General features: G+C 39.9%; 48 protein-coding genes and 1 riboswitch. Of the genes, 36 read left to right on the top strand and 12 right to left on the bottom strand.

Annotated features, from left to right (window positions below):
* Nucleotides 1–392 precede the first annotated feature (392 nt).
* The 6 genes from ACIQCO_RS25940 (at nt 393) to ACIQCO_RS25915 (ending at nt 7,519) form a co-directional block, all read left to right on the top strand.
* On the top strand, nt 393–1,109 hold the full coding sequence (locus ACIQCO_RS25940; protein WP_400434776.1) for an ABC transporter ATP-binding protein: 717 nt from the start codon (nt 393–395) through the stop codon (nt 1,107–1,109).
* Nucleotides 1,081–3,567 (top strand): FtsX-like permease family protein, encoded by a 2,487-nt coding sequence (locus ACIQCO_RS25935; protein ID WP_400434774.1) that lies wholly within the window; start codon nt 1,081–1,083, stop codon nt 3,565–3,567. Before ACIQCO_RS25940 ends, ACIQCO_RS25935 begins: the two co-directional genes overlap by 29 nt.
* Nucleotides 3,560–4,336: a hypothetical protein gene (locus tag ACIQCO_RS25930; protein ID WP_400434772.1), complete on the top strand. Its 777-nt coding sequence runs from the start codon at nt 3,560–3,562 to the stop codon at nt 4,334–4,336. Before ACIQCO_RS25935 ends, ACIQCO_RS25930 begins: the two co-directional genes overlap by 8 nt.
* Nucleotides 4,337–4,547: 211 nt before the next feature.
* Nucleotides 4,548–5,429, top strand: coding sequence for a hypothetical protein (locus tag ACIQCO_RS25925; RefSeq protein WP_400434770.1), 882 nt, complete (start codon nt 4,548–4,550; stop codon nt 5,427–5,429).
* Nucleotides 5,430–5,456: 27 nt separating this feature from the next.
* Complete coding sequence (locus ACIQCO_RS25920; RefSeq protein WP_400434768.1) at nt 5,457–6,119, top strand: DJ-1/PfpI family protein; 663 nt, start codon at nt 5,457–5,459, stop codon at nt 6,117–6,119.
* 632 nt (nt 6,120–6,751) lie between these two features.
* Complete coding sequence (locus tag ACIQCO_RS25915; RefSeq protein WP_400434766.1) at nt 6,752–7,519, top strand: class I SAM-dependent methyltransferase; 768 nt, start codon at nt 6,752–6,754, stop codon at nt 7,517–7,519.
* A 510-nt stretch (nt 7,520–8,029) separates the two neighbouring features.
* Here ACIQCO_RS25915 and ACIQCO_RS25910 read toward each other — a convergent pair.
* A complete protein-coding gene (locus ACIQCO_RS25910; RefSeq protein ID WP_400434764.1) occupies nt 8,030–9,289 on the bottom strand; it encodes an MFS transporter in 1,260 nt (419 codons plus the stop codon).
* Between the two features lie 250 nt (nt 9,290–9,539).
* On the opposite strand from ACIQCO_RS25910, the gene ACIQCO_RS25905 reads away from it, so the two are divergent.
* The 3 genes from ACIQCO_RS25905 to ACIQCO_RS25895 all read left to right on the top strand — a co-directional run bounded on the left by ACIQCO_RS25905 (nt 9,540) and on the right by ACIQCO_RS25895 (nt 13,710).
* A complete protein-coding gene (locus tag ACIQCO_RS25905) occupies nt 9,540–10,997 on the top strand; it encodes a PAS domain-containing sensor histidine kinase (RefSeq protein ID WP_400434762.1) in 1,458 nt (485 codons plus the stop codon).
* A 19-nt stretch (nt 10,998–11,016) separates the two neighbouring features.
* Nucleotides 11,017–11,667, top strand: a complete 651-nt coding sequence (locus ACIQCO_RS25900) for a response regulator transcription factor (RefSeq protein ID WP_400434760.1) — start codon at nt 11,017–11,019, stop codon at nt 11,665–11,667.
* Between the two features lie 267 nt (nt 11,668–11,934).
* Entirely contained in the window at nt 11,935–13,710 is a 1,776-nt protein-coding gene (locus tag ACIQCO_RS25895) for an ABC transporter ATP-binding protein (RefSeq protein WP_400434758.1), read from the top strand.
* Between the two features lie 85 nt (nt 13,711–13,795).
* Here the strand turns inward: ACIQCO_RS25895 and ACIQCO_RS25890 are convergent, their stop codons facing one another.
* Nucleotides 13,796–15,241: a DEAD/DEAH box helicase gene (locus ACIQCO_RS25890; RefSeq protein WP_400434756.1), complete on the bottom strand. Its 1,446-nt coding sequence runs from the start codon at nt 15,239–15,241 to the stop codon at nt 13,796–13,798.
* A 625-nt stretch (nt 15,242–15,866) separates the two neighbouring features.
* On the opposite strand from ACIQCO_RS25890, the gene glpA reads away from it, so the two are divergent.
* The 8 genes from glpA to ACIQCO_RS25850 all read left to right on the top strand — a co-directional run bounded on the left by glpA (nt 15,867) and on the right by ACIQCO_RS25850 (nt 24,676).
* Nucleotides 15,867–17,486 (top strand): anaerobic glycerol-3-phosphate dehydrogenase subunit GlpA, encoded by a 1,620-nt coding sequence (glpA, locus tag ACIQCO_RS25885; protein WP_400434754.1) that lies wholly within the window; start codon nt 15,867–15,869, stop codon nt 17,484–17,486.
* Nucleotides 17,479–18,630 (top strand): FAD-binding protein, encoded by a 1,152-nt coding sequence (locus ACIQCO_RS25880; protein WP_400434752.1) that lies wholly within the window; start codon nt 17,479–17,481, stop codon nt 18,628–18,630. The genes glpA and ACIQCO_RS25880 overlap by 8 nt, the downstream gene beginning before the upstream one ends.
* A complete protein-coding gene (locus ACIQCO_RS25875) occupies nt 18,623–19,840 on the top strand; it encodes an anaerobic glycerol-3-phosphate dehydrogenase subunit C (RefSeq protein ID WP_400434750.1) in 1,218 nt (405 codons plus the stop codon). Before ACIQCO_RS25880 ends, ACIQCO_RS25875 begins: the two co-directional genes overlap by 8 nt.
* Before the next feature lie 167 nt (nt 19,841–20,007).
* The gene (locus ACIQCO_RS25870; protein WP_400434748.1) at nt 20,008–20,586 is read left to right on the top strand and encodes a glycerol-3-phosphate responsive antiterminator; all 579 of its coding nucleotides are present in this window, start codon (nt 20,008–20,010) and stop codon (nt 20,584–20,586) included.
* A gap of 333 nt (nt 20,587–20,919) precedes the next feature.
* Nucleotides 20,920–21,744, top strand: coding sequence for an MIP/aquaporin family protein (locus ACIQCO_RS25865; RefSeq protein WP_400434747.1), 825 nt, complete (start codon nt 20,920–20,922; stop codon nt 21,742–21,744).
* Between the two features lie 27 nt (nt 21,745–21,771).
* Nucleotides 21,772–23,262, top strand: a complete 1,491-nt coding sequence (glpK, locus tag ACIQCO_RS25860; protein WP_400434745.1) for a glycerol kinase GlpK — start codon at nt 21,772–21,774, stop codon at nt 23,260–23,262.
* Nucleotides 23,263–23,344: 82 nt separating this feature from the next.
* A riboswitch (PreQ1 riboswitch) is annotated at nt 23,345–23,391 on the top strand.
* A gap of 126 nt (nt 23,392–23,517) precedes the next feature.
* Nucleotides 23,518–24,018 carry a preQ(1) synthase gene (queF, locus tag ACIQCO_RS25855; protein ID WP_400434743.1) on the top strand — a complete coding sequence of 167 codons (501 nt, stop codon included), beginning with the start codon at nt 23,518–23,520 and terminating at the stop codon, nt 24,016–24,018.
* A gap of 16 nt (nt 24,019–24,034) precedes the next feature.
* Complete coding sequence (locus ACIQCO_RS25850; RefSeq protein WP_400434742.1) at nt 24,035–24,676, top strand: queuosine precursor transporter; 642 nt, start codon at nt 24,035–24,037, stop codon at nt 24,674–24,676.
* Between the two features lie 87 nt (nt 24,677–24,763).
* On the opposite strand, the gene ACIQCO_RS25845 is transcribed toward ACIQCO_RS25850, so the two are convergent.
* From ACIQCO_RS25845 to ACIQCO_RS25830, 4 genes are all read right to left on the bottom strand, one after another.
* Nucleotides 24,764–26,707, bottom strand: a complete 1,944-nt coding sequence (locus ACIQCO_RS25845; RefSeq protein WP_400434740.1) for an FtsX-like permease family protein — start codon at nt 26,705–26,707, stop codon at nt 24,764–24,766.
* Nucleotides 26,697–27,458 carry an ABC transporter ATP-binding protein gene (locus ACIQCO_RS25840; RefSeq protein WP_400434782.1) on the bottom strand — a complete coding sequence of 254 codons (762 nt, stop codon included), beginning with the start codon at nt 27,456–27,458 and terminating at the stop codon, nt 26,697–26,699. Before ACIQCO_RS25840 ends, ACIQCO_RS25845 begins: the two co-directional genes overlap by 11 nt.
* A 100-nt stretch (nt 27,459–27,558) precedes the next feature.
* Nucleotides 27,559–28,563: a sensor histidine kinase gene (locus tag ACIQCO_RS25835; RefSeq protein WP_400434738.1), complete on the bottom strand. Its 1,005-nt coding sequence runs from the start codon at nt 28,561–28,563 to the stop codon at nt 27,559–27,561.
* On the bottom strand, nt 28,556–29,251 hold the full coding sequence (locus ACIQCO_RS25830; RefSeq protein ID WP_400434780.1) for a response regulator transcription factor: 696 nt from the start codon (nt 29,249–29,251) through the stop codon (nt 28,556–28,558). The genes ACIQCO_RS25835 and ACIQCO_RS25830 overlap by 8 nt, the downstream gene beginning before the upstream one ends.
* 207 nt (nt 29,252–29,458) lie before the next feature.
* Between ACIQCO_RS25830 and ACIQCO_RS25825 the strand changes: the two genes are divergently transcribed.
* The 3 genes from ACIQCO_RS25825 to ACIQCO_RS25815 all read left to right on the top strand — a co-directional run bounded on the left by ACIQCO_RS25825 (nt 29,459) and on the right by ACIQCO_RS25815 (nt 32,142).
* Nucleotides 29,459–30,379, top strand: coding sequence for an SDR family oxidoreductase (locus ACIQCO_RS25825; RefSeq protein ID WP_400434736.1), 921 nt, complete (start codon nt 29,459–29,461; stop codon nt 30,377–30,379).
* 73 nt (nt 30,380–30,452) lie between these two features.
* Nucleotides 30,453–31,046, top strand: a complete 594-nt coding sequence (locus ACIQCO_RS25820; RefSeq protein WP_400434734.1) for a TetR/AcrR family transcriptional regulator — start codon at nt 30,453–30,455, stop codon at nt 31,044–31,046.
* Between the two features lie 130 nt (nt 31,047–31,176).
* Nucleotides 31,177–32,142 carry a quinone oxidoreductase family protein gene (locus ACIQCO_RS25815; protein ID WP_400434732.1) on the top strand — a complete coding sequence of 322 codons (966 nt, stop codon included), beginning with the start codon at nt 31,177–31,179 and terminating at the stop codon, nt 32,140–32,142.
* Between the two features lie 92 nt (nt 32,143–32,234).
* On the opposite strand, the gene ACIQCO_RS25810 is transcribed toward ACIQCO_RS25815, so the two are convergent.
* Nucleotides 32,235–32,423 carry a hypothetical protein gene (locus ACIQCO_RS25810; RefSeq protein WP_400434730.1) on the bottom strand — a complete coding sequence of 63 codons (189 nt, stop codon included), beginning with the start codon at nt 32,421–32,423 and terminating at the stop codon, nt 32,235–32,237.
* A 94-nt stretch (nt 32,424–32,517) separates the two neighbouring features.
* Here ACIQCO_RS25810 and ACIQCO_RS25805 point away from each other — a divergent pair, with 94 nt between their 5' ends.
* Both ACIQCO_RS25805 and ACIQCO_RS25800 read left to right on the top strand, forming a co-directional pair.
* Nucleotides 32,518–33,330: a VOC family protein gene (locus tag ACIQCO_RS25805; protein ID WP_400434728.1), complete on the top strand. Its 813-nt coding sequence runs from the start codon at nt 32,518–32,520 to the stop codon at nt 33,328–33,330.
* A gap of 329 nt (nt 33,331–33,659) precedes the next feature.
* Nucleotides 33,660–34,241 (top strand): hypothetical protein, encoded by a 582-nt coding sequence (locus ACIQCO_RS25800; protein ID WP_400434726.1) that lies wholly within the window; start codon nt 33,660–33,662, stop codon nt 34,239–34,241.
* 66 nt (nt 34,242–34,307) lie between these two features.
* On the opposite strand, the gene ACIQCO_RS25795 is transcribed toward ACIQCO_RS25800, so the two are convergent.
* A complete protein-coding gene (locus ACIQCO_RS25795) occupies nt 34,308–34,898 on the bottom strand; it encodes a guanylate kinase (RefSeq protein WP_400434724.1) in 591 nt (196 codons plus the stop codon).
* Nucleotides 34,899–35,318: 420 nt separating this feature from the next.
* On the opposite strand from ACIQCO_RS25795, the gene ACIQCO_RS25790 reads away from it, so the two are divergent.
* Complete coding sequence (locus tag ACIQCO_RS25790) at nt 35,319–35,957, top strand: hypothetical protein (protein ID WP_400434722.1); 639 nt, start codon at nt 35,319–35,321, stop codon at nt 35,955–35,957.
* Nucleotides 35,958–36,078: 121 nt separating this feature from the next.
* Here the strand turns inward: ACIQCO_RS25790 and ACIQCO_RS25785 are convergent, their stop codons facing one another.
* Complete coding sequence (locus tag ACIQCO_RS25785) at nt 36,079–37,161, bottom strand: branched-chain amino acid aminotransferase (RefSeq protein WP_400434720.1); 1,083 nt, start codon at nt 37,159–37,161, stop codon at nt 36,079–36,081.
* Between the two features lie 112 nt (nt 37,162–37,273).
* Nucleotides 37,274–38,425, bottom strand: coding sequence for an MFS transporter (locus ACIQCO_RS25780; RefSeq protein ID WP_400434718.1), 1,152 nt, complete (start codon nt 38,423–38,425; stop codon nt 37,274–37,276).
* A gap of 329 nt (nt 38,426–38,754) precedes the next feature.
* Between ACIQCO_RS25780 and ACIQCO_RS25775 the strand changes: the two genes are divergently transcribed.
* The 4 genes from ACIQCO_RS25775 (at nt 38,755) to ACIQCO_RS25760 (ending at nt 44,010) form a co-directional block, all read left to right on the top strand.
* Entirely contained in the window at nt 38,755–39,285 is a 531-nt protein-coding gene (locus ACIQCO_RS25775) for an RNA polymerase sigma factor (RefSeq protein WP_400434716.1), read from the top strand.
* Entirely contained in the window at nt 39,272–40,861 is a 1,590-nt protein-coding gene (locus ACIQCO_RS25770; protein ID WP_400434714.1) for a DUF5643 domain-containing protein, read from the top strand. Before ACIQCO_RS25775 ends, ACIQCO_RS25770 begins: the two co-directional genes overlap by 14 nt.
* Before the next feature lie 220 nt (nt 40,862–41,081).
* Nucleotides 41,082–43,118, top strand: coding sequence for a Na+/H+ antiporter (locus tag ACIQCO_RS25765; RefSeq protein ID WP_400434712.1), 2,037 nt, complete (start codon nt 41,082–41,084; stop codon nt 43,116–43,118).
* A 262-nt stretch (nt 43,119–43,380) separates the two neighbouring features.
* Nucleotides 43,381–44,010 (top strand): AmiS/UreI family transporter, encoded by a 630-nt coding sequence (locus ACIQCO_RS25760; protein WP_400434710.1) that lies wholly within the window; start codon nt 43,381–43,383, stop codon nt 44,008–44,010.
* Nucleotides 44,011–44,084: 74 nt separating this feature from the next.
* On the opposite strand, the gene ACIQCO_RS25755 is transcribed toward ACIQCO_RS25760, so the two are convergent.
* A complete protein-coding gene (locus ACIQCO_RS25755) occupies nt 44,085–45,155 on the bottom strand; it encodes a BMP family lipoprotein (RefSeq protein WP_400434708.1) in 1,071 nt (356 codons plus the stop codon).
* Between the two features lie 258 nt (nt 45,156–45,413).
* Between ACIQCO_RS25755 and ACIQCO_RS25750 the strand changes: the two genes are divergently transcribed.
* From ACIQCO_RS25750 to ACIQCO_RS25735, 4 genes are all read left to right on the top strand, one after another.
* A complete protein-coding gene (locus ACIQCO_RS25750; RefSeq protein WP_400434778.1) occupies nt 45,414–45,866 on the top strand; it encodes an NUDIX hydrolase in 453 nt (150 codons plus the stop codon).
* 47 nt (nt 45,867–45,913) lie between these two features.
* Nucleotides 45,914–46,255 carry a DUF6054 family protein gene (locus ACIQCO_RS25745; RefSeq protein WP_400434706.1) on the top strand — a complete coding sequence of 114 codons (342 nt, stop codon included), beginning with the start codon at nt 45,914–45,916 and terminating at the stop codon, nt 46,253–46,255.
* A gap of 31 nt (nt 46,256–46,286) precedes the next feature.
* Nucleotides 46,287–47,249 carry a LacI family DNA-binding transcriptional regulator gene (locus tag ACIQCO_RS25740; RefSeq protein WP_400434704.1) on the top strand — a complete coding sequence of 321 codons (963 nt, stop codon included), beginning with the start codon at nt 46,287–46,289 and terminating at the stop codon, nt 47,247–47,249.
* A 99-nt stretch (nt 47,250–47,348) separates the two neighbouring features.
* The gene (locus tag ACIQCO_RS25735; RefSeq protein ID WP_400434702.1) at nt 47,349–47,705 is read left to right on the top strand and encodes a PH domain-containing protein; all 357 of its coding nucleotides are present in this window, start codon (nt 47,349–47,351) and stop codon (nt 47,703–47,705) included.
* A gap of 297 nt (nt 47,706–48,002) precedes the next feature.
* Here ACIQCO_RS25735 and ACIQCO_RS25730 read toward each other — a convergent pair whose 3' ends face one another.
* Nucleotides 48,003–50,507: an NEW3 domain-containing protein gene (locus ACIQCO_RS25730; protein WP_400434700.1), complete on the bottom strand. Its 2,505-nt coding sequence runs from the start codon at nt 50,505–50,507 to the stop codon at nt 48,003–48,005.
* A 337-nt stretch (nt 50,508–50,844) separates the two neighbouring features.
* Between ACIQCO_RS25730 and ACIQCO_RS25725 the strand changes: the two genes are divergently transcribed.
* The 5 genes from ACIQCO_RS25725 (at nt 50,845) to argH (ending at nt 57,523) form a co-directional block, all read left to right on the top strand.
* A complete protein-coding gene (locus tag ACIQCO_RS25725) occupies nt 50,845–52,041 on the top strand; it encodes an ROK family transcriptional regulator (RefSeq protein ID WP_400434698.1) in 1,197 nt (398 codons plus the stop codon).
* A gap of 15 nt (nt 52,042–52,056) precedes the next feature.
* Complete coding sequence (locus ACIQCO_RS25720) at nt 52,057–53,154, top strand: extracellular solute-binding protein (RefSeq protein ID WP_400434696.1); 1,098 nt, start codon at nt 52,057–52,059, stop codon at nt 53,152–53,154.
* 13 nt (nt 53,155–53,167) lie between these two features.
* Nucleotides 53,168–54,271, top strand: a complete 1,104-nt coding sequence (locus tag ACIQCO_RS25715; RefSeq protein ID WP_400434694.1) for an ABC transporter ATP-binding protein — start codon at nt 53,168–53,170, stop codon at nt 54,269–54,271.
* Nucleotides 54,268–55,959: an ABC transporter permease gene (locus tag ACIQCO_RS25710; RefSeq protein WP_400434692.1), complete on the top strand. Its 1,692-nt coding sequence runs from the start codon at nt 54,268–54,270 to the stop codon at nt 55,957–55,959. Before ACIQCO_RS25715 ends, ACIQCO_RS25710 begins: the two co-directional genes overlap by 4 nt.
* A 73-nt stretch (nt 55,960–56,032) precedes the next feature.
* Nucleotides 56,033–57,523, top strand: coding sequence for an argininosuccinate lyase (argH, locus tag ACIQCO_RS25705; protein ID WP_400434690.1), 1,491 nt, complete (start codon nt 56,033–56,035; stop codon nt 57,521–57,523).
* Nucleotides 57,524–57,671 lie beyond the last annotated feature (148 nt).

The raw sequence follows: 57,671 nt of genomic DNA, 5'->3' as shown, positions 1-57,671 counted from the left end.
ACAGAAGGGATTTTTTAATGATTATAAATGGTGTTCAGAAATTAATTTCCCTATTTTTACTTATTACACTTCCCTGCAATTTCCTAGCGCATGGACGGAATGGCCATGTCTAAAAAAAGCCAGAAGGAAACTTTTCCAATCATATTCTCATCTAAACTTCCAAAAAAAAGTAATTGATTGCCATCGGGGTGTCAGGCACCATGTGAATTTTTTCACATGGTACCTGACACCCATTTTTAATGTGGGGCACCCCAAAATTCTGCGGGGGTTCTCCGAATGTCTGCGGTTTGTAAAGGATGGAAACGCCGTACAATGAAACCATCTAATAAAATATTGAAACCTTAATCGAAATAGAGGTTGGTTTAGATATTAAAAAAGTGGAGGGAATTTTTATGATTACGATTCAAGAAGTTTCAAAGGTTTATTCGTTAGAATCAGGAGATTTTTTTGCTTTGAAAAATAACAGCATTCACATCAATAAAGGGGATTTCGTTGCCATCATGGGGCCTAGCGGTTCAGGAAAAAGTACCCTTTTACAGTTAATTGGAGGGCTCGACCAGCCATCCTCTGGAAACCTGATTGTCGATGGGGTCCAATTAAACAATTTGACTGAAAATGAAAGAACGTTATTCCGCCGGACGAAAGTAGGGTTTGTTTTTCAAAATTATCAACTTCTTCCGATGATGACTGTTGCCGAGAATATCGCACTCTCGCTATCGGCAAATAAAGCCCCTAAAGATGAAATCCACTCAAGGGTTAAACAATTGCTGAAGGATGTCAAACTGGAAGGGAAAGAGACTCAATTTCCCTCGCAGTTAAGCGGCGGGCAGCAGCAGCGGGTCGCCATTGCCAGGGCCCTTGCAATGAAACCTCGTCTGATTCTGGCGGATGAGCCGACAGGAAACTTAGATCAGAAAAATGGTGAAGATATTTTACAGCTTCTCTCAAAATTAAATAAAGAAGAGCAAATCACAGTCGTAATGGTCACCCATGATCAACAGGCCGCAGCTGCTGCTGATCGAATTATCGTGATCCGAGACGGAGAAATCGTAAATGACCGGAAGAGAGGAGTGATGGGTCATGAATCTATGGCTAGTAGCCTGGCGTAACTTAATGCGCAGGAAGCTGCGCAGCTTTCTAACAATTATGTCGATAGTCATCGGAGTAGGGTCCACATTTGCCGTTATTGCCGCAGTCGATTCGGCAGAGAAGGCCTTTCCGGTTTATTTGAAATCGGCATTTGGGAAAGCAGATTTTAATTTGAATGGTACCGAAGCTTATTTTTCAGAAGACGTTTATAAGAAAGTAGAAAAATTGGATCAAACAGAGTCAGTTGCTATATTGAAGAAAAATACAAAGCTGAATATGAAGGTTGACGGGATATCCTCCATACAAAAAAGAGTCGACCTTAGCGGATACAGCGACCTTGATACACCGGTTACTGAATTCAAAGTGATAAAGGGGAATTTAACTTCTGGCGGTGCTGTGATTACAGACCGGACAGCAAAGGTATGGAAAAAGGATGTCGGTGACACTATCTCTTTCAATACTGACAAAGGCACTCAACGGATCAAAATAACGGCAATCGTCAAATATACCGTGGAACTAATGGGACCTAGCAGCTGGAGTATGGCTAACTATCACCCATGGTCAGTAGCAGTTCCGTTAACTGTTGTCCAGGATTGGTACGGTTTATCTGGAAAAATCCAAAACATACAGGTAAAGGCAGTAAATGGGGCAGGTATTAATCAGGTAGAGAAGGAATTAGACCAGTTTGTGAAACAGGTTGATGGAATCTATATGCAGCCAGTCGTAATCGATTTCGATGCGCAATTCAAAACATTGGACTCTTTCTTTCTTGCACTTTATATTGCCGGGTTTCTAGGAATTGCACTTAGTGCGTTTATTATCTTTAATTCTTTGTACGTCAGTATTAAAGAGCGCAAGAACGAATTTGCCGTACTAAAGACAATTGGGTACACATCTTCGCAAATACAAGGGATGGTGATGTTTGAAGTAATTCTATTATCCATCATCGGTACGGCTGTAGGCTTGTTAATCGGATATGGACTTGGTTTAGGGCTAAAATCACTCATTTTCTTGATCTATGGCATCCATGACGAAAGCAGTATGGTGCTGGCAAAAGGCGTTATCATATCGTTACTTGCCGGTTTGTTCGTTCCAGTCATCGCTTCTTTGCACCCAATCCGTCAAGCTGGCAGGGTCAGCGTCATTGAAGTGTTAAAAGAAAATCGGGCTGCTTCCTTTAAATCAAAAAAGTGGCTTGGAATAATCGGAATACTGCTCATTGCAACTGGATTTTTTATCAAAAGCTTACTCTTGGTCGTCCCATTAATGATTGGGATTGCTCTCGTATTTCCATATTTGTATAAGCTGTTTGATTTCTTGTTAAGACCCATTTACAAACTGCTATTCGGATTCACTGGCGAAATGGCAACACGGAATCTGAATCGAAATATTGGCCGAACCTCCATGACCTCTGTGATTCTTTGTTTGGGTATTGCCATGATCGTTTTAATGAGCTCACTGAACTCTGCTCTTTTGCAGACATATGAAAGGATTATCTATTCCTCTTACGGGGGGAATTTGGATATCATGCTCCACCATATTGAAAAAGAGGATTTAGAAAAGTTGAAAAATACGGAAGGTGTTGCTGATGCAACCACCTACTCCCTGCAAGCGGTTGTTTGGGACCATCAAGATAAAAAACGTCAGCTCCCTGTTTTTGGTGTTGGAAAGGAATGGATTGATCGGTTTCCGCTGTTTACTACCACTGGTAAGGCACCTGGTGAATTAATCAAGAACCTAAATAAAGATGAAATTATCCTCGATAAGATATCTTATGGAGTCTGGGGAGGGAAAATTGGCGAGACTATTACACTCCAGACACTCGGTGGAACAAGACTTTTTAAAGTAGCAGCAGTAGTTGATACGATGAAAAATAGCGGTTATGGGGCTTTTATGCAGGAAGAGAATTTTAAAGAGCATTTTGGAGTTAAATATGAACGGAATGCCCTTGTGTTAAAAAGTGAGAATGCAAGCCCGCTACAACTAAGAGAAAATATTTTTGCCCAGTTTGGAGAAAGGATTGAATCGATGTTTGGACCGGAAGATTGGGTCACGGTTATTGGTGCTACGTATACAGGATCCTTCTCGATTATTAACGGGCTAATCATTCTATCTATTATTGTTTCAGGAATTGGGATTACCAATACGTTACTCATTAGTATTATGGAGCGGATTCGCGAGATTGCGATGATGCGGTCGGTGGGTGTCACAAGCAGGCAAATCATCGGAATGGTTTTATTAGAAGGTTTCGGCATTGGGCTGGCGGCGACGGTCATCGGTACATTGTTTGGTATTCTGCTAATCTACATTACTTCCACCTTTATGGAAGTCAATTCGTTAACTTTTGATTTCGGTGTTTCATGTTTGATTCTTCTCTTTACGAGTTTGTTTGGCATTGTGGTTAGCTTAGTTTCCAGCTTTACACCAGCATCAAGAGCGGCTAAGACGAAGTTAAGTGAGGCACTGCGGTATGAGTAGGTTGATTATTATCCTGTTACTCCCACTGTTATTGCTTTCGGCATGTGGGACGAACGAATCTTGGGAAAATGAGAAGGTGACAGAGGTCAGCCATCGAATTCTCGCAGAGGATGTAAAGGTGGAATGGATGGTGGAGGGAACCCTCATTCAGCTAAAAATCGAGAGGGACGGGAAGCCTGTTGAAAAATTTGAGTTGAACCACGAAAAATTACTGCACTTAATTATTGTCAGCAAAGATTTATCTTATTTTAATCACATTCATCCCGAGTACAAGGGGAAGGGTATTTTTGAAATTAGGAATGACTTTCCCGCGGGCGGCGAGTATAAAATGGTTGTGGACTTTAAACCGGCGGATGGCGGTTCGATGACGAAGACGGAGTGGGTTAAGATAGAAGGTCATAGGACTGAACCTGTTCCAGTGGCGGTTGATGATAGCAAGGAAAAGACTGTCGATGGCAAACGGGTTACATTATCGATTGATCCTCTTGAGGCAAATAAAGAGTTGACGCTTAAGTTCAATTTGATGGATGAAAAAACGAATCAACCCATTACGGATCTTGAGCCGTACCTAGGGGCGATTGGTCATGTGGTCATTCTGTCGCAGGATGGCGAGCGTTATCTGCACGTTCATGCCACAGAAGGTCAAGGAAGCGGTCCTGAGGCACTCTTTGAAACAGAGTTTCCGAAAAGCGGAGTTTACAAGATTTGGGGGCAGTTTCAGAAGGATAACCAAGTGTTTACAGTTTCTTATGTGGTGAATGTTCGTTAAGCGGTTTGAAGAGTGAGGGGCAGAACGAGTCGTTCCGATTTCCATTGAAACCTGTTACTAAAAAGAGATTTATAGTGACCGTCAAAAAGAAAAATCCGTGTAACGGTATTATAAGAGGTTTAGAGTCCACGATATTTGAATCATAGCGCGTGGACTCTTTTTAAGGGTAAAGGATCCATCGAATTCATTTTATTAATCAGGAGTGACAGAAATGAAAAAATGGGCAATTGCCGGAATCCTATATGTTACTGTCGTAATACTAGGATTCCAGGCTTATGATAAATGGATTGCCAAGGATAAAGGTACAGCTGCTCAGACAGACAGCCATGGCGATAATATGGAAATGGGTGGTAAGCAAGAAGAGAGGGGAGGTCATCAAAAAAATGAAAGTCACCAGGGGGAAGATCAAGGCAACAGTCATGCACATAAAAAAGCTTCTGGAAACCACGATGGCAGCGAGGTCAATACATTTGTACAAATTGATAATAAAAGCATAAAGATTTTCTTAAAAGATAAGGCAGGAAACCCGATTGATGAACTAGAAATAAATCATGAGAAGGAACTGCATCTGATTATTGTGGATGAACAACTGCAGAGGTATTATCACCTGCACCCAGAACGAACAGGGAAAGGGGAATTTACTATTGAAAATAACTTTCCTGACGGGTTTTATAAAGCGTTTGTCGATATTAAACCGAAAAATTTCGCTTTCAAGGTGGAACCTGTTCCATTTGTCGTAGGTAATCCAAGTGCCCCTTCACACGGCCATGAGCTTGTACCAGACACGAATTATAGCAAAACGGTAGATGGAGAAACGGTAACATTAAACGTTAGTTCATTTAAGGCGGGCGAACCCGTAACGTTAGCCTTCGACTTAGATCAAAAAAATTTGACGCCTTATCTAGGGGCAATGGGGCATGTCGTGATTCTTGACGAATATGGTAAAGAGTTTCTTCATGTTCATCCGTCAAATAATAGCGAGCCGATATTTGAAACATCGTTCGATAAACCTGGTATCTACAAGATTTGGGCTGAGTTTAAACAAAATGGAACAGTAAGAGCGTTTCCATTTGTTATCGAAATAAAAGAATAAAAAACTATTTAAAGGGAGTGGACGTATATGAAAAAGCAGTGGAATGTAGGAATCGTATTATTTGATGATGTGGATGTACTAGATTATTCGGGTCCATTTGAAGTGCTTTCTTTAACCACAAACGAACCTCAAGAAGTACGAGAATTATTAACGAAGGGTATTCCTGCCGAAAGAAGACCATTTAAAGTATGCACGATTTCCAAAGATGGAAGTGTCGTTACATCTAATAATGGACTGAAAATTGTTCCGGACTTTAGCTTTGAGAACTTAAATCAAGGCCTAGACATTCTTATTGTCCCAGGCGGGCCTTTCAAAGCCATTGAAGCCTGTCTTCAGGACAGCCAATTAATTCATTGGATTAGCTCTTTCAGTCAAACCGGCGGGATCGTCGCTTCCATTTGTTCTGGGGCCATTTTGTTAGCGGAGGCTGGTGTTTTAACTGATAAAAACGCGACTACACATCCATATGCCTATGAATATTTGGAACAGACCTATACAGATATAGAGGTAATCCGAAATATACGCTTTGTTGATAATGGCAATGTGCTAACATCAGGGGGAGTATCTGCAGGCATAGATATGTCTATCTATTTAGTAGCTAAATTGCTGGGAGAAGAAGCTGCTAGAACGACTGCTGCTACATTGGTATATCCATACTTTAATAGGGAGATGCATCTGAAATCAGTATAGTCACACGAGAGCATTTATTTGCATTGGAACCTGTTTCAATGAAAAAAGATAGTAAGGATTTCTTTAACGGGTTTACTTTAGAGGTGCAAACATTGTAATACAAATACGAAAATACACTCGAATTCACGATAAAATTCACAGTGCGTTTTTTATTGATTTATCAACATTCTGGCAAATTTTAATTGCTTATTTTGTCTTAATTCACATAGTAAATCACAGGGTATGAAATAATTATTAGAGGGTGTGTGAATTATTTGTGATTTAGTACGTGGATTATGTTGAGATTACAATGGTTGTTGGATTTAATTCAAAAAAGGCATAGAGATATTTGCTCTAAGCCTTTTTGACTATGAAATATACTGTGAATTATGCTGTGAATTTGCTGCTATTTTTGCTGCTGTTCTTATTGTACGAACGGGGCAGGTTAGCAGAAAAAGGATAATTTATTGAAAATTAAGATACCTTTATTGCCTAGGTATTTCCTGTCTGTTAAAATTATTACATTAAATTAGAAAGTGAGTGATTTTTGTGACAGTCAGAATCTCTGCAACTATAAACAACTTTGAGGTACGGAAGGGATAACTTATTTTGTTAAAACCCTTTCGTCATTATTAAATACAGAGGGTGAATATATGTCTTTTAGTTATTATGGAGAACTTTGTACTGAGGTATACGACTTAACAAAAAAAGTCGGGCAATCACTTGGTGGAGATATAGAATATTACCGTAAAAAACTTAGAAATTGTAAAGGGCGTATGCTTGAAGCGATGGTTGGTTCAGGACGTGTAATAATCCCACTTTTAGAATCGGGTCTTAGTGTAGATGGAGTAGATTATTCTCCTGAAATGTTGGCTTCTTGCCGTCAACGTTGTGAAGAACGAGGGTTAAAACCTAATTTATATGAATCGGATTTAAAGGAACTTTCATTACCCCATAAATATGAGGTTATTATAATTCCTGCTGGTTCATTTTTGTTAATTGAAAAAAGAGATGAATCAATCAAAGTAATAAGGCGACTTTATGAACACCTTGAACCAGGTGGAAAACTGATGCTTGACCTTTTCCTGCCAGATAATAATTTTCAGGTGGATGGAAGATTTGAAGGTACATCAGCATTCACCCTTCCAAATGGTGATACAATTACAATGGAGGAGAAACTTGTTGAGGCTGATTTGTTTAATCAGTATAAAGTTTCCTATTTAAAGTATGAAAAATGGAGGACAGGAAAGTTAATTCAATCTGAGTTACAACGTTTTGCCTTACGTTGGTACGGTGTGGAAGAATTTAAGCTAGTATTAGAAAGCATTGGCTTTTCAAATGTTATGGTGTCTGCGGATTTTGAATACGGCAAACAACCAACAAATAGTAAGCAGACATTCGTTTATGAAGCTGTTAAATAAATTTTAAAATAAAACAACCCTTAACATAGTGAGGTTGAACACACTTCAACTGGTTCGCCTATTAATGGACATAACCTTAGTAACAAGGAGAGAAACTCTCCTTTTTTTTATGTTTGAAGTTTATACCTTTCCAGCTTTGCAATATCATACTACCGCATAAATTTTTTATTTAAAAGGAAAGTGTGTACTGCTTAAACAACGATCAGCGATTTTTGTTATTGTCCTAACTGACCTTTAGTTGAAGAAGTTTTGGATTTCAATAACAAAAGAACCTCGCCAATACTAAGCGAGGTTTGCATTTTTTATATACTAATTACTATGTCAAAACGACTGTTAATTCGGTACATTTTTTTAGAAAAGCACCTCAAAACGGAACCCTTTATGCTTAAACTGGTGCTTTTTAGGTGTTAATTATTTGGTATTTGTATAACCTTTGCACTTTTGCCCGCTTAAAGAGAACCCGTTAGGATTTCTAATCCCTACTATCTTTCTTTTTGAAATCAATCATAATCAATGATGCTGCATTTCAGCGATCTTCATTTGTTTATACTGTTTCATTCTAAGCATTGGCAGCATAGCTAATGCTCCAATGGTGAATAAAGCTGCAGCGATTAGGTACATGACGGTTAGTGGGAATTGATCTTTTAGGAACCCGACTAAACTCATGTTCAAGACCATCCCCCCCATGAACAGCGGGTTCAAGATACCGTTTACCCGGCCCACAAACGATTCCTCCGCATGAGTAAGGATTAATGTATTACATGCGATATGGATTAGTGGTACCATCATCCCTGAGATAAATTGCGCTAATAATGCAACCCATACCAACTTTACTGAGCCCATCACTGCTACAGAGACGGCACTTGAGATAAAGCCGGTCAAAAGCATATTCTGCGGTGACGTTTTTTTAGAGAGGGCCATTGCGGCAACTCCTCCTAGTATCATCCCCACACCATTTACTGCAGTAAACCATTGCAGGTTCTGCGCAGTTAAACCCAGATGTTCTGTTACCAAAAAGATCCCAAGCGGATTCACAAGCCCAAGCCCCATACCTGCTGCAAGGAAAAAACCGCCCATATAGACAAAAAGCTTATTAGAAATGACGTAACGAAAGCCCATTTTCATATCCGACGACAAATTCGTAGCAGTTTTTGTTACCTCTACCTTTCTATCAGGTGGCAGGAAGGTTAGTACCAGGGCGGATAGCAGGAAACAAGTTCCCATAATGGCTACAGCAACGGTAATTCCGAATCGGTAAAAAACGAGAGTTCCAATCATTGGACCTAAGATCATAAAAATTGCCTGAATGGTTTGATTCATCGACATCCCAAGCTGCATAAGTGATTCGGGTACGTGAAGCTTAAACAACTTCATCGAAGAGGGCTGCGAAAACTGAGATAATATGGAGGACACTAGTGTTGCGAAGAAGATTGCTTTCCATCCGCCGAATACAAGTGCCAACAAGACGATAAAAACGGATAGAGCACTTAGCAGATCACAAAGTACCATGGTCAGTTTTGGTCTCCACCTGTCAGCAAAAGTTCCACCAATAAAGGAGAATAGAAAAATCGGTCCGAATTCAGCTACTGAAATCATCGAGATCGCAATCGGATCCTTGTTTGTCTGTTCCGTAACAAAGAGCAGGATGGCAAAATTCCTCACCCATATTCCAAGCTGTAGAAAGAGCCCGGATAGCAAAATAGATTGAACAAAGCGATTGGCAAACAGTGTCCTCATTGTAGGAGCCTGCGCCTGTGTGTGATTAGACATATCGAAACAACACCTTTCAATTAGTATAATCACATCATACGACAGAGCAAGAAACCCTAATCCGCAAAGATTACGAGCAAACGCCGCAAAGATTACGAGGAAACCCGCAAAAAAGAAAAATTCTCCACTTGAAACCACAATATAATGCATGACTCACGCAAGAATTTTTCGGTTCAAACCTTCGCATAATCGTGTAAACTCTATACAAAGGGAAATTTTTCAAAAATAATGATGAATATGTGGTGATAGGATGGAAAAGACAAGTAATTTTAGTTGGATCTTTGACACGATAACAAACCATACACTGGATATTATTGCGATTATTGACCAAAATCGCAGGGTACGTTTTACTACACCTTTATTTTTCGAAATGTTTGGTGTGAAACCTGAAGACTTGCAAAAATTGGACATATTCGATCGGGTCCATCCTGATGACAGGGACTGGCTAATGGGAAGACATAGGAGAGTAATCGCAACAGGAAAAAAATCCTCCAGTGAATACCGGGTAATTGATAAGGATGGAGAAATCCGCCATTTGGAATGCAAAACAACGCCGATACCTGACACGGAAGATAATCTTACAGTTGTGGCGATTAGAGATATTACAGATAGAAAAAAGATGGAGAATGAGCTGCAGCAGAGAAAAAATCGCTATGAAGTCCTCCAAAAAAGTCTAAAAAGTTTTTCCCAAGACCTGTCTACTGTTATGAAGGTTACTGACCTTGAAGAGCGATTGCTTAAAGAGGTAAAAACAGTCATAACAGGGTCAGAACCTGAAATGATTATATTGAATCAGAAAACTAAAAGTCGTTTTCCCGAGCTCGAACCCTCTTTACCGCTGGGAAAAATCGAGCAGGTGGGTAAAAATATTGTCATTAAGATCGGTGAACGTAAAGGCAGTCCATATATCCTATTACTCAATGGTTCTTCAATTTATGAAACGATGGACTCAATCTGGCTGGAAACCTTGGTGTGCTATACGGTTATGGTGTTTGAAAACTTAAATGTCATCGAGAATTTAATGAACCAATTGGAAGAGGCTTTGCAAAGCAATGAAACACCGCAGTGGGTTCTAAGGCTATTGTTTAATCTGCAGGAACAACAGCGGCAGAATTTATCCAGCGATCTGCATGACACGGTATTACAGGAGCAAATCGATTTATACAGAAGGCTGGAAGCACTCCTTAATCGGAATGAAATCGACGAGGGTATTAAGATACAACTTAAAGGGATTGAACAAGGATTGCTGGACACGATTCACCAAATTCGGATGACATGTAATGAGCTACGGCCACCGCTTCTTAGAGAGCTGGGACTGGAAAGGGCATTAGAAAATTTATTTGAATACACCCAGGTTTCATCCACTTTTAAAATTGCTTTTCATTCAGAAAATACAGGCGGTCTTTCATTAAATGAAGAACTTACAATTGGGATTTATCGGATTGTCCAGGAATTACTGAATAATGCAGCGAAACATTCAAAGGCAGCTATGTTAAATTTTAAGATTAGTAAACAGGATACATTAAGGCTTGAATATTCTGATGACGGTGTCGGATTCGATGCAACTAAGTTGAGCCCCTCTTTTAACAACATGGGACTATCGAGTATGAGACAGAGAGTCCAAAGTCTAAACGGCGACATTGAATTTTATTCACAGCAGAACCACGGATTGAGGGTACTGATTGATTTTCCGATTATTGGTTTTTAAACAAGGAGAGGTGTTTAAGGTGATTAAGATATTAATTGTGGATGACCATTTATCCATCATTGAAGGAACAAAAATGCTTTTAGAGCAAGAGCCGGATTTTAAAATAACTGTAGAGAATAGTTCGTTAAAAGCCTTGGATCACATCAAGTTAAATCACTATGATGTATTGCTTTTTGATTTGTATATGCCATATGTCAATGGGCTTGAACTTTCCAAACAAGCATTGGCCTACAATCCTGATTTGATTATATTAATTTACACCGGGTTTGATATTAAACCTCATTTTAATTTATTGGTGGAAGCGGGAGTTTCAGGATTTTTGTCGAAAACGTCTTCGAGAGATGAGCTGGTTGCCGGGATCAGATGTGCACTAAGGCAGCAGGTTGTCTTGCCGCTGTCATTAGTACGTGAATTGCGAAGACCAGGCATCATTGCCGGTGGAAACAATCCACAAGAAAAAGTGATTTTGTCAGCATTGGAGGAGGATATCCTTTCTGAGCTTGCGAAAGGAAAAAGCACTAGAGAAATAGCGCTGACCCTATCAATGAGCCAGCGGTCGCTCGAATACAATTTAACTTCTCTTTATCAAAAATTCGGTGTGAGAACGAGAGTCGACACGATTCAAAAGGCAAAACAACTGGGATTAATTCCGGAAGAAGAATTGAAATAGAGTTTGAGACTCCGCCATTAGGCGGTTTTTTTTGTGGGGAAAATTCGGGGCCCTACAAAAAAGTTGCGGTGTAACCCGAAAACTCTGCGGAGTAGATACAAAAAGTATGCGGTTTTTAAGCATTAAAAACACCGTAAAATGAAATCATCTTAGAAATCGCACTCTGAAAAGTATTTACTGGCGGATAAGCCAAATTTACTGTCGGCTAACCACTGTTTACTGGCGACTAGTCCACTTTTCATGCGAATTGGGAGAGGAGTTTTTAAAATGAATGAGTTTAAGTCGTTTTTACCATATGTAAAACAAGTAAGAAAATTATACCTGATTGGATTTGTGGGCAGCCTGTTTCGTTTCCTGATCCCGCTTTTTGTTCCGTTGATTTTAAAATATATTTTTGATTCTCTACTTCAAAATGCAGCATTGTCTCACTCGGAGATGCTAGAACAACTATTGTACATTAGTGGAGCAATGCTTGTCGTTTTTCTCTTCATTCGAACCCCTATGGAATACGTAAGGCAATTTTGTATTCATAAAGCCAACAACAATATTATTAAGAGGCTTCGCCAAGATGCATTTAAAAAAGTCCATTCGCTTGATGCGAAGTACTTTGTGGATAACAAAAGCGGTGAAATCGGTACACGATTTTTCGATGATATTGAAAAGGTTAAGGGTTTTTTGACCGCTGTTTTCGGGAACATTTGGATTGAAATGATAGTGCTCCTGTTTGTTGTGGTTGTGATGGTAACCCTCAATGTCAAATTAGCCATCCTTTCGGTCATACTGGTCGGTTTTCAATTTGTTCTCGCTCATTTCCTATCAAAAAGATTTAAGCAATCAACTCGTAACATGATGCGATATCGTTCTGTTATGAGTGGGTTTATTTTTGAAAAAATACAGGGGGCCTTTCTTTCAAAATTATTTGCATCAGAAAAGCATGATAAAGCAGAACTGGATCAACACTTAACTCGCTTTGATTCATTAACCGATAAGCATGCGAAGATAAATGCGGTAATGTTAGCTTTAGTGAACGTACTAAGTGATATGACCCCGTTTATTGTGGCCATCGTCGCAAGTCTTTTTGTCATAGATGGAAGTATAACTGTTGGCAGTTTAATTGCCTTTTTTGCCTATGTCGATAAAATGAGAAGCCCGGTTGCTGCACTAGTCAATGCATATCCTGCTATCACGGAAGGAAGCGTTGCATTGCAAAGGATTTTTGCATTCTTTAGTACTCCGCAGACGATAAAAGAAAAAGTAAATCCGAGGGAATTAAAACAGTTCACAAATTCTATTAAACTAAATAATGTGTCTTTTTCTTACGATGGAAAGTCCCCCATCATTAATGATGTTTCGTTGACACTTGAAAAAGGAAAAACATATGCGTTTGTTGGGGAAAGCGGAGGCGGCAAGAGCACCATTCTCCAGTTGCTCCTAAGAATGTACGATGTCACGAATGGAGAAGTATTAATCGATGATGTAAATATAAAAGATTACTCGATTGCAAGCCTCAGGGAGCATATGGGAATTGTGACACAGGATAATTTTCTTTATAGTACATCGATCAAAGACAATATTAAAATGGCAAAGCTGGATGCAGCAGATGAGGAAGTCATTGCAGCGGCTAAAAAGGCGTTCGCCCATGATTTTATTGCGGCATTACCAGATGGTTACGAGACAGAAATTGGCGAGAGAGGGATCAAGCTTTCAGGTGGCCAAAAGCAGCGTATTGCCCTTTCCCGTGTATTTTTGAAGGATCCGTCTTTAATTATTTTAGACGAAGCAACTAGCGCCCTTGATAATGAAAGTGAGAAACTAGTCCAGGAATCAATTAACCAGTTTGATAGTGATAAAACGATTATCATGATTGCACACAGACTCTCTACGATTTTGAATGCAGACACGATTTTTGTCGTGAAAAATGGCGAAATCGTTGAAAGTGGCAGCCATCAAAGCCTGTTAAACCGAAACGGTTATTATAAAGATCTCTACTCGAAACAAAATATGCCGAGTGTGGATCAATGGAAATTGGCGGCAGGATCATAAGAATGCAATGAAGGGGACACCATCAATAACAGAAGGTGCCCCCTTACTATTTTTTGCTTTACGTACCTGATTGTAGTTCAGGCATTTATTTAATCGCTTTACTCACTTTTAGCTTTTTCCCCTTAATGGTTGCATTCTCCATCGCTTGTAAGACGAGCGATCCCTTACCGTTAAGAATATCAACATAGGACATTTGATCCTGGATGGTGATAATGCCAATATCCTCTGCTGTTACTCCGGGGATTTTTGCAATCGTTCCAACAAAATCAACCGCGCGAATCTTCTTCTTTTTTCCGCCGCTGAAATAGAGTTTCATGATATCTTGGTTGATTCGCGCTGTTTTATTATTTTTTACCACGCGCCGGCCGCCGATTTTTTCTGCAAAAGCATCCTTCCCACTTGCTACTTCCTGTTGACTAGGAGCTTCTGTTTTAGGAATTTCAAAGCCAATGTATCTTTCAATCGCCCGAACGAATTTTCCTTCATAAGGAGTCGCAAAGGTAATTGCTTTCCCTTTATTGCCGGCACGGCCGGTTCGTCCTGTGCGGTGGACATAGCTCTCTTTTTCCATTGGAACATCATAATTTATGACGAGGGTGACATTATCAATATCAATCCCACGTGCCGCTACATCGGTGGCGACCAGATAACGGAAATTCCCCAATTTGAACCCATCCATCACGGCAAATCGATCTTGTTGATCTAAGCCTCCATGAAGTCGTTCGCAAGAATAATTGGCTGCATCCAATTCGGCATACACAGTTTCGACGTGTTCTTTCGTGCGGCAAAAAATCAGACAGCTGTCGGGGTTTTCAACGACGGTTACATCTTTTAGAAGTGGCAGCTTTTCTTCATCTTTCACTTCGATTAAAAGATGTTCAATCGTATCTGTCGTGATCCCGGTCGAGGCTATCTCGATATTAACAGGGTTTTTCATATATTTATGGCAGAGATTTTCAACATCTTTCGGTAAGGTGGCAGAAAAAACCATCGTTACTCTGTTTGTAGGAAGCTCGTTAATTATCGATTCCACCTCGTCGATGAAACCCATATTCAGCATTTCATCGGCTTCATCGATGATAAGATATTTTACATCATCTAATACAAGGGTTTCTCTTTCGATATGATCCATAACACGTCCAGGTGTCCCAACGACAACATGCGTTTTTTGCTGCAATTCATCTCTTTGCTTCGAAAAAGGCTCTTTTCCATAAACGGCCATTGCTTTAATCCGTTTAAACCTGCCAATATTGGTGATATCATCGCGAACTTGAACAGCAAGCTCCCTTGTTGGCGTAAGAATTAGCGCCTGTGGCTTTCTTTCTTCCCATTCCACCAATTCACAAATAGGGATGGCAAAGGATGCCGTCTTGCCGCTGCCTGTTTGTGATTTTACCACTAGATCGTGATTTTCCAGTGCTAATGGCAGGACTTCACGCTGAACCTCTGTGGGAGTATCGTATTTTAACACTTTAATGGCTCTGTTTATTTCATCGCTTAGATGATAAGCTGCAAAACTTTGTTCACTCATGTATTAACCTCATTTTTTTGTATTATCCGACTCATTTATAGGATTTCTCTTAAAGAAATATCATATGCAGAAGCTGAATAGGATTTATTATACAGGAGAATCCAGTCGCTACGGCGCTTTTTTTAAAAAAAGGCTGTGTTAAAAGTGAATGTTGATTTCCGTTCCAGCCGCTTCGCTTTCCGCGGGGCGGGCGGTGAGCCTCCTCGGCGAATTGCGCGCCTGCGGGGTCTCACCTGTCCCGCTGCTCCCGCAGGAGTCTCGCGCCTTCCACTCCAATCAACATTGTGATTAATATCAACAATATTCTTTAACACACAGCCCAAAAAAAGAAGCACATGATATTTATTATTCCCAGCATAGGGACATCTACAACTAACAAATCCAGTTCAAATAGGAATTTCCGCCAATTAAAAAGTTGCATGACAATGTTCATAATTTTGCCATGCTAATAACCTGCGCAAACGAATATATTTGGTATTCTTAAAGAGAAAATATAATAGCTGGCTTGGAGATTTGGAGAAGGCCATAAAAACAAATGGGAATGATGATTACGATTCCTATATGTTTTTATGGCCTTTTTGCGTGGTAATTATCCAATTTTGCGTGGGATTAGGAGGGAAAAGCTTTGGGACAAATAATAGTAACAGATGTAGTGGTAATCGGTGGGGGAATGACGGGAGCGGGGGTGCTTCGCGATTTAGCCCTACGAGGAATTAAAGCGATTTTAGTAGAGCAGCAGGACTTGGGACATGGAACTTCCACACGGAATCATGGTTTACTCCATTCCGGAGCACGATATGCTGTCCGTGATGAAGAAGCGGCTATTGAAAGTTATCGTGAAAACCTAATCTTGAAAAAAACGGTTCCTGGTTCTATTGAGCAAACAGGTGGTTTATTCGTAAAAATACCTGAAGACGATGATAACTATATTCAAAAATGGCTGACAGCTTGTGCAAAGGTTGGGATTCCTGTCGATGAAATTCCTGTTAGTCAGGCATTACAGCAAGAACCGTTTCTAAATAAAGATGCACAAGTAGTGTACCGGGTGCCGGATGGTGCTGTCGACTGCTTTACGATGGTGGTCGATGTGGTGGCGGATGCTGTCAAACATGGAGCACATGCTTTAACCTATCATGAGGTTGTTGATGTAGTTACGGAGCAAAACCGGGTAACTGGTGTACGTGTACGTGATGGTTTTACCGGAGAGGAAATGGACATTCGGGCAGAGCTTGTGGTTAATGCATCTGGTCCATGGGGGGCAAAAATCGCTGAGATGGCTGGCATTCCATTAAGGATGATTAATAATAAAGGGATGCTGGCTATTTTTAATCATCGCATAAATAAGCAGGTCATTAACCGCCTGCGTATGCCGGGAGACGCAGACATCTTTGTTCCGGCCCATAATGTGACGATTTTCGGTACGACCGGAATAAATGTTGAAGATCCGAATGATTTTTCCCTGCAACGTCAAGAGCTTGAGGGAATGTTAGCGGAAGGGAAAAAGCTCATTCCATCGATTAATGAATTGCGTTTAATCCGCGCTTTTAGCGGGAGCCGTCCGCTTTACCAGGAATCTACTGTGTCCGATTCAAGCGGTAGAAATGTTACCCGCGGGATTGCCTTATTAGATCATCTTAAACGGGATGGGCTAGACGGACTAGTGACGATTACAGGCGGAAAGTTAACCACTTTCCGTTATATGGCGGAAAAAACCGTTGATTTGGTTTGTGAAAAGCTACGGATTAAGGCTGCCTGTACAACGGATCAGGAAATGGTTCCGCATCGTAAGGCAGAGGAGTTTTTCAAGGATGTGGACATGGCCCCGGCAGCAAGGCATAAATTGAGCCATTGGGCTGGAACGAAGGCAGCGGAAATCGAATCATCTTTAAAAAACAAGGCTGCAAACTTTGTTGTTTGCGAATGTGAGCAGGTAACGTGGGCAGAAATTGAATCGGTCATTCCTGAGGAAAGCCGCTTTCATCTTGGGGATATTCGTCGAAGGACGCGCTTAGGAATGGGGCCATGTCAAGGTACCTTCTGCAATCACCGTGCCGCTGCACTTGCTGTTGAAAAGGGAAAGGCGACATCGGATAAAGCGGACTTGGCCCTTCATCATGCCGTTTTTGAACGAAAAAAAGGGATGGATGTGGTTGCCACGGGTGAAACAGCCAAGCAAATGCAATTAATGAATACGATTTATCGGGTTTCTTTGGGATTCAGAGAGGGGGATTATCAACATGTATGATGTAGTCGTTATCGGTCAAGGTCTATCGGGAATGCTATCGGCTATTTGGGCAAAAGAACATGGATACCACACAGCGTTAGTTGCTACTGGAACAGGAAAAATTATGCAATCAACAGGCGTAATGGATCTGATTCCCGTGGCTGATGGTGGATTGAAAGAGTGGTCAGAGTTATATCAATTGGCTTCGATTGAACAATCACAACTGACAGAAGCAATGGAACAATTTAAAATTTTAACGAAAAGATTAGGCTATCCGTACAAGGGGGAAATTGAACATCTTGTCCCGATTGTTATGGGCTCAGGCCATATTAAAGAGACTGCACTGTATCCTGAAACAATATCGCCAATCAAAGAACATGGTCAGGTTGTCATTGTTGGATTCGATGAAGTGATTGACTTTCAACCAGCATATATCAAAGGGAATTTACAAAAAGCCCGAACACAGCTTTCGATTGCTACCATTAAAATAAGTCTAGGAAAACAGTCGCAGCGGACGATAACACAGTTAGATGGGGCAAGGCTTTTGGATAAAAAGGAGAATCGTGACCACTGTATCAAACAAATAAAGCAGCAAATGAGGGAAAGGGAAATCAGTCAGCCGGACTTATTTATTTTTCCTGCTTCTCTTGGGGTTGAAAACTGGAAAGACACCATGGAGCAGTTTACGAAGGAACTGGGGGCAATCGTGACTGAAGCTCCGGGAATGCCACCTAATACAACCGCCATTCGCCTCCATGAAAGATTGAAAAAAGAAGCAGTTAAATTAGGGGTAAGATTTTATGTGGATACCACTGTTGTGGGCTGCAAAATGGACGAGGCAGGAATAGAGTCGTTGACAATCAAAACATCGAATCATTCAACAGATTTAAGCGGAAAACAATTTATTCTCGCTACCGGAGGAATTCTTGGCGGCGGATTGGAAGTAACAACTGACGGGGTAAGGGAAACGGCGCTTATGCTTGAGGCAGATGAAAATGGTAATATAATTCATTGCCCTGAAAACCTTTTTCCTGTGGGAGCAGCCAGGGGATCTAGTGTAACGCATAATGGAATTACAGGAGGCGTATACTCCGTTTTGTCCAGTCATGAAATGGTGGGTAAGCTTCACCAACAAGCTATTATTGGAGGGATTCGCAGTGCTTGAGATAAAACTAGATGAACTTACTTTTGACAAGTGTCTGAAGTGCAATGCCTGTGTATCCAGCTGTCCTGTAGCAAATACGACATTGGAATTTGGCGGTCCGAAGCATTTAGGACCGGAGTTAAAAAGACTCATGAATAATCAGGGAATCATCGATGATAAACGAATTGAACTTTGCACTTTATGTGGCAGCTGTGACATGTCTTGTCCCGAAAATGTCCATGTGACCACATTGACGGCCTTTGCAAAAGCGATTCATTCAGTTAAGTCTGGGACTAAATTTCGCGATATCGTGTTAAGTAACGCTGAATGGGTTGGTAAACTAGCTTCTGCGTTTGCTCCTGTTACCAATTTGGCCATGGGAATGAAGCCGGTCAGAAAAGTGATGGAGATGGTCATGGATATCCCTGCTGAGCGGCAATTCCCAAAATATCGCTTTCATAACTTTAACCGAGTTTACAAAAAGAAAACCGCCAGTACAGAACGGAAAGTAGCGTATTTTTCTGGCTGTTATGCCACCTTTAATGCTCCTGAAGTTGCCATGAGCTTCATCAAAGTGATGGAGCATAATGGAATTGAGGTCGTAAAACCTGACCAAAAATGCTGTGGTGTTCCTATGTTTGCCAACGGGCAAATGAACCAAGGACTAAAAAATGCTAACCACAATATTACTAGTTTTTTAGAATATACTCGCCAAGGATACGATGTGGTCTTAACCTGCACTAGCTGTACGCTCGCGTTTAAAAAAGAATATGTAGCCTTTCTTAACACAGATGAGGCAAAGGAGCTTGCAAGCCATGTCTACGATGCCGATGAATATTTACGCTTATTAAAGGAAAGCAGCGAATTGAACATGAATTTTGCGCCAATGAAGGTCAGAGCAGGCTACTATGCTCCGTGTCATATGAAGGCGCAGGGAATCGGAAATCCTGCGATGGATATTTTAGAACTTATTCCAGGTTTCAAAATTCAAGATGTGGGTGCAGGCTGCTGCGGGCAATGCGGCACGTTTGGATTTAAAACGGAAAAATACGATGTTTCGATGGCAATTGGCCGCCCAATGGCCGAGGCAGTGAAGGAAGTCGATGCAGATTACACGGTAACGGAATGTGGCATGTGTAAAAACCAGCTTGATCAGCTGACGGAAAAACCGGTTAGACATCCAATGCAAATCGTAGCGGAATCCTATGAACGTACAAGAGTATTGAGTTAATTCTCAAACACTTATTTATGTTGGCAGCTTACGTTTTTTTAGATATTAATAGGATTTCACAGTTTTGACATTTCCTAACTTAGTATTTCTGATAATGGCTGTATGGAAACAATAAAATATTATAAAATTAAGATAAGGAATCTGGAAACGAAAGGAGGACAATCGGGATGAGCTTTTTTGGACAAAAGGTGCTGCCGGCCATTCGAAAAATAGAAGATGTTGAAAAAATGATGTCGAGCAATTATGAGTATATGGTGATATTGGATTTGCATGTTTCCAGACTGAAACCCATTTTTCAGATGGCTCAGTCCAACCATAAAAAGTTGATCATCCATATGGATTTAGTTCACGGGTTAAAAAGTGATGAATACTCTACTGAATATATTTGTCAGGAATATAAGCCATTTGGACTGATTTCAACTAAAGGAAGTGTCATTCTAAAAGCAAGGCAAAAAGGGGTAAAATCGATTCAGCGGCTGTTTCTATTAGATACCAGCTCAATCGAAAAGAGTTTTGCATTGATTGAACGGACACAGCCGGATTATATTGAAGTACTGCCGGGAATTATGCCAAAGATTATTAAAGATATTCGAAATCGGACGAAAAGAGAAGTTTTTGCCGGTGGCTTAATCGATACCATTGAAGAGGTAGAACAAGCTTATGAAGCGGGAGCGGTTACGATTACAACCTCTAATAAAGAATTATGGAAATATTATCATCCGGAGAAGAAACATACCGAAGTCTAGCATTTTTCATGTGCTCAAAATATAAAGAAATAAAACGGTATTTAACGTAAAGACATTCCTTCCTGATTCTCTTGGTGAATGTCTTTTTTATTTTTCGAAATAATATCGAAATATCGTTCATTATTAATTAATGTGGAGAATTTGTGAACTGGATTGACAGCGTTTTCAGGTTACCATTATACTAGTAATTAAGTTGATAATATGTGAAGAAGAGCTGAGAGACTCACGGAAAAACCCAATTATTTTTGGGTAATTTCTATGGGTCTCTTTTTCTTTTTTTACGATTATTCACCACACGGTTTACAAGTTTTTTAAAAAAAGAGGAGGTTTATTATGACAGCGTTTTGGGGTGAATTAATTGGTACGGCAATTCTAATTACGTTAGGTGCAGGCGTATGCGCGGGTGTAAACTTAAAGAAGACGCTCTCTAACAGCAGTGGATGGGTAATTATTACTTTTGGCTGGGGGCTCGCAGTAGCAGTTGCTGCATACTCAGTAGGTAAATTTAGCGGTGCCCATCTTAATCCGGCATTAACCGTTGCCTTGGCATTTACCGGGGATCTGCCTTGGAAAGAGGTTCCAACCTATATCATCGGCCAAGTTTTAGGTGCTATGATAGGGGCAACAGTTGTTTATTTCCACTACCTGCCACATTGGAAAGCAACAGATGATCCAGGGGCAAAATTAGGTACATTTGCAACAGGTCCTGCTATTCCATATACAATGGCAAACTTAATTAGTGAAATGATTGGTACTTTTGTTCTTGTTTTAGGTATTCTAGCAATAGGTGCAAATAAATTTACAGATGGTTTAAATCCATTGATCGTTGGTTTTCTGATTGTTAGTATCGGGATGAGCTTAGGGGGAACGACAGGATATGCGATCAATCCTGCACGTGACTTTGGGCCAAGATTAGCCCATGCACTGCTTCCGATTCCGGGAAAAGGAAGTTCTAACTGGGGATATGCTTGGATTCCAGTTATAGGACCAATGCTTGGAGGAAGCCTCGGGGGCTTATTCTATAAGACTGTATTTTTAGGGAAGACAGATATAAATCTTTGGTTTGTAATTGGAGCCATTGTGATCATTCTTGCGGCAGCATTCTTTATTGGCAAGAAACCTCAGGAAATGGCTGTTGTCAAAAAGGTTAGTGCATAATCTAAATTAAAGGGAGAGATTATTTTGATGGAAAAATATATCTTATCATTAGATCAAGGAACAACAAGCTCACGTGCGATTCTTTTTAATAAAAAGGGAGAAATTGTTCACGTCGCACAGCAAGAATTCAAGCAATATTTTCCGAAGCCAGGCTGGGTGGAGCACAATGCCAATGAAATTTGGGGTTCCATTCTCGCAGTTATTGCTTCTTGTTTAGCTGAGGCTAATGTAAAGCCAGAACAAGTGGCAGGAATTGGGATTACCAACCAACGGGAAACAGCCGTTGTGTGGGATAAAGAAACAGGACAGCCGGTTTATCATGCGATTGTCTGGCAATCCCGCCAGACGGCAGAGATTTGTGAAGAATTAAAAGCACAAGGTCATGACCAATTATTTAGGGATAAAACAGGGCTGTTAATCGATGCTTATTTTTCCGGAACAAAAGTGAAATGGATTTTAGACAATGTAGATGGTGCAAGAGAAAAGGCAGACCGTGGAGAATTGTTATTCGGAACGATTGATACCTGGCTCATTTGGAAGCTTTCAGGCGGTAGAGCCCATGTAACGGATTACTCGAACGCTTCGAGGACATTGATGTACAATATTCACGACCTTAAGTGGGATGAAGAATTATTAGAGATTCTAACTGTCCCTGCCTCCATGCTTCCAGAAGTACGCCAATCTTCCGAGGTTTATGCTGAAACGGTTGATTATCATTTCTTTGGCTGCAATGTCCCAATTGCAGGGGTAGCGGGCGACCAACAAGCAGCGTTATTTGGGCAGGCGTGCTATGAAAAAGGGATGGCGAAAAATACGTATGGAACTGGCTGCTTTATGTTGATGAATACCGGTGAAAAAGCAGTGAAATCTGAAAATGGCTTATTAACAACGATTGCTTGGGGGATTGACGGAAAGGTAGAATACGCCTTAGAAGGAAGTATCTTTGTTGCCGGGTCTGCCATCCAATGGCTTCGCGACGGGCTTCGCATGTTTAATAACGCCGCAGAAAGTGAGAAATATGCTGCAAGTGTAGCATCAACTGAAGGTGTTTATGTCGTTCCTGCCTTTGTTGGTCTGGGAACACCATATTGGGATAGTGATGTCCGCGGTTCGGTCTTTGGCTTAACTCGCGGGACAACGAAAGAACATTTCGTCCGCGCAACCTTAGAATCGCTTGCCTACCAAACGAAAGATGTGTTGACTTCAATGGAAGCCGATTCCGGTATCTCGCTGAAAGCACTTCGTGTGGATGGCGGCGCAGTTGCCAATAACTTCTTAATGCAATTCCAAAGCAATGTGTTAGATGTTCCTGTAGAACGTCCAGAAATTAAAGAAACAACCGCATTAGGAGCTGCATATTTAGCAGGATTAGCCGTAGGGTACTGGGAAAGCCAAGAAGAAATTGCCACACAATGGAATATGGACAAAGCATTTACACCAGACATGGCCGAAGAAGAAAGAGAAACACTCTACACAGGCTGGAAAAAAGCAGTGAATGCTGCTAGGGCATTTAAATAGTGTCCACTAATAAGTGTCTTTTTTCGTTGACGTTTTAAATGCTGTTCTTTATGATAGTAAAGAAGAGAATACCCGTACTTGAACGGGAGAGGTTCATAGCTGATACCCTCTATAAAAAACTATGGATACATGACTTGTTGCCATGTCCATATCGGACATGGCTTTTTTGTTTTTATCCCTAAAGTTTGCATAGGATGTTCAGAAGAAACTCTCTTGGTTAAGTGTGGGGACACATTTTACTAGGGGGTTTTTTTTATGTCTGGACGCAAGTCTACAGAAGGATTAAATGATTTAACACTATTAGGGAATCAAGGTACCACCTATTCATTTGATTATGCACCGGAGGTATTGGAGGCAGTCGATAATCTGCACCCGGAACGTGATTATTTCGTAAAATTTAATTGCCCGGAGTTTACCAGCCTTTGCCCGCTGACCCGTCAGCCGGATTTTGCAACGATGTATATTTCGTATGTTCCGAATCAAAAAATTGTCGAGAGCAAGTCATTGAAATTATATCTTTTCAGTTTTCGAAATCATGGTGATTTCCATGAGGACTGTGTCAATATCATCATGAACGACTTAATTCAATTACTTGATCCGCGCTATATTGAGGTTTGGGGGAAGTTCACACCACGTGGGGGAATTTCGATTGATCCGTGGTGCAACTATGGGAAACCCGGCACCAAGTACGAAGAGATGGCAAGTTTTCGGTTGATGAACCATGACCTCTATCCGGAAAAAGTTGATAATCGATAAGGGAAGGAATAAAGGAATGATATTTTACTTGAATGGAATTTTTGTAGGACTGTTAATCCTAGCAAACATTGTTGCTGTAAAGCTTTTTAGCATTGGAAATTTTGCCATATTGCCAGCCGCTGTCATTATTTATATCTTTACGTATCCACTTATTGATGTAATCGTTGAGGTTTATGGAAAAAAAGAAGCACGGAGAACGGTTCAGGCCGGGCTGATTATGCAAATCCTTGCGCTTATCTTCATAACAATTACGATTCATCTGCCAGCTGCACCTGTATTTAAAGAACAATCGTCATTCGAAACGATTTTAAATGGAAGTTTTCGTGTGATTATTGCCAGTTTAATTTCCTATGCAGTGAGTCAAAACTTGGATGTGTTTGTGTTCAATAAATTAAAAAGCGCCCATGGACAAAAAAAGCTTTGGTTACGCAATAACGCGTCGACCATGCTGAGCCAATTGATTGATACGACCATTTTTATAACTATTGCCTTCTATGGAACAATGCCAATAGCTGTCCTAGGAAGCCTAATCTTGACGCAATACATTTTTAAATTCTTTGCAGCGATCCTAACAACACCGCTAGTTTACTTGCTTGTCCATTTCATACGTAGAAAGGAATCACAGGAGCGGGTACACCCATTACAAAAAGAAGCATAGGCATGTAGAATATATTAATAAGGGTGTCAGGCACCGTGTGAATTTTTCACATGGTGCCTGACACCTAATAGTTAGTGATTACCCACACTAAAGGGCATCATTTATAACCCTTTTGTAATACAGGACGGATAGTAATCCGAAGATTGAATACAATCCAGTGTAGATGACCATGACGATAATCATTGGTGTCCACACCTCGGTCCCGAATAAAAACCAGCCTGATTGAACGGCGAAATAGCTGTGGAGAAGGCCAACGATTAATGGAATCCCGAAATTAAACACCTGTTTTGCCTGAATCCCTTTTAGCAGGTCGCTCCGAGTAAATCCGAGTTTTCTCAGGATTGTATAATTTGGTTTCTCCTCTTCCCCCTCACCCATTTGTTTAAAATAAAGAATACATCCGGATGTGATTAGAAAGGTTAATCCTAAAAAGCCTACGATAAACATGATGAGGCCATACACATTTTTCTGCGAATTGCTGATGTCCAAACGAGAAGAAAATGAATTGTCGTTACTACTATTCATCTTTTTAAAAAGATCATTTGCTTTTTCAAGGTTGGCTTCATCTTTTAACGTAAATCCGATAAACAGCGACGATTCTTTTTGAATCTTTGGATTGACATCTTTCTTTAAGCGCTCGAATACCGTTTCATCGACAATGGCAATCGGCTGCCCGCCATTGGTAAAATAACCGGAAATGACAAATTCCTTTTTTAGGCCCAAGTATTGGAGCGGAACTGTTTCATTTTGACCTTTTAATTCGATCGGACCAGAATCCTTTAGACCCATAAATTTCTGCAGTAAATCATTATAACCGGTAAAAATAGTCTCTCCCTTAGACACATCGATATTTTTAACATCCTTATCGCTAATAACTGGGATTGTCATAGCCTTTGGATCGACATATAATCCTTTAAGGTTTCCTAATATCTCCTTAAGATCCGCATCGACCTGAATAACATCAATCTGTTTTTCATTAAATGAAATGTTATTTGCTTTTAAGACCTGATTAAATTTCGCAGCTTCTTCAGGTTTTACAAAGGAAAAATCCCCGGCAACCTGATTCTCAGCCATTTTTTCAGCTGAATAGTAGGAGATATAGCTCAAGGATAACAAACCAATTGCTAGTGCCGATAAGGTCGTAATAATCGTTAACAACAAGGCATTTGATTTCATCCGAAACATAATTGAGGACAGTGAGAGCACTTGATTAATAGTTAAATATCCGTCCTTTTTTTTCCGAATGAGATTAAAGATAAAGCTGACCGATCCTTTATAAAAAAGATAGGTGCCGATAATAACCGATCCGAGAATAAATATCATCGCTCCAAATAGTCCAGTTACCGTGGTAAAATTGCCGCTTAACAATTTCGTCGAAATATAATAGCCTGAAATGATCAAAACCACACCAATAATCCCGATGATGACTTCGAAAATAGACATCTTTTTTACTTTTCCTTCGGTTGATGAAACCACTCTAAATAATGATAGGATACTTTGTCTTTTAATAAACACATAGTTCATCAGCATTATAAACAGGTAGATGACACAAAACACCACAACAGTTTGAATGAGCGCTTGGGAAGAAAAATGCAGGGAAGCAATCGCTTCTATACCTGTGATTTTAAACAAAATCATCAAAATTAATCGCGAAACGGAAAAGCCGATAAAGGTTCCAATGACCAACGAACCAAAATAAAGGATAAAATTCTCAGCAGTCAGGATGCTGAAGATCCTGCTTTTGGTCATTCCGATTAATTGAAACAGTCCAATTTCCTTGCTGCGGCGTTTAATAAAGATGTTATTGGCATATAACAGAAAGATCGAAACAATCGCGACAAGTAAAACGGATGCTGCCCGAATTGCTGCTGCACCTTTCATAGTGTCTTTTGTATCATTCATCGCCGGGTCATATTGCAGGGTGACAAAGGCGAAATAAAGGGCAACACTAAAGATCAGCGCAAACACATAGAGATAATAATTTTTTAAATTCTTTTTCAAATTACGAAAAATGAGTTGATTAACGCTCATTTGGGACACCGCCTAATACACCTTGCGTTTTCATGATGTCTTTAAAGAACGTCTGTCTGGATTGTTCGCCCTTATTTAATTGCGTGTAAATCTGTCCATCTTTGATGAAAATGACTCTGCTGCTGAAGCTTGCCGCCGTAGTGTCATGCGTCACCATCACAATTGTTGCTTTGCGGTTCTGATTCATTTCGCTTAATTTGTTTAGTAAATCAGAAGCTGATTTTGAATCAAGGGCACCGGTTGGCTCGTCAGCGAAGATAATGCTTGGTTCATGAATAAACGCCCTTGCAGCAGAAGTACGCTGTTTTTGACCGCCGGAAATTTCATTTGGATATTTATCCTTAATTTCAGAAATACCCAGTTCCGCTGCCACCGCATGAAACATTTCATTCGCTGCTCTTTTTGAAATTTTCGAAATCGATAACGGCAAAAGGATATTTTCTTTGACTGTTAAGGTATCGAGTAAGTTATAATCTTGAAAAATAAATCCTAAATGATGCTTGCGGAATTCAGCGAGCTGACGCTCTTTCATCGCTGTCATTTCTTTTCCTTCAATCTTGATAGTTCCGCCGCTCACTTTATCAATGGAGGAAAGAACATTGAGCAACGTTGTCTTCCCGGAACCTGATGCCCCCATGATACTCACGAATTCCCCTTTTTCAACGTTAATATCAATCCCTTTTAATACTTCCTGCTTATTTAATTTATTGCCATAGCTTTTATGAATTTTATTGGCTTCTAATATCTTCATACCAACACGCTCCCTTAATTCGATATCTTTATTATAAATAGCCTGATGAATCCAATCCTTCGATTGAGCGAACAAATCAGAAAAGCATGTGACATTGTTGTCACATGCCTGCAATATTGACGAATTCATTACGTTTTGGAAAGGTTAACGTAAACGTCGTTCCTTCTTCAAGTTTTGAGTAGACATCTATATGGATTAATAGCGGCTTGGCGATTCGTTGCGTTAAATACAACCCCATCCCTGTTGCGGCATGATCGTAATGAGACGTTGTCGAGGTAAAGCCCTTCTCAAATAAACGCGGCAAGTCCTTAGAATCAATGCCGCGGCCATAATCTCTTACTTCAAGGACTGTACGACCATCGTGTTGATAGCTTTTAATGATGATGTCTGATGATACACTGTATTTCACTGCATTTGTCAGCAGCTGCCTGATGATAAATGCAAGCCACTTGGCATCAGTAAGCACGGTTGCTGCCTCTAATTCAACCTCAAAGCCAATCCCTTTTTGCATGCACCACGATTGTAATGTTTTAATCTCTTTAAAAACTAAATCCTTTAGATTTGTTTCTTCAATATATAAGTCATTTTCCATAAAGGGGATTCGCTTTAGATGAAGCTGTGTGTCAAGAAGGAGGTGAATTCGCAGCCATTCATGGGTTAATTGGGCGCGCATCCGTTCATCGTCTAAGCGGTCAATCATTAAATGCATCGCTGTTAACGGTGTCTTGACTTCATGAATCCAGGCTAATAGATTATCCTTCTCCTGTTCAAGCATCAGCATATTTTCCGAAGCCTCTTTTTTAAGCAGCTCGGTTTGGTTGATAATGCGTTGTTCAATTATTTTTTCAAACGGGCTTTCAGGAGCCGCTATCGTGGTTAAATCAAGATTGTTCTCCCATTGCGCTATACTTCTGTAGAATTTTGTTTCCTTATGATAGCGGAAAGATAAAAAGATACAAAAAACAATCGTTGAAAGGAAGACAAGGTAGAAGAATGGCATCAAGGGAAGCGCCGTATCTAGGTAAGCTATAAAAAGAATAAGCGCCTGAATAAATAAGAATAGAAAAATCCAGCTGCGCCTTTCGATTAAATATTTCTTAATCATAGCCATTTGCCTCTTCTATTGCGATGTAACCCTGCCCAACCTTTGTTTCAATAAAACGTCCCAAACCAAGTTCGTCCAATCTTTTTCGCAGTCGATTGACATTGACCGTTAAGGTATTATCACTAACAAAGCGTTCATCATCCCACAGGCTTTTAATTAAGTCTTCGCGGCTGACAATCTTATTTTTTTGCTCAATGAGCTTTTTTAAGATAAACGTTTCATTTTTTGTAAGTTCAACTGTTCCAGCAGCATGACTGACAGTATTTTTTTCATAATCTACTGTTGCCCCGCACCATGTTTTAAGGGTGATTTGCTCAGTATTGTAATTATAAACACGGCGGAGCGTCGCTTGTATTTTCGCAATCAGCACATCAAAATGAAACGGCTTTTGTATAAAGTCGTCAGCACCAAGCTGCATCGACATCACCATATCCGTCGGATGGTCACGTGAGGATAGAAAGAGAATTGGAACATTCGAATGAGAGCGGATCATCCGGCACCAGTGAAAGCCATCAAATTTCGGCAATTGAATATCAATTACAACTAAATCTGGTTTTATTGCCGTAAATTCCTCCATGATCTTGTTAAAATCAGTAATCCCATACACATCATAAGACCAGCCGATTAACCGATCCTTTATTTCATTAAATAATGTTACATCATCTTCAATTAACAACAGTTTAAACAAGGGAATCACCACACTTTTTTGCGTCATAATAATTAATTGTATAATATATCCTGTTTATGTGCTATAGAGGTGGTCTCTGTAAAATAATCTGTCATACTAAATTAAACAATAAATATAAAAACTTGTTGTCATTTTTTATCAATTCCTCATATAATATGAATGAATGAATGATTCATTCTAAATATAGTAAAAGGAGAGTTTTAAACCATGAAAAAAATGATAACAGCCTCTAAGTGGGATTTAAGTGGAAAATATGTAATTATCACCGGAGCAACCAGCGGGATTGGGCTTGCTGCGGCTAAGGAAATTGCTGCTCTCGGGGCAAACATGGGAATCGTCGTCCGAAATGAAGGAAAAGCAAAAGAGATAGCAAAACAAATCAAAGAATCCTCGGGCGGGAGCAGAAAAGTAGATGTATTTTTGGCAGACATGGGTTCACAGCAATCGATACGCCGGGTGGCCGCCGAAATCTTAGATAAGTGCCCTAGAGTGGATGTCCTCATTAACAACGCTGGAGCGCTATTTCAGAACCATCAGTTAAATGACGACGGACTTGAAATGACATGGGCTGTCAATCATATTGGACCATTTCTGCTTACTATGCTTCTGCTTAACCGCTTGAAGGAAAGTGCCCCGGCCCGGATCATTACTACCGCATCCCACGGTCATAAGATGGCGAAGAAGGGAATCGACTTTAACGACTTGGGGGCTGAACAGCTTTACAAACCGCTAAAGAAGCTAATGGGCGGTCCGACATTAAGGTATGGGCAGTCAAAGCTGGCGAACATTTTGTTTACCGCGGAACTAGGAAAACGGCTTGAAGGGACCGGGGTAACGTCCTATTGCTTTGATCCTGGGCTGGTGGCTACAAATTTCAACCAAAATAACGGACGGTTAGCACGGGCAACGATGGCGGTAATGAAGCTGTTTTCACGCAGCCCTGAACAGGGAGCGGAAACACTGGTGTGGCTGGCAGAGACAGACGAAATCAGCGATCAAACCGGGCAATACTATATCGACAAAAAAGCAGAACTCCCGTCTGAACCAGCCCGAGATAGGCAAACGGCAAATCTGCTCTGGAAGGTTAGTAAACAACAAACGCTGCTTACAGATACGGTCGATTTGTAGCTCATTGTCGAGAGTAGTTTAAAAATATGATATACTCCTTAATGATATCCAGATAATGGAGGATGTAAATAAAATGGCACCATCAAATGAACAGAAGCTTGAACAAATTCACCAGCAACGAATTAATCAGATTAAAAAGGCGGCCATAAAAGTATTTGCTCATCGGGGAATTGTCGGAACGAAAATGAGTATGATTGCTGCTGAGGCAGGAATCAGTCAGGGACTATCCTATCGGTACTTTAAATCAAAAGAAGAGCTATTTATTACCCTCATTCAAGAGGCGATGGAAGAGGCAAATGCTGCTTTTCAACATGTCCAACAGCTGCCGGGCACACCGTTGGAACAAATTAGAACGCTTACCCAAAATATCCTTGATGAAAGTAATAAATATCCCTTCTTACTTATCCAGCATGCTAGTGTTTCGGATGAGGTTCCTGCGAAGGCGAAGCAAATAATTGAACACTATTCCGCTAAAGCTTGGATTGAACAACTAATTCCACTATACATCAAAGGGCAGCAACTAGGTGAATTTTGCGAAGGGGATCCGTATAAACTATTATTCTGCTACATGTCCGTAATTACCGGTCTCATGCTGCAGGAAAAACAAACTGAAGGGAAAAATTGGAGCGAAAATGTTGATATCTTAATGAAAATTTTAACGAAATGAGAAGTTGTTGGGTTTAGTTGCAGCTAAAGATTTTGGCGCACAGTGATTTAATCGTAATCAAAATCGGAATATACAATCCTATTTTATAAGAGAGTATTAAAAAATTATTAGTAAGGAAGAGGTCATTCAATTGAAAGCACTAGTGTTTAATACATTCGGAGGCCCGGAAGTATTGGAATATCTTGATATCGAGGATCCGGTTATCGGACCGGATGAAGTACTGGTAAGGATGAAAGCAATTGGTTTGAATTTTGCAGATATATATAGAAGGAAAGGGAACTATCATCTGGCAGGTAACCCGCCCTATATTTTGGGATATGAAGGAGCAGGAATCGTAGAAAAGACGGGAGCAAATGTCCAAGAAATTAGCGTTGGTGACCGGATTGCATTTGCCGATGTCCCATATGCGAATTCAGAGCTAGTGGCAGTTCCTTTTGAAAAAGCCATCCCTGTCCCCGCTGAAATCACCTTTACGGAGGCTGCTTCTGTATTGCTGCAAGGGCTGACGGCGCATTATTTAACGAAGGATAGTTATATGGTGAAAAAGGATGATCATGTATTAATTCATGCGGCAGCCGGCGGTGTCGGACAACTTCTCATCCAAATAGTAAAGCTGCTAGGCGGCAAGGTAATTGGTTTAACATCCTCTAGCGAAAAAGCAGCCGCTGCCAAGAAAGCCGGAGCGGATCAAGTTTTCCTGTATAAGGATAACTGGGTGCAAAAAGTGCTTCAAGAAACGAATGGAAATGGGGTCGATATCGTTTATGATTCAGTAGGTACCACGCTTCAAGACAGTTTTGCAGCAACACGCATCGGTGGAACGGTTGTATTTTTTGGAATGGCAGGGGGAGATCCCATTCCGGTAGATCCAAGAATGTTAATGGATACATCAAAAACGCTTACTGGCGGGGATCTTTGGAATGTTCTTACATCACGTCAAGAACGGGTAAACCGAGCAGCCGAGTTATTCAGCTGGATGGAAGAAGGAAAAGTAAGGATATCCGAGCCAACGATATTTTCTCTGCGAGATGGCCAGGAAGCACACCGTTTTCTAGAAAGCCGCAAGAGCACTGGGAAGATTCTATTAGTTCCTTAAAGGGAAAAGAAGAGGCGAACAGTGACTGGCACTGTTCGCCATAACTTACTAAAAACGTAATGCTGGAAACTTGATTGAACTCGGAGCTGAAATTAAGATTTAATAACGAGCTGTTTTTCTTTTTCCACTTCCATTGCCGAGACAATATAGGCAAACCCATTCAATAAAAAGTAAATGACATTGGATTGTACCCGTTCGTTTTCCCCTAAATAAGTATTTAAAATAATGGTGAAAGAATATAAAACAACAAAAAATAAAGCGATTTTATTAAAAATTATCATTCGATAACAACCCCCTTATTAGGATTCATATCTTAATCATATTTGCGTTAAGCTGGTATTATGCTTGCCGTGATTTATTAGAAAGGAGGACAACATGCAATTTTCCTTTGACCACCTAGTTTGTTTTTTGAAGAAACCAGAGGAGGCTATTCCCTTGTTAAAACAAAGAGGAATCCATGCTGCGAACGGAGGGCGTCATGATTCTTGGGGAACCTATAATTCGCTAACTTACTTTGGTTTAAGCTACATTGAGTTTTTGGGGATTGAAAATCAATCAATCGCTGAGAAACAAGAGGAGAACCGGCTGATTACTCAAATCGTGGAGCAGCTTTCCAAACGGAATCGGGAAGGTCCTGCTAGGATTGCTATTCGTACAGATGATATTGAACAATTAGCAGTAAAGCTTAGAGCAGAAGGATATACAGTTTATGGGCCACTCCCGGGCGAACGGATGCGAGCAGATGGGCAGGTAATCAGATGGTCACTGCTTTTCCCTGAAAACAGGGATAACGAACTAACTCTGCCATTCTTTATCCAATGGGAAAAGCCGGATAAGCAAAGGGTTTTAGATTTAGAGGAGCAAGGGTTTATTGACTCGCACACGACGGGAAATCCAAAGTTTGAAAGTGTCGGCTTTGTTGTCCATAACTTGGAGGAAGCAATTAAAAGATGGGGGAATTTATTCAACCTTAAACAGAGTGAGGAATTTGTCGATTTAACAATCAATGCACGATGCAAAAAGCTAGAATTACCCGGTGTGCCACTGTTGTTCTGTACACCAATAGGAGAGGGACTCGCTGCGAAGATTCTAAAAGAAAAAGGAGAAACCCCCTTTTTAATAAACCTCACAGGAACAGACCAAAACCCCCTTATTGAAATGCTGAATGGCCTTTGGAGATTTCAATAAGTCCAATTGAAAAGGTGTTGTAATGGTTGTGATTACGATTTAGATTACGGCTAATTTCAAATACAAGAAAAGGGGACTTGGTTTAAAAACCAAATCCCCTTTTCTATACATCATTCAGAATAGAACGTTCATATTTATTGATCTGCATGAGGGGACTATTTTTGTTGAAAGTGAAGAAGGGGAAGGAACCACATTTACGATCACAATCCCGTTAAAGGCATAGCCCCCTTTTTATCATCATAAAAATTAATAAAATTTTAAGAAGATATTAATTTGCTTAGGCTATACTATTGATAGAATTTAAGTCAAAATGTCAGGGGATTTTAGGAATGAAATCAATGCAGAATGAAAGCAAAAAAACTCGCCTTTTAGCCAGTTATATTCCTAATCCAAAAGAACGAAGAACCATCCTTACATGTTTCATCCTCATGCTTTGTTTATTTTTCATTGGGATTGTAGTCATTTCGCTAAATCATCAGCAGCTAATGTTGCAAGAATACAAACACTATAAAGGATTCCTAAAGCAATTTGGATCCATTTCAAGAATAATTTATTTTGCCGTTTTAGCCATTTATCCTGTTTTTCTTTTAATAAAATGGAAAGGTCTGAAGAAAATCCAATGGAGAGGTTTTCAGTTAAAAGGGTTCATCCAGTTAATCGCTAAGTTGGTCAGAAAATGGCATGTGCCTCTTGCGCTTGCAGCTACTGGAATTGTATTGCTACATGGGTATTTGGCCATCATGAGAGGCTTTAAATGGGATTTTACAAATGTTACGGGAATTTTGTCTATTATCCTGTTGCTATTTCTCCTTTTCATGGGATTAAAACGTTTTAAGAAAAAAGATAATAAATGGCATTTGAAGCTTGCTATTGGGTTTCTAGTTTTATTCATGATTCATGCAACTTTTTAAAATTTTTGGTGCCTGACACCCGATGCGTTAACACATTAACGCTGTGGGTGTCAGGCACCTTTTTCTTTAATAATCAGTTACGGTAAGATTTCTGTCCAAAAAGGTTTCAATTAATTCGCTAATTTGATAGGCAGCTTGTGGGGAATCAAAATTTTCAAATACGTGCTCACAGCTGTTTTTATAACTCATAATCTCATCATAATGGGACATATGCCGTTCGATAACTTCATCACTGTCTTGACGATTCTGGTGTCTTTGGATAATCGTATCTCGATCAGAATAAATAAATAAACGTACGACGCTATCACCATACATCTTTTTCAACTTTTCAGTACCTTCGGGATTTAAAGTCAAATAGACAAGGTCATGGTTTTCAAATGCTTTAACAATATCGTGTTCGCGAATTCCATAATGAATTCCATCGATTTCGACACTCTCTAGAAATTCCTGTTGTGCCTGCATGTGTTTGAAGGTATCTTCGTTAACAAAGTGATAGTCTTCACCATTTTTTTCATAATGTCGGGGGGAGCGAGTAGTGTAAGAGAGAACGGTTTCCATATCGAATGCGGTAGCGACCATTTTAGCGATGGTTTTTCTTCCTGAGCCATCAGGACCGGTATAAACGAATATCTTTTCTTTTCCTTTGATTTCAAACATAGTGGAGCCTCCTTTTTTTTATTAAAAACAAGAAATGGCCCTAAACATGGGGACTTTGACTAGAAGTGGGGATGGGTTACTATTATTATATCAAAACGTTGTCACTAATTGGAAGGCGAATTGTGACATCATCTTGCCCGCCAGGTCCGGATAAAAAAGAAATGGCAGGTGTCAGGCACCCGCCATTTTGTAAAATTTAGTTATTGCATTTTTGTCCATGTGCCATTATTCCATGTTTGGAACCCTTTGTCTGTTGGTTTAATTTCTACGATTGGTGCTGCCGTAGGAGATTTTTATTCAGTAAGTCATATTCGGCAAAAAATGTCCATCAATTCCAAACTCAAAGTAATTTTGTATATAAGTCTCACTATCAGCCTGTATAATAGGGTAGACAAGAATATGACATCTAGGAGTAGACCAATGGATACAAAAGAGCTATCGTTACTGAATTATTACTATGGTAAGTTGAATGAAAATACCTTTGATGAGAAGGATATCTATGCTTTTTTACAATTAATCCGAAATCGGAGTAAAGAGGTTCGCTGTATTAATGAGCTAACAGATTTTGTTGTGCAGCGGGAGGAGTATAAGGGTTTTATTAAGGACTACCTATTTGAAACGAGAAAAAAGTTTGAGAGCCTGGGGAAAACGAATGCAGCTCTTAGGATTGAAGATGTATTTTCCTTCAAGGAATTGAAAAATGGCATTAACAAGGCTTTAGAGAAATGGCAGTTAAAAGGTTTAACGAACGAGAAAATAAATGATTTTGTTACCTGTCTTATTTCGATTCTGCAGCAGATCAACATCACCGATGATGGCAGGGAAATTGGGAAACTCTTTTTTGCCATTTCAAATAAAGAGATTATCTTGATGGCAGAAATAGAGGTGTATCAAAATGTTTTCAAGAAGACTAATGCTGTCTTTCCAGTCCTGACCGCCAATAATAGTTACCTGGATTTGAAAAAGCAGGATCGATTTGATACGCCCTATTTGTTTGCTGATAAGGTGATTGAAATAACAAACCATGATGGGGAATTGAAAATCATTATTCCGGAATAGACGATAATCTAATCTAACATGTGCCAACTTATGAAAAATGCAAAACACCTTTCAAAAAATTTGAAAGGTGTTTTGCATTCTATTCAATAGATTTCCTACTTTAACGCGAATCCCCTATTTTTTAAACCTCAACCGGGGCGACTTTAACTGTCCAGTTAAATGGGTCCGCTTTTATCCCAAGCTGTATTCCAGTTATTTCTTCATAAATACGCTGTGACAGCTGGCCGATTTTATTATCATTAATTGTGATTGAGCGCTCATTCCAATTTAATTCGCCAACGGGTGAAATAACGGCAGCTGTTCCTGCGCCGAAGACTTCCTCAAGTTCACCGCGCTCATGTGCGGCAAAAATCTCTTCAATTGAAATTTTCGCTTCGTGAACGGGTATGTTCCAATATTTTAATAATTCAATAACTGAATCACGTGTAACACCAGGTAAAATACTGCCATTCAATTTTGGTGTTACCACTTCGCCATTGATTTTGAAGAAAATATTCATACTGCCGACTTCTTCGACATACTTATTCTCTTTTGCGTCAAGCCAGAGAATTTGGGCGAAACCATTTGCCTCGGCCTTTTCTTGTGCCTTCATGCTGGCGGCATAATTGCCGGAAGTCTTCACATGGCCAACTCCGCCGATCACAGCCCGAACATATTGCTCTTCTACATAAATTTTAACAGGGCTTAATTGGTCGCCATAATAGGCTCCTGAAGGCGACAGGATGACAAGGAGTTTATATTGGTTTGCAGGACGGACGCCGAGATAGGGTTCAGTCGAGAAAATAAAGGGGCGAATGTAAAGGGATGTCCCTTCACCATCTGGAATCCAATCTTTTTCCGTAAAAATTAATTGTTTAATGGCACGTAATAAGAAACTCTCATCAATTTGTGGAATACACAGTCTGTCGCATGAATCATTTAGTCGCTTCATGTTCTTTTCAGGACGGAAGAGTTGAATCGTCCCATCCGCTGACTTATAGGCCTTTAAGCCTTCAAAAATGGCTTGTCCATAGTGAAAAACCATAGCGGCCGGGTCAAGCGTTAATGGTGCATAAGGAATAATCCGCGGATCATGCCAACCGTTTTCGACATGATAATCCATTACAAACATGTAATCGCTGTAATACTTTCCAAAACCGAGTGAAGCTACTTCCGGCTTTTCCTTTAACTCTTTTCTTTGAATAAAGGTAATTTCTTGTTTCAAACTTACACCTCATATCTATTATCTGATTTTTTTTAAGAGTACGCTAATTTTAGCTAAAACTCAAGTTTATAAACTGAAGTTTGATGGGACGGAAATCTCCTGATTTTTGCTCTTAAGTTCCTAAAGTACCGTCCCTATGCTTCCTTTCCTTCTTTGTCCAAACAAAGGTGAGAATGAAGCAGCCAAGTAATATAATTGCGCCAACCGTAAAAGGAAGACTCATATGCCAGTCAAAAAGCGTCCCTGCTAATGCAGGTCCAATCATGTTGCCTAAACTCATGTATGAATTATTCATACCGGCTGCATAACCTTGTTCATCTCCGGCTGTTTTTGAAATTAAGGTATTAACGGCAGGACGTATTAAAGTAGTGGCAATCGAGAATATGGTGGCGACCATTAGAATGATGAAAAAGCCGCTGACATATAACATGCCATATAGACTAATTGCTGCAACAAGTAAACCAAATAGAATGATTTTCATTTCACCAAACACAGTAAAAAGCTTATTTAGTACAAAGGCTTGAACGATGACTCCGACAAAGCCGCCAACGGTCATGACTATGGCAAGGTCATTTGGGGTGTAATGAAATTTATACGTTAAAAACATCGTTAAAGTTGATTGGAAGTTAGCTATTCCGAAGGAGAATACAAACACAACGATTAATAAAACAAAGTAGCTTGTTTTGAAAGAGCGGGCCATTTGTTGGAATAAATTTTCTCCTTTAACCTGCTTTTTCATAACAGGTTTGACGGATGGAAGGATTATGATAGATAGAATTCCAGCAATGATGGTTGCGGAGCCTCCAAAATAGAACGGAAAGTGCAGACTGACATTGGATAGAAAGCCACCGATCCCAGGCCCAATCATAAAGCCTAATGAAATCGCCGCACCGATCCAGCCCATCGCTTTCCCGCGTTCTTTATTTGTTGTAAGATCCGCTGTATAGGCCATAACTGGAGGCACGATAAAGGCTGAACCGACACCAGTAAAGAATCTGCAAACAAAAAGCATCCATAGTTCTGTAGACAGCCCGAAGCAGATTTGGGAAAGGCCGTTCACGAAAAGACCGAAAATGATTAAATTTTTACGGCCATGGCGATCGGATAAATTTCCAGCAACCGGTGAGAAAATAAACTGGGCAAAGGCAATCACCGCAATAATAAAGCCTAATACCTGCCCTGCTGCACCAAAGGTTTTCAAATAGGCTGGCATAACGGGGACGATGAGTCCAACCGCACTAAAGGTGATGAACATATTAAACATCAAAATATATAATGCCAACTTTTTTGAGGACTTCATATAAATCTCACTTTCTTATTTATTTCGCATTCCTAAATAAAAATTATAGCGCTGTTTTAATGCTTAAACAATAAAAAGGAACTTACCATGGTATTTTATATAACTATAATGTATACAAAGACAGCCTTTAATATAATTAAATGGTGAAACGTCAGCTTGAATAAATTTTTCCAAACCATTCTTTCCCCTAAATTTCCGGCTCTAGTTAAAATAATGTTAAATGTAATGGAACTTTAATGATAGATAAATGCTCTAATTGCTAAAGAGGCAGTGGGGAAGGAGATACTAGCGTTGTGATCACATCGATAACGGATATTATCATTTTGAAAAAAATAAAGAGTAAAGATATGACGGCAGTGATCGATTGGTTTGAGACAAGAAAATCAAAGTTTTATAAAATTGGCTGGGCATATTTGAAAAACCATCATGATGTCGAGGATGTTTTTCATAATACGATTATCAAAGTCCATGAAAAAGTCGGTCAGTTAAAGGAAGATCGATATTTTGAATCATGGGTGACCTCAATCTTTATCAATGAGTGTCGATCCATTTACCGAAAAAGGAAACAAAAAGAGATGACTAGTCCGCTAGATACGGTGGATAGTCACCCATTTGAAACAAGGTTGGAAGTGTTGACAGACCTTGATAAGCTTGATGAGAAATATAAGGAAATGCTTATTTTAAAATACCTGAAGGGCTATTCCCAGGAGGAAATTGCCGAAATGCTTAAATTGCCGGTCGGGACTGTGAAATCAAGATTGTATCGGGGCCTAATAATGCTGAGAAAAATAAGCAAGGAGGGTGAAGATAATGAATTGTCATGAGAGTCAAGAACAATTAATCGATTATTTAGAAGGAAGTCTTGATGAAACAAGCAGAAAAGGAATAGAAGACCATTTACATAAATGTATTGGCTGCCAAGTGGAAATGAGGGAATTACAGCAAGTCGTTGTGGCCATCGAGTCTGAAGGTGAGAGGATTCAAATTCCCGAGGATTTTATGAGAAATGTGCGCAATAAAGTTGCTAAAAGCCAGGAAGGCAGACGGAAATCATATAAACAGCGAACAATGATTGGGTTGGTTGCAGCGCTTTTCTTAACCGTATTTGTCGGAACTGCCGTTGCTACTAATGGCTTTGCAAGTGTAATCGAATGGTGGAAGGATTTAAGCAACAAGCAAGACACACAAATGCAGACTTTTGTGCAGCATGGTTTAGGCGAGAAACTCAACTTGGCAGCTGAAAGCGATGGTGTGAAGGTGACAATCACGGGTGTCGTTGCCGATGACATCCAGACGCTAATCTATTATGAAATTGACGATCGAAATAAGGGAAATAAGTATATGATTAATTACACGGATGGTCTGAAAATCGCCAATCAGGAAAAAGATTGGAACAGCGTAGATGATCCATCCTACTCACCAGTTATGAACCATCTTAGCCTATATTCGGAAAAAGACCATGTTTTTAAAGGCCGACTGGGTGTCGCCCCGATGTCCGCCGATGCGGGAAAGATTCAACTGGAACTTAGCAAGCTAGAGATGGTGACACAAACTCCTGGGAATTCGGACACCTCTCAAAGCGTATCTGGTGAAAAAAAGGATTTTTTAAAGGGAGATTGGCGGTTTGACATTCCGGTAAAAAAACATCGAGCAATTGTTCATGATATCCACGTTGATACTGAAATAGATGGGAATCCAATTATTTTTGAAAAGCTGACGATTGCCCCAACCACGACAGTATTATCGTACCGCTATCATAATGAAAATCCAAACAGAAGGATGGAATATATTAATTTTTCCAGCCTCGAAAGCAAGGGGAAATTTGTTTTTGACCAACAAGGATTTGGCGGTTATGGGGGATCCGGTGGGTATGCAGCCGGCTGGAATTCAGCAGAAGCAACCTTTGAATCACTTTATTTTGAAAAACCAACAGAAATCAAGATTCACATTGATAGTGCGACATTTTCAGTAAGCAAGCCAGCGAAATTTGTAATTGATCGTTCAAAAGCAATGCCACAGTCCTTTGAGTATTTAGGGAATAAAATCACGATTGAGGAAATGGAAGTCGGCAATCCGACGAAAATTGTGATGACGGAAGAGCTGAACCCGAAAAGGGCCTATGAAATGCTCAATTATCATTTTTATGACAAAGATGGTCATGGTGGAAATGGGGTTAGGACGGATGGATATTTCATCGATAAAAAGGGTGACAAATATAAACTAAGTGACTATTTGTTTCGGCAAAATGAGCTGGATCATCCACGAATGTTCTCTACTGAGCACCATATCGAGTTTTCCGGGGAGAACAATCAGGAACCCAATGTGCCAGTTGGTATAGAAATTGAAGGCTACACCGTCACTTCATTTTACGATAAAACGGTTAGAATTTCATTGAAATAAGAGAAAAGGTGCCGACCCCCGTTGCGTGAACACATTAACACGCTAGCGGTCAGGCACCTTTTTACGCAGAATGATGTAGTTAGCAGTTAAATCATTGTTGTTATCCGATTGATTGAAAATAATAGAGCAAAAAAACCTGAAGCAAGCAATTTGCTTCAGGTTTTTTTACAATAAATGAAATAATATAGGGAAAAACAGTTCTACAGAAGGGAGGAGTTAGATGGATTTTTTGATAACGGTATTACTACTATTGGTTTGTTTGTTAATTTCTAATATTATTAGCCATTACATCCCCATTCTTCCTACGGCGTTAACACAAATCGCTTTTGGGATCATCATTGCCCTAATATTTAAGAATATTTCAGTCGAAATAGAAACAGAGTGGTTTTTGCTGCTGTTTGTGGCACCGCTTTTATACAACGATGGCAGACATTTTCCTCGTGAAGAATTGTGGAAGCAGAGAGCATCAATCTTTGGTAACGCGATTATCCTTGTACTCATAACAACCATTGGCGGGGGATATTTCATTCATTGGATGATACCGGCTATGCCGCTTGCAGCGGCATTTGCGTTAGCTGCTATTTTATCGCCAACAGACCCTGTGGCTGTGAATGGAATTGCCAAACGCATTCATATTCCTGAAAAGATATTAAATCTAGTTAGAGGGGAATCGCTAATTAATGATGCTTCAGGTTTAGTTGCCTTTAACTATGCGGTAGCAGCAGTAGTGACGGGTTATTTTTCATTACGGGAGGCACTCGTTAATTTTACCTATATGTTTTTAGCGGGTGCCATATTAGGCGTGATCCTCGGTTTACTCGTTACCTGGATTCGATTTATCTTACGCAAACAAGGAATAAATGACGTGACTTTTCATTCGTTGTTACAAATTATGACGCCGTTTATTATCTTTATGATTACAGAAGAACTCTTGCATGCGTCTGGAGTTATTGCTGTCGTCGTGGCCGGTATTGTTCATTCTTTAGTAAAAGAAAGAACGGAAACCATGTTGGCCGAGGAACAGGTACTTACGGAAAACATCTGGTCGATTGTTTTATTTATTTTGAACGGAGTTGTATTCCTTTTACTAGGATTAAACATTCCTTCATCCATGATTGAATCGGTAGCTAATCCTGCTTATGGAAATTGGTTAATCATTGGGTATGTGCTGGCCATTGGGATCATTATATTGGGAATTCGCTTTGTTTGGTCGTACATTTTTTCTTATTATGAATATCGCTCAGGTAAAACAAAAGATGTGGCAAAACCCAACTTGAAGACATCCTTGTTAACTAGTTTAACAGGTGTCCGTGGTGCCGTTACAATGGCAGGGGTTCTTTCCATTCCTTTCATAGTTACGGGGGGAAAGGCATTCCCTGAACGCTCCTTAATTCTGTTTATCGCAGCAGGGGTCATTCTTTTTACGTTGATTGTGGCGACCGTGTTTCTGCCAATGTTGGTTAAAGGTGAACCTGCTGAAGGAGAAACAGGGGATCATCTCGATTTAAAAGAGGCAAAGAGAAGAATTTTGCTAGCAGCTATTAAGAAAATAAGGTTAGAAATGAATGAAGAAAATGAAGCGATTGCGTATGAATTAATTGATGAATATAAGATTATGTTTCAGCAAATACAACCAGAACAGAATTCGCTGGAACAAGGGACCGTTGTTTATCAACAAAAATTGAGAGAAATCCGGTTATTGTCCTTAAAAGTAGAAAGAAAATATATCCATAATGTTATGGAGAAAAACGGAATGGATGAAGCGATTTTTGAAATATTTGAGAAATCACTTGATCTTCGGGAAGAAGCACTCTCAAACAATGGTCGTTCTAGTGCGATGTATTTAATTGGAAAAGTGATAAGGGAATGGAGGCGCATTAGGAGTCATTTTCGGAAAAAAGATAAAGAAACAAGGTTAGCGAAATTAAAATTAGGAAGGGTGATCCAATTAAAGTCGTTTCAGACTGCGCTTGAAAATTTAGAAGGAATGGCTAAAGAATATGAAAGGCCAGATATTGTATATGCGGTGATTTCAGATTATAAAGTAATGATTAGTCGATTAAAGAGACCAACCGCACGCTATAATGAAAAAAATGACGAGCAAAAAGAAGAACTCCGTCTTAAGGTAATGGAAATCGAACGTTCAGAAATTCATAAAATGTACGAAGCCGGAGATATTGACAGAGAGCAAGCAAGGGAATTAAGAAGATTTGTAAACTACATTGAAACAGTTACATTGCATGAGCATGTGGAATGAACGAGAGAGGAAGGTGTCCACCCCACGTGTACATTTGTCCACGGGTGGTGCCTGACACCATCTTTTTAGGAAAAAATTAACTTTACATTTTTTTATTGGAACTTAACATTTGTTCACAATATATGCTATAGTTATCTTGGGAATTTTAATGATAAACAATAATATTTGAAAAGGCAATTTCGCTTCTTAATAGAGAGGAGAAACTGCCTTTTTCTTTTTAAAGGAGGGGAAGTTGTGAAACGAGCTTTTCACAACTATTGATATGAGTTTTGTTGGTTTATTTCTTTCAGGTGCCGTCGTATTTCTAAACAGCCTAATGTCATTAGGGAAGGCAGACGCAAAGAGTGTTGGGATATTTAATATTTTTGTAGGCACCATCCAAATCATTATTCCATTTTATTTACTCATTGTTTCAGATCAAAATAATTGGGAACTTTATAATGATGCGTCGATTTTTCTATTTGGCTTAACCTTTTTATATGTTGGAATTACTGTATTGAAGGGCCTTGAGGGTAACAGCCTTGGCTGGTTCTGTTTATGGGTTTCTATTATTGCCATCGTTTATACAATTACATCTATTATTCACTTTCATAATGTTGTCAGTGCATTAACATGGGGAATGTGGTCATTTTTATGGTTTCTTTTCTTTTTATCAAATACGCTTAAAAAGAAAATTGACCATTACCTCGGTAAAGTTGCATTTGTCCAGTCTTGGGTAACGTTAACAATCCCATCGCTGCTTTTCTTTTTAGGCGTTTGGAATACACCAATTGTTTCTCAAATTTGGACATGCGTTTTAATTCTCTCCATTTTCTATTTTGCAGCTAGTCTATTCAAATTGAAATTAACCTTTAAAAAAGAGAATGAGGCTAAAGAGATTCAAGTAATTTAAAACAGGTGCCTGACCCTCGTGGCGTGAACGCAATAACACGCTGGGGGTCAGGCACCTGTTTCTTTTTCGTACTATTATTTTCCAGTAAATGTTTTTGCTTCTTTTGGTGATTCAGGTACTTTGATGGCACCTGATTTTATCTTTTCAATCCATTCTTTAACTTTTGCTTCAATTTCGTCCTTGTTTGCGGCTTTCGCATTGATTGGTGCTAGTCCTACACCATCTTCATGTAAACCATATAAGACAACTTTGCCGCCAGGGAATTTACCATCTTTCGTTTTCTGAGCGAGGTCTTGTACAGCGACATCAACGCGTTTAAGTGCTGATGTAAGAACGACATCTGCGCCCATGTCAGCCTGGTCACGGTCTACACCAATAGCCCAAATTTCTTTGCTTGGGTCTTTTTTCTTTCTGTCATTTGCTTCTTTGAAGAGACCGTTACCAGTTGCGCCAGCAGCTTGGAAGATGACGTCTACGCCGGAAGAATACATTTTAGAAGCGATTGCCTGACCATACTCAGCCTTGTCAAACACACCTGCAAATTGAACATCGACTTTTACTTCTGGCTTTGCAGCATTAACACCTGCTAAAAAACCAGCTTGAAATCGTTGGATAACAGGAACATCCATCCCGCCAATAAATCCGACGTGGTTAGATTTTGTAGCAAGTGCAGCTGCTACCCCCGCAAGGAATCCCGCTTCCTGCTCTTTGAAAAGAATACTTGCAACGTTTGGCTGGTCTACTTGTTCATCAACAATCGCAAAGTGACTATCTTTATGTTGCTTTGCGACATCCCCAACGGCATCCGGCATTAAGAAGCCGATGCCGTATACTAAGTCAAACCCTCGGCGGACAAGAGTATTTAGATTTGTTGTATAATCGGCATCCGACTGGGATGGAAGGTAATCATAGCCGTCTTTACCTTTAGTTAATCCATTTGCTTTACCGAAGTTGACAAGCCCTTCCCATGACGATTGGTTAAATGATTTATCATCAACACCACCGACATCAGTAACCATAGCTACAGTGAAGTTTTTGTCTTTGCCTCCGTCTTTAGCTGTGTCATTACTTTTTCCACAAGCACCTAATAATGTGCCAGCTGCAAGAACAAGTGATAACGCCAATCCAACTTTACGTTTTTTCAAGATAGTTTGCCTCCTAGGATTGATATTTGATAAAACAATAACGCTTAATAAACTTTAGTTTATTATTTAAACTTAAGTTTACATTATACTTCTAACTAAATCGTTGGTCAACAAATTTGTTAACAATGCAATTAAGTTTATATTTACCAAGTTAAGGATTATTAATTAGTAAAATTCATAAATAACAAAGGGATTGAAGATTATTATTCGAATAAATAAAGGGAGGCGTCTATTTTGAGAAAGTTTGGAGGAAACAAAATGGGCTATATTGAGGAATTACGAGAAATAATCGGAACTAGGCCGCTCATTTTAGTAGGGGCTGTAGTGGGGGTAATCGACCCACATGGGAAAATTTTATTACAAAAACGACCTGAAGGTATCTGGGGGCTTCCTGGGGGCCTGTTAGAATTAGGTGAGTCTGCTGAGGAAGCTGGAAGAAGGGAAGTTTTTGAAGAAACAGGAGTCGAAATTGGCGAGCTTCAGTTGATAGATGTTTTTTCAGGGAAGCAGTATTTTAGAAAACTAGCCAATGGGGATGAATTCTATCCAGTTACAATTGCCTATTTTTCAAAAGATATTAAAAACAGCACGATTAAAATTGATGGCGTAGAATCGATTGATGCTGGATTCTTTGATATACGAGAATTGCCGGAAGACACGAGTCCTTTAATCAAGAAGATGATTAATCAATATCCTAAAATATTCAGATAACCAATGTCCTATCTACATAACGTGAGAAATCTTGAGGGGGAAATATAGTGGATGTTAGTGAAATCATCGTGTCAATAACTCCAATAGAGGCAAGTAATAAGGTTGAACAAGCCATTGTAAATGGAAGTATTTCAGGGACATTAATTGATCGTTACCATCGATCGATTGGTGATAGAGAAATCATTGTATTGGTGTTAGAAAAATTCTATTTTCGTTCCAACAATCGTGGTTCCATGACGGTCACGATAGATAATTTTGAAGGGGCGACAAAAGTGCATGCCGCAGCATCCGGCACTGGTCAAGGAGCAATTTTTAGGTTCGATTGGGGTGCGGGGAATAGCTTTATAAACAGTGTCATCGATACTTTAGAACCGTATAAAGTGAAGTAAATAATAAGCAAAATACATTCGAGGGATATTGATGTCAAATATAAAAGATATTGCAAAATTAGCTGGTGTATCCATTTCAACGGTTTCAAGGGTCTTGAATAACCATCCATATGTAAAGGATGAAAAGCGAAGAAAAGTTTTACAAATCATCGAAGAATTGAATTATCAACAAAATGTGAATGCCATACACCTTGTTAAAGGGAAGACATTTATGGTAGGTGTGATTCTTCCTTATGTTGAACATCCTTATTTTCAATCAATTGTTGGGGGAATTATTAAAGCAGCTAACTCCAGTAATTTTGCTGTTGTTTTATGTCCCACTAATTATAATCAAATTGACGAACTCAAATATTTAGAGATGATGAAAAGAAAGCAGATTGATGGGGTTATTATCTGTTCTCGCGCAAATAAATGGGAAGTAATTTTACCATTTACTGAGTATGGCTCACTGGTTTCTTGTGAACTGGCAGAAGAAATACCATGTGCGTATACGGACCATTTTGATGCCTTTTCTTCTGCTTTAAATTTCCTGATTGGAGAAGGTCATAAATCAATTGGATACTCTGTTGCAAGGACTAATAGTACCAGCAGTAAAATGAGGCTTTCTGCTTTTCGTGATGTTCTCGCAAAAAACAATCTGCCCATAAATGAGTCTTTCATTTTTTCTGATTGTATCGACATAGAAGATGGAAAGAGGATTGTCAAAGAACTTGTTCAATTAAAAGAACGTCCGACGGCGTTACTGGTGAATGGGGATGAAGTAGCCGCCGGTGTATTGTTACAAGTTAAAAAAGAAGGATTAAGTGTGCCTGCCGATTTATCTATTATTGGATTTGATAATCAACCATTTTCGGAAGCTTTAGAACTTACTACCATCGACCAACACTTAAAAGAAATTGGGGAAAAAGCGTTCGATTTGTTCCTTCATGGTAGAAATCAAAAAGTTTGTATCCCATTCGAATTAGTGATTAGGAAGACCGTTTCAAAGTTGTAAAAATAAAATTATTTTTCCCTTGACCTGAAAATGTTTTCATAAATTACAACTCTATTGAAGGAGTTTTAAAATTCTTTTTCAATCAAGGAGATGGATAATATGAATAACCTGATGGGTTCATTACTTTTACCAGGAGAACGAATAAAATCAGGAATAACTGGAATATTTGAAATTGATGAAGGTGCAGGAATTCATTTTATAAATGGTAGTCTAATGGCAACGGACACTCGATTAATTTGGTTCTCCAAATACCCGCTAGGTCAGAAGGAAATCAAAATTTACAAATATGTTGACCTCAATCATGTTGATATAACCCAAACATCGTTATCATTTCATAATGGTGTCACGATTAAAGGAAAATGGATTAGTAATGGGAATATGAAAGAATTTTTAGACACAATCAAGTTTTTTTCTCTTTATAGGCTTATCGACAAAGCTAGAAAACGATTTGATTAAGGTTATTAACAAAAAGCTATATAGGGAGATTAACCAGTCAGTAATTGCCCAAAAGGCAATCCATACAGCCTTACCTACTGTTATGGACATCCCATTGGAATATTATCATGTAATTTAAGCGGTATATTATGAAGTCAGTCCACTTTTTCAGAATTAAGTTTGATGAACCTTTGCAAAACAACAAAATAGCAGAGCTAACCCATAGGGGAATTGCTCTGCTATTATAGTTACTTTTATATCGCGGGTACTCCAAAAGAGAACGGCTTATTATAACCGCGAGGGACTGTTTTCTTCAGTTTAGTTATTCGCTCCATGACTTATCAGGTTTGTGAATATCCGGTAGCCGCCTGGAACTTGGCCTTGGATTTGGCGATAGAAGACTAGGTTTGTATAAAGGTATGTTCCTTTTCCGTAGTTAGCCATCAGAATTCCGCCATCGAATGGGTCTTCGCCTGGGTCTGCCATTCTGACAAATGTTTCGTATCGATTATCCCACGCCATTGGGAAATATAATCCTCTTTCTTGTATCCAATGATCCCAATCACTATCCGTAATTTTATTCGGATAGTTGAATAGCGGTGAGTTAGGCTGCAACACCGTTACTTTAGCATTCTCATCCGTTACCCTCCACTTAATGGACACATTTCCAATCGTTAATGGATATGGAGCTGTTGTTTGGGCGTTCCAGCCGTCACCAGGTTTATGGTATTGCACGACTAAGTGTCCGCCATTATAAACATATTGTTTGAGGCGTTCGTTACTAGCGATTAAGTCAGCCCGAGACAGGTAGGCGCGAATCCCAACAACGATGCTATCGTATTGACTTAAATCAGCTGTTTTCAAATCGGATTCCTTAAGTTTTGTTACATTTATCCCGACGTTAGTTAGATAATCTGCGACCTTATCAAATCCACTTTCAACATAGCCAATTTTTAAATGGTCATTCTTCAAAAGTTCAAAGGCGACACCGTTCACTTGTGCCGGATACTCGTAATAGAAGGTACCGATATGATCATAGTTAATCGTTTGAATAGTGGAGTTAAAAGTATTGCCGTTAACTGTTGCTTCAGCGTTAATTTTAAAGTCACCAGCTTTAATATCTTTTGGAGGTGTTAACGTGAAGCCGACCGCTTTTTCTTCTAAGTGGCTCTTGAAAGCAACTTCTGCTTTACTTGGCGAGACCTTCCATCCAGCCGGAACATTTAAGGTTACGGATGTTTGGGCAGCACTGGCCCGGTAATTTTTAACCTTAACGGTAACAGGGATACTCTCTTGGACATCAGCTGTATTCACGACAATGTCTTCAGGAGATAAGGTGAGACCAACATCCGGAAGAACCGCGATTGTCCCGTTTAATTCTTTGATTTGGCTTATTTTTGTACCTGTGGATTCATAGGTGATGTTTGCTTGAATGGCCGGTGTTTTGTAAGCATGGTAATACTCGGCATCCTTAGGAACCGCAACTTGATAGGACAGTTGTCTGGATTCTCCTGGAGCCAAGTTACCCGCTTTATCCTTGGAGGTAATTTTCCAGCCTGCCGGAACGAATAAATCAGCGCTGACATTGTGTAGTTTTTGTTTTCCGTTATTCTTTAGTGTTACGGTTACTTTTGTTGTTTGTCCCTTTGTAAGGATGTTGAATTCAGAAGAAGCGCTAACATCCAGCTGTGACGCAGCAAAGCTAGCGGTTTGCAATTGCTCTTCTTTTAAAGAAAGCTTATGAAGCAAATCATTTTTCAGCGCCGGAGAAAGCTTTGATTTTTTTGTTTTGTCCAGCAAATTGCGTACATCCTTTAAACTGCTCTGTGATTGCTCAAATATCTGTTCCTTCTTAGGGTAGGAAGAAACAATAGAGTCTAATTTACTTTGGAGCTTCGTAAAGTGCACTTTTAAGTCATTTTCAGTTTTCGGAAGTTCCTTTGCCCATTCGCTGAAATTATAGGGGACCCCTGCGAATAAAGCTGGCTGCTTTCCTACGGCTGTTTTCAGTAATTCAAGATTGACCTGCCTTGGTGCGGCGGGAATATCATTGCCCATTCCTTGGCTTTTGTGCATATAACGAGATTGTTCCCCTAATTGAGGATAGGTCATTTTGTAAATTGGGTCGTAGATACCGATTTCAATGGAGGTTGTGGCTGTTGCATTAGATTCCGCTGGTAAATAAAGCTTTTTAACCTGCCAGACAGATAGTCCCTCTTTTAATTGCTCAGGGTAAATAGCTGGATTTGCAGCCTCTTCAAAGGCACGTTCAGTTAATATTTCCATCGTACGGTGATGTCCGTGCTCAGAAGGAACGTTTCTAAATGAAGGCATAACAATATCTGGCTGATACGTACGGATAAAGCGAATTAGGCGCTCGTACGTTAAGTCCTCTCCCCATTTGGCTAATGTTTCTTCCGGACTTTTGGAAAAACCAAAATCATAAATGGCATCAGATGTTGTTTCACTAAGATGAAAGGCTTTGACACCGGTAATCTTAGCTGCTTCAATCATTTCCCTTGAGCGGATGATCCCTAAACCATTTCCTAGTTCATCCCCAATTTCGTTCTGGCCGCCTTCACCGCGGTTAGCAATTAAACTGGATGTTTTAACGCCGAGCCCTCTAGATAAATAGGCGAGAAAATCACTTCTCTCATCATCAGGGTGTGCCCCGGTATTTAGAAAGGTAACCGTCGTTTCGAGTGGTTTTACAGCATTCCATAGATCAACATCTGGTTCCTGTGCTTTGGCAGCACTTCCGCTAAAAGGCAGTAATGATACTACCAAGAGAATAGAAAGTAATCCAAGAAAAAACTTTTTCACTTTTGTAACCCCTTTCATTTTTGAATTAATATTCTAACGTTACACCCTCCCCTTGAATGTAGTAGTTAATAGGTTAGTTAAATTTCCTAACTAACTGAAGAAAAACACCCTTCACCTAATAATAAACACCTAGAAGGAGAAAAGTAAATTCAGAATATTAAAACAGTTATTTCTTCCTATAGGCAATTAAGGTATAGTTATATTAGACTATATAGTAGGTATAGTTTTAATATTCCCTCTTTTAAAAATAATTGTTGTAAACGGTTACTTTTTGAGTTATATTTTAGTTAATTCTTGAAACTAACTAACTAGACAAAATAATTAAGGCCGTGATGCAATGGTTATCAATGAAAATAAAATGCAAAACAAAAAAAGAATATTGCAGTGTATTTTGGAATATGCGCCAGTCTCAAGAGCAGAAATTGCTGGGAAAATGAAAATTAGTAAACCGACAGTCTCACTTTTAGTTGATGAACTGATCCAGGAAAACTGGATTTTTGAAAAAGGAAATGGCGAATCCACCTCACAAGGGGGAAGAAGACCGATTCATCTTTATTTCAACGAAAAAGCAGCTTATATAATTGGCACGGATATAGGCGGTACAAAAGTAAAAATGGTCATCAGTGACTTAAACGGAAATATTGTTGCTACGAGCAGTTTTCAAACAGAACACTACTTAAACACTGGCCTATTAAAGAAAATGGCAAAAGAAATTGGCATAATGATTCAAAAGAATGAGATTGATCAGCAAAAAATCTTGGGGATGGGTGTAGGCGTGCCCGGGATAACCGAAACGACTGGAATCGTAGTAGAAGCGCCCAGCTTAAACTGGATCCGCTATCCCTTCATTAAAGAAGCTGAACGATATTTGTCGTTTCCAATTTACATGGACAATGATGTCAATGTTGCCGCACTTGGGGAACAATGGCTAGGAAATGCCAAACAAAAGGAAAATGTCTTGTTCATGGCGATTGGCACAGGGATCGGAAGCGGCATTATTATTCATAATCAGCTATATCGAGGGTCCTCCAATGCTGCTGGGGAAATGGGCTATATGGTTACAGATAAAAACGATATGAAAAATGAATTCAAGCCGATTTTTCATCGGTATGGTTATTTAGAGAGTGTGGCTGGCGGAAAAGCAATTGGCGACAAACTCACAAAACTCGTACAGCAAAATCCATACCACCCCTTAAACGAACAGGCTAAATCAGAAGAGCTAACGGGTGAGATGGCATTTACGCTAGCGAAAAAAGGAGACGAGATCGCCCTCAAAGTAGTCGATGAGGCGATTGAGCATATAGCCTATGGAATTATTAATGCAGCTAGTTTATTAAATCCGGAGGTAATTATTTTGGGAGGTGGTGTGTTAAAGTCATCTGAATTCATCTTACCTAAGCTGCGTGAAATTGTGGATCACTATCTTCCTAGTTCAGTAGAATTGAATATTTCACAATTAGAAGAGAATGCAGGTGTATTGGGAGCCGTTTCATTATTTATACGGGAGCATGATAGTATTATTAACTTTACTTAAAGAGGGGGATTTTTTGTGAAAAATAAGAAAAAAGTATCGATTCTAACTGCTTTAACACTTTCCGCATCTCTTTTGCTTGCAGCCTGTGGCGGTGACGCTGAGAAAACTTCTAACACACCTTCAAAGAAACCGGCCGACAAAGAAGCTAAACTAGAAGAGAAAATTGTCGTTTATTCACCGCATGGAAAAGACATTTTAACGAAGTTTGAAAAACAATTTGAAGAGAAATACAACGTCGATGTTGAATGGCTCGACATGGGTTCACAAGAGGTGCTTGACCGGATTCGCTCGGAAAAAAATAATCCGCAAGCAGATGTATGGTGGGGAGCACCTTCGGTAAACTTTGATCAGGCAAAGGATGAGGGGCTGCTGGCGCCATATAAACCATCCTATGCAGATAGCCTTGACGCTGGCTTCCATGATTCTGACTGGAATTGGTCCGGTACAAGTCAAACGCCTGAAGTCATTATGTATAACAGTAAAGAAGTTAAAAAGGAAGACGCCCCTAAGGATTGGGACGAATTATTAGATGCGAAATGGAAGGATAAAATCATTATTCGTTACCCGCTTGCATCTGGAACAATGAGAACGATCTTCTCTGCGATGATTTACCGTGATTTCAAAGATTCCAATGATCCGGCAAAAGGATATGATTGGCTGAAAAAGCTGGATGCCAATACAAAGGAATATTCTGCAAACCCTGAGATGATGTACAACAAAGTGGCCAAAGGAGAAGGCGTTGTTTCTGTCTGGGCCATGCCTGATGTTGTTATGTTAAAGGAAAACAAAAATTATCCATTTGAATTTATTGTTCCAAAAAGCGGAACACCAGTCTTGACGGAAGGAATCGCAGTTGTGAAGGGGGCGCCGCATCCGAAGGCTGCCGAGGCATTCTACGAATTCGTGAATACACCTGAAGCCGCTAAATTATTGGCAGAAGAATTTTACCGAATCCCAACCAGAACAGATGTGAAAGATCTTCCAAAGTGGATTACCGATACGGAAATTAAGAAGATGGATATCGACTGGAAAGTCTTCCAAAAAGAAGGCGACGGCTGGATGAAGTATTGGGATGAAAACATCAAGAGCGGGGCAAAAGAAATCAAACAATAGGAAGTGTTAGGGAATGGCGTCGATAAAGATAGATCAAGTCCAAAAAGCGTTTGGAAAAGTAATCGCAGTCGATCATTTAGACTTGGAAATAAAGGATGGGGAATTCTTTACGTTCCTTGGCCCGAGTGGGTGTGGCAAAACCACCACACTGAGGATGATTGCTGGCTTTTATTATCCGACAAAAGGCATGATTCGTTTTGGCGATAAAGATATGACGCGCGTACCTCCTGAAAAAAGAAATACGGGCATGGTTTTTCAAAACTATGCCCTTTTTCCTCATATGACGGTGTTTGAAAATGTTGCTTTTGGATTAAGAGTAAGAAAAATCTCGGCAAAAGAACTGAAGACACGGGTACAAGATGTGCTTCGTAAAGTAAGGCTCGAGAAATATTCTGAACGTCAAGTGAGTCAGTTAAGTGGAGGGCAGCAGCAGCGTGTCGCCTTGGCAAGGGCATTGGTCATTGAACCGGAAATTCTTCTTCTTGATGAGCCGCTGAGCAACTTGGATGCCAAGCTCCGGGATGAGATGAGAAGCGAGATCTTAAGGCTGAAAGAAGAATATAAGATTACCACAATTTATGTCACCCATGACCAGGCGGAAGCGTTATCGATGAGTGACCGAATTGCCGTTTTTAACTTTGGCGTGTGTCATCAAGTCGGAACACCTTCTGAAATTTATAATGAGCCTGCGAATGATTTTGTTGCTAGTTTCATCGGTGAAATTAATCTTTTACCGGTTAAAGTGGTAAGGATTGAACAAGACCATGTCTATGTATCTGCCCAATTTGGTTCTGAGTCGCAAGAATTGGTTGTACATAATTCTCCATATAATTTTAATCCTGACACAAAAGGAGATCTTTCCATATCGATTCGACCAGAAGCAATTAAAGTTTTTGAACGGCAGACAGACGGAACAAATATACTAAAGGGAAAAATTGAGAAAGTTGAGTTTTTTGGCTCGGTCATCAATCTTAGTGTGAATGTAGCTGGGCTGCTTCTTCAAGTGAATCTATTAAACAACAGGTCTAATAATCTAGAGTCTGGGTCGGATGTGTGGATACAATTGCCGGAAGCCCAAATCCGTGTTATTCCTGTCGTAAGTGGTGACGTCTCATGATAAAAAATCGTGATACTAGGTTTACGATACTGCTGCTGATTCCGGTCCTATTAGTATTGGTGGCCTATGTTCTTTACCCTTCCATCAGGACATTTATTGAAAGTTTACAAACAGAACGAGGAGCATCCTTAGCTAACTATCTGGATTTCTTTAGCCAAGAATCAAAAACCAATCTCCAAGCCTTGTGGAATTCGGTTTATATTTCTATCTTAAGCGTGCTTGTTAGTGCACTCATTGGTATTCCTCTCGCGTTTATCTTTAATCGTTATGATTTTCCCGGCAGAGGCTTTTTCTCGTCTGCTGCCATCATGCCAATCGTTCTCCCATCATTGGTAGGGGTCATGGCATTTATGTTTTTATATGGAGAAACAGGCTTAATCCCCAATCTAATAAAGGATTTATTTGGTCTGGAAAAAGTCCCTTTTAAAATAGGCGGGGTCTCGGGAATCTTAGTTGTCCATGCCTATACGATGTATGTTTATTTCTATATGACAGTCTCGTCGGCAATTAACAAGATTGACCCGAGTCTAGAGGAAGCTGCCTACAATTTAGGCGCCAATCGATTCAAGGTTTTTTGGAAGGTAACCTTTCCTTTATTAACCCCTGCGATTGTTGCTGCCTCACTGCTCGTATTTATGATCTCAATGGCATCCTTCAGTGCGCCATTCCTATTAGCAGGCGGGTACCGTGTACTAAGTCTGCAAATCTATTTTTCAAAATTAAATGGGGATATGGAGGTTGCCGCCACGCAATCTGTTATCCTGTCCATTGTTTCGATTGCCTTCTTATTATTTATGCGCTGGTATCAAAACAGGAAGGATTACCGAATGGCCACAAAAGGGATTGGCGCCCATCGCAGTGAAGTGAAAAATCCTGTTATGAAATGGATTATGGTTTTGATTGGCATCATTGGCGTTATAATCTTGCTGCTTCCGCACTTGACGATCCTTCTCCTTTCGTTAGTACCGGACGGAACATGGACGTGGCAAGTTTATCCATCCGTATTTAATTTTGAAAACTATCGCTTATTGTTACAGGATCCAAATATATTTAAGCCATTAAAGAATAGTTTAATTTTGGCGTTTATCGCAACAGCTGGAAATTTAGTGTTTGGGGTATTAACGTCTTATCTCCTTGTGAAACGGAAATTTATCGGTAAGAATTTTGTGGATATATTGGTGATGATTCCATGGGCATTACCTGCGACCGTTATCGGGATGAATCTGATCTTTGCTTTCAATGAGCCAAGTATTTTCTCATTCGGAAACATACTCGTTGGTACGTTCTGGATTTTGCCGCTCGCCTATTTTGTCCGCCACATTCCTTTAGTAGTGCGCTCAACCAACGCTGTTCTTGAACAATTAGACGATTCCATTGAGGAAGCATCGAGAAATCTCGGTGCCCGCTGGTTTTATACGTTTAGGAGGGTGATTCTGCCGATTATTATGCCTGGTGTGTTATCGGGAACCTTACTTGCGTTCGTAGAGTCTGTCGGTGAATTTCCAACATCGGTATTATTGTACACGATATCCAATCGACCAATATCGATTGAAATTATGAACCAGCTCAGAATGTTTAATATGGGCCAGGCTGCCGCATATGGAATGATTCAAATTGCCTTAATAGCCATTGTCTTGTTTATTTCAAATAAGGTTTTCGGTGTAAAAGCTGAACAATCATTGTCTTAAAATGAAACTTCAATCAGTGTGGTGAGATTGTTCGGCCGCGGATTGGTAGTTGAATCAAACGGAGATGAAAAAAATGAGTAAGCTAGAGGAATTTATCAAAACTGAAGGAACGGCTTTTCCGGGAAAAACGTATGTGGAAGAGCTGCTTAAGCCGGTATTTAACGATCAGCGCGATTTCTTATTCGATGTCATGTTTGATATTCACCGTGCCCATGTAATCATGCTTGAAGAACAAAACATCATTAAAACTGATGAAGCAAGAGAGATGTTAAGGGGCATTAATAAAGTAGCGAAGACAGATATCGGTCAAATATCGTACCAGTCTCAGTTCGAAGACCTGTTTTTCATGATGGAGGCAAAAATCGGCGAAGAAATCGGCTCGGAATTAGCAGGCAAAATTCATATTGGCCGCAGCCGGAACGATATGGGTGTGGCCATGTACCGGTTAGTATTAAGGGGGCATTTTTTGGAGTTGCTGCAAAGTGCGTATCGGTTGAGCGATGCCTTACTTGAGCAGGCTGAACAGCATACCGAAACCTATATAACTGGTTATACGCATACACAGCCAGCCCAGCCTACTACGCTAGGACATTATTTATTGGCGATTTATGATGTGTTACAACGGGATATAAAACGTTTGTGGTCAGCCTATGAAACCGTTAATCAATCATCACTAGGAGCTGCCGCATTAACCACAACGGGTTTTCCAATTTGCCGCACACGGACATGTGAGCTTTTAGGTTTTGATAAAGTAATTGAAAACTCCTATGACTCGATAGCTGGGGCCGATTATTTGCTAGAAACCTCATCTGCCTTGATGACCTGCATGGTGAACACAGGGAGATGGATCCAGGACTTCTTGCAGCATGTGACAAGAGAATTTGGTTCTTTCTATGTGGCCGACCCTTATGTACAGGTCAGCAGTATCATGCCGCAGAAGCGCAATCCGGTATCGATTGAACATTCACGCTCGATTGCAAGCAGTGCCTATGGTGATGCGCTGGCGGCGATGAATATGATTCATAATACGCCATTTGGGGATATTGTCGATACCGAGGATGACTTGCAGCCCCATTTATATCGTGCATTTACGAATGCTAATCGTGTCATGAAGTTAATGTATGCCGTTATTACAACCCTTAAAGTAAACGACGAGCACATGAAGAAGATGGCGAGTAAATCAAGCGTAACGATTACCGAATTAGCAGACACACTAGCAAGGGATTATGGCATTTCTTTTAGAAAAGCCCATTCGGTTGCAAGCTTTATTTCGAAAAAGACAATCAGTGCTCGGAAGGAATTATATGAGTGGAAGATTGACGAGATTAACGAAATGATTAGCGGATTCGTCAATGTAGCACTGACAGAGCAGGAATGGAAAAAAATCATTTCACCGGAATACTTCGTTGAGATTCGAAGCATCCAGGGCGGCCCGAGTCCAAAAGAAGTCATTCGGATGATTGGCGAGAGAAAGCAGAAGCTAGGCATTCAGCTGGAGGATTATGAAGGCTTAGTGGAAAGATTAACTGCTTTGCGGAACAAATTAGTTGAGTATTCGATTTGAGCCTTTAATAGGCTTTGATAGGAATAGGGGGATTTCATATCTTCCTATTTTTTTTGGTGTGCCAGGCATGGCAACTATCTAGGTGGTGAAAGTCCACTGTGGGGGTACACATCGACCAACCACTAAGGAAGCGCAAGGTACTTACCGT

Origin of the sequence: Neobacillus sp. NPDC093127 (assembly GCF_044754175.1) — a bacterium.
Classification (GTDB): Bacteria; Bacillota; Bacilli; order Bacillales; family Cytobacillaceae; genus Neobacillus.
Note: the sequence above shows the minus strand (reverse complement) of the source record. Positions and strands in the feature narration are given on the sequence as shown.

Coding starts and splice junctions, on each gene's coding strand:
- ACIQCO_RS25935 (WP_400434774.1), top strand. CDS start 1,081: ATGAATCTATGGCTAGTAGCCTGGCGTAACTTAATGCGCAGGAAGCTG.
- ACIQCO_RS25810 (WP_400434730.1), bottom strand. CDS start 32,423: ATGATAATTTTTAATAAAATCGCTTTATTTTTTGTTGTTTTATATTCT.
- ACIQCO_RS25880 (WP_400434752.1), top strand. CDS start 17,479: ATGTATGATGTAGTCGTTATCGGTCAAGGTCTATCGGGAATGCTATCG.
- ACIQCO_RS25780 (WP_400434718.1), bottom strand. CDS start 38,425: ATGTTTAATATGTTCATCACCTTTAGTGCGGTTGGACTCATCGTCCCC.
- ACIQCO_RS25725 (WP_400434698.1), top strand. CDS start 50,845: ATGGTTATCAATGAAAATAAAATGCAAAACAAAAAAAGAATATTGCAG.
- ACIQCO_RS25740 (WP_400434704.1), top strand. CDS start 46,287: ATGTCAAATATAAAAGATATTGCAAAATTAGCTGGTGTATCCATTTCA.
- ACIQCO_RS25905 (WP_400434762.1), top strand. CDS start 9,540: ATGGAAAAGACAAGTAATTTTAGTTGGATCTTTGACACGATAACAAAC.
- ACIQCO_RS25850 (WP_400434742.1), top strand. CDS start 24,035: ATGATATTTTACTTGAATGGAATTTTTGTAGGACTGTTAATCCTAGCA.
- ACIQCO_RS25940 (WP_400434776.1), top strand. CDS start 393: ATGATTACGATTCAAGAAGTTTCAAAGGTTTATTCGTTAGAATCAGGA.
- ACIQCO_RS25835 (WP_400434738.1), bottom strand. CDS start 28,563: ATGATTAAGAAATATTTAATCGAAAGGCGCAGCTGGATTTTTCTATTC.
- ACIQCO_RS25790 (WP_400434722.1), top strand. CDS start 35,319: ATGGATACAAAAGAGCTATCGTTACTGAATTATTACTATGGTAAGTTG.
- ACIQCO_RS25715 (WP_400434694.1), top strand. CDS start 53,168: ATGGCGTCGATAAAGATAGATCAAGTCCAAAAAGCGTTTGGAAAAGTA.
- ACIQCO_RS25805 (WP_400434728.1), top strand. CDS start 32,518: ATGCAATTTTCCTTTGACCACCTAGTTTGTTTTTTGAAGAAACCAGAG.
- ACIQCO_RS25765 (WP_400434712.1), top strand. CDS start 41,082: ATGGATTTTTTGATAACGGTATTACTACTATTGGTTTGTTTGTTAATT.
- queF (WP_400434743.1), top strand. CDS start 23,518: ATGTCTGGACGCAAGTCTACAGAAGGATTAAATGATTTAACACTATTA.
- glpK (WP_400434745.1), top strand. CDS start 21,772: ATGGAAAAATATATCTTATCATTAGATCAAGGAACAACAAGCTCACGT.
- ACIQCO_RS25770 (WP_400434714.1), top strand. CDS start 39,272: ATGAATTGTCATGAGAGTCAAGAACAATTAATCGATTATTTAGAAGGA.
- ACIQCO_RS25750 (WP_400434778.1), top strand. CDS start 45,414: ATGGGCTATATTGAGGAATTACGAGAAATAATCGGAACTAGGCCGCTC.
- ACIQCO_RS25820 (WP_400434734.1), top strand. CDS start 30,453: ATGGCACCATCAAATGAACAGAAGCTTGAACAAATTCACCAGCAACGA.
- ACIQCO_RS25865 (WP_400434747.1), top strand. CDS start 20,920: ATGACAGCGTTTTGGGGTGAATTAATTGGTACGGCAATTCTAATTACG.
- ACIQCO_RS25735 (WP_400434702.1), top strand. CDS start 47,349: ATGAATAACCTGATGGGTTCATTACTTTTACCAGGAGAACGAATAAAA.
- ACIQCO_RS25895 (WP_400434758.1), top strand. CDS start 11,935: ATGAATGAGTTTAAGTCGTTTTTACCATATGTAAAACAAGTAAGAAAA.
- ACIQCO_RS25920 (WP_400434768.1), top strand. CDS start 5,457: ATGAAAAAGCAGTGGAATGTAGGAATCGTATTATTTGATGATGTGGAT.
- ACIQCO_RS25925 (WP_400434770.1), top strand. CDS start 4,548: ATGAAAAAATGGGCAATTGCCGGAATCCTATATGTTACTGTCGTAATA.
- ACIQCO_RS25800 (WP_400434726.1), top strand. CDS start 33,660: ATGAAATCAATGCAGAATGAAAGCAAAAAAACTCGCCTTTTAGCCAGT.
- ACIQCO_RS25890 (WP_400434756.1), bottom strand. CDS start 15,241: ATGAGTGAACAAAGTTTTGCAGCTTATCATCTAAGCGATGAAATAAAC.
- ACIQCO_RS25930 (WP_400434772.1), top strand. CDS start 3,560: ATGAGTAGGTTGATTATTATCCTGTTACTCCCACTGTTATTGCTTTCG.
- ACIQCO_RS25845 (WP_400434740.1), bottom strand. CDS start 26,707: ATGAGCGTTAATCAACTCATTTTTCGTAATTTGAAAAAGAATTTAAAA.
- ACIQCO_RS25825 (WP_400434736.1), top strand. CDS start 29,459: ATGAAAAAAATGATAACAGCCTCTAAGTGGGATTTAAGTGGAAAATAT.
- ACIQCO_RS25915 (WP_400434766.1), top strand. CDS start 6,752: ATGTCTTTTAGTTATTATGGAGAACTTTGTACTGAGGTATACGACTTA.
- argH (WP_400434690.1), top strand. CDS start 56,033: ATGAGTAAGCTAGAGGAATTTATCAAAACTGAAGGAACGGCTTTTCCG.
- ACIQCO_RS25795 (WP_400434724.1), bottom strand. CDS start 34,898: ATGTTTGAAATCAAAGGAAAAGAAAAGATATTCGTTTATACCGGTCCT.
- ACIQCO_RS25870 (WP_400434748.1), top strand. CDS start 20,008: ATGAGCTTTTTTGGACAAAAGGTGCTGCCGGCCATTCGAAAAATAGAA.
- ACIQCO_RS25710 (WP_400434692.1), top strand. CDS start 54,268: ATGATAAAAAATCGTGATACTAGGTTTACGATACTGCTGCTGATTCCG.
- ACIQCO_RS25760 (WP_400434710.1), top strand. CDS start 43,381: ATGAGTTTTGTTGGTTTATTTCTTTCAGGTGCCGTCGTATTTCTAAAC.
- ACIQCO_RS25840 (WP_400434782.1), bottom strand. CDS start 27,458: ATGAAGATATTAGAAGCCAATAAAATTCATAAAAGCTATGGCAATAAA.
- ACIQCO_RS25910 (WP_400434764.1), bottom strand. CDS start 9,289: ATGTCTAATCACACACAGGCGCAGGCTCCTACAATGAGGACACTGTTT.